The 57,671-nt window shown below is 27.4% G+C and carries 53 protein-coding genes, 1 tRNA gene and 1 riboswitch (1 of these 55 running past the window's edge); of the genes, 34 read left to right on the top strand and 20 right to left on the bottom strand.

The window, feature by feature from the left end; all coding sequences use genetic code 11:
- The 8 genes from EPJ79_RS07810 to EPJ79_RS07775 form a co-directional block, all read right to left on the bottom strand.
- Positions 1–396: the 5' portion of an acyl-CoA carboxylase subunit beta gene (locus tag EPJ79_RS07810; RefSeq protein ID WP_147739065.1), read on the bottom strand. Its footprint begins 1,146 nt before the window's first position; only the first 396 of its 1,542 coding nucleotides appear in the window; its start codon is at positions 394–396; the stop codon falls past the left edge of the window.
- A gap of 254 nt (positions 397–650) precedes the next feature.
- On the bottom strand, positions 651–1,643 hold the full coding sequence (locus tag EPJ79_RS07805) for an ankyrin repeat domain-containing protein (RefSeq protein ID WP_147739064.1): 993 nt from the start codon (positions 1,641–1,643) through the stop codon (positions 651–653).
- A gap of 12 nt (positions 1,644–1,655) precedes the next feature.
- Complete coding sequence (locus EPJ79_RS07800; RefSeq protein WP_147739063.1) at positions 1,656–2,510, bottom strand: 3-oxoacyl-ACP synthase III family protein; 855 nt, start codon at positions 2,508–2,510, stop codon at positions 1,656–1,658.
- Between the two features lie 24 nt (positions 2,511–2,534).
- Positions 2,535–3,554, bottom strand: a complete 1,020-nt coding sequence (plsX, locus tag EPJ79_RS07795; RefSeq protein WP_147739062.1) for a phosphate acyltransferase PlsX — start codon at positions 3,552–3,554, stop codon at positions 2,535–2,537.
- Positions 3,555–3,569: 15 nt separating this feature from the next.
- Positions 3,570–3,764 (bottom strand): 50S ribosomal protein L32, encoded by a 195-nt coding sequence (rpmF, locus tag EPJ79_RS07790; protein ID WP_021958051.1) that lies wholly within the window; start codon positions 3,762–3,764, stop codon positions 3,570–3,572.
- Positions 3,765–3,856: 92 nt separating this feature from the next.
- Complete coding sequence (gene cls / locus EPJ79_RS07785; protein ID WP_147739061.1) at positions 3,857–5,335, bottom strand: cardiolipin synthase; 1,479 nt, start codon at positions 5,333–5,335, stop codon at positions 3,857–3,859.
- 74 nt (positions 5,336–5,409) lie between these two features.
- Complete coding sequence (locus EPJ79_RS07780) at positions 5,410–7,392, bottom strand: ATP-dependent helicase (protein ID WP_147739060.1); 1,983 nt, start codon at positions 7,390–7,392, stop codon at positions 5,410–5,412.
- Between the two features lie 93 nt (positions 7,393–7,485).
- Positions 7,486–8,919 carry a 6-phospho-beta-glucosidase gene (locus EPJ79_RS07775; protein WP_147739059.1) on the bottom strand — a complete coding sequence of 478 codons (1,434 nt, stop codon included), beginning with the start codon at positions 8,917–8,919 and terminating at the stop codon, positions 7,486–7,488.
- A gap of 165 nt (positions 8,920–9,084) precedes the next feature.
- Between EPJ79_RS07775 and EPJ79_RS07770 the strand changes: the two genes are divergently transcribed.
- The 4 genes from EPJ79_RS07770 to EPJ79_RS07755 are packed head-to-tail and all read left to right on the top strand — an operon-like array spanning position 9,085 to position 12,243.
- Positions 9,085–9,393, top strand: coding sequence for a PTS sugar transporter subunit IIB (locus EPJ79_RS07770; protein ID WP_147739058.1), 309 nt, complete (start codon positions 9,085–9,087; stop codon positions 9,391–9,393).
- Between the two features lie 29 nt (positions 9,394–9,422).
- Positions 9,423–10,505, top strand: a complete 1,083-nt coding sequence (locus EPJ79_RS07765; protein WP_147739057.1) for a DUF871 domain-containing protein — start codon at positions 9,423–9,425, stop codon at positions 10,503–10,505.
- 20 nt (positions 10,506–10,525) lie between these two features.
- Complete coding sequence (locus EPJ79_RS07760; protein ID WP_147526127.1) at positions 10,526–10,861, top strand: PTS lactose/cellobiose transporter subunit IIA; 336 nt, start codon at positions 10,526–10,528, stop codon at positions 10,859–10,861.
- Positions 10,862–10,908: 47 nt separating this feature from the next.
- Complete coding sequence (locus EPJ79_RS07755; protein ID WP_147561372.1) at positions 10,909–12,243, top strand: PTS sugar transporter subunit IIC; 1,335 nt, start codon at positions 10,909–10,911, stop codon at positions 12,241–12,243.
- Positions 12,244–12,322: 79 nt separating this feature from the next.
- Here EPJ79_RS07755 and EPJ79_RS07750 read toward each other — a convergent pair whose 3' ends face one another.
- On the bottom strand, positions 12,323–13,291 hold the full coding sequence (locus EPJ79_RS07750; protein WP_147529120.1) for a 3-oxoacyl-ACP synthase III family protein: 969 nt from the start codon (positions 13,289–13,291) through the stop codon (positions 12,323–12,325).
- Positions 13,292–13,371: 80 nt separating this feature from the next.
- Positions 13,372–16,473 (bottom strand): type ISP restriction/modification enzyme, encoded by a 3,102-nt coding sequence (locus tag EPJ79_RS07745; protein WP_147739056.1) that lies wholly within the window; start codon positions 16,471–16,473, stop codon positions 13,372–13,374.
- Positions 16,474–17,074: 601 nt separating this feature from the next.
- Between EPJ79_RS07745 and EPJ79_RS07740 the strand changes: the two genes are divergently transcribed.
- Together EPJ79_RS07740 and EPJ79_RS07735 are read left to right on the top strand one after the other, a co-directional pair.
- Positions 17,075–17,848 carry an ATP-binding protein gene (locus EPJ79_RS07740; RefSeq protein ID WP_147739055.1) on the top strand — a complete coding sequence of 258 codons (774 nt, stop codon included), beginning with the start codon at positions 17,075–17,077 and terminating at the stop codon, positions 17,846–17,848.
- On the top strand, positions 17,841–18,812 hold the full coding sequence (locus EPJ79_RS07735) for a helix-turn-helix domain-containing protein (RefSeq protein WP_147739054.1): 972 nt from the start codon (positions 17,841–17,843) through the stop codon (positions 18,810–18,812). The genes EPJ79_RS07740 and EPJ79_RS07735 overlap by 8 nt, the downstream gene beginning before the upstream one ends.
- A gap of 100 nt (positions 18,813–18,912) precedes the next feature.
- Here the strand turns inward: EPJ79_RS07735 and EPJ79_RS07730 are convergent, their stop codons facing one another.
- The gene (locus EPJ79_RS07730; RefSeq protein WP_147527644.1) at positions 18,913–19,209 is read right to left on the bottom strand and encodes a flagellar biosynthesis anti-sigma factor FlgM; all 297 of its coding nucleotides are present in this window, start codon (positions 19,207–19,209) and stop codon (positions 18,913–18,915) included.
- Positions 19,199–19,978, bottom strand: a complete 780-nt coding sequence (gene rsmI, locus EPJ79_RS07725) for a 16S rRNA (cytidine(1402)-2'-O)-methyltransferase (protein ID WP_147739053.1) — start codon at positions 19,976–19,978, stop codon at positions 19,199–19,201. Before rsmI ends, EPJ79_RS07730 begins: the two co-directional genes overlap by 11 nt.
- Positions 19,979–20,172: 194 nt before the next feature.
- Here rsmI and EPJ79_RS07720 point away from each other — a divergent pair, with 194 nt between their 5' ends.
- From EPJ79_RS07720 to EPJ79_RS07710, 3 genes are all read left to right on the top strand, one after another.
- Positions 20,173–20,802 carry a DUF2726 domain-containing protein gene (locus tag EPJ79_RS07720; RefSeq protein ID WP_147739052.1) on the top strand — a complete coding sequence of 210 codons (630 nt, stop codon included), beginning with the start codon at positions 20,173–20,175 and terminating at the stop codon, positions 20,800–20,802.
- 119 nt (positions 20,803–20,921) lie between these two features.
- Positions 20,922–21,497 (top strand): CarD family transcriptional regulator, encoded by a 576-nt coding sequence (locus tag EPJ79_RS07715; protein ID WP_021958515.1) that lies wholly within the window; start codon positions 20,922–20,924, stop codon positions 21,495–21,497.
- A gap of 81 nt (positions 21,498–21,578) precedes the next feature.
- Entirely contained in the window at positions 21,579–22,574 is a 996-nt protein-coding gene (locus EPJ79_RS07710; protein WP_147739051.1) for a PIN/TRAM domain-containing protein, read from the top strand.
- A 345-nt stretch (positions 22,575–22,919) separates the two neighbouring features.
- Here EPJ79_RS07710 and EPJ79_RS07705 read toward each other — a convergent pair whose 3' ends face one another.
- Positions 22,920–24,698: an ankyrin repeat domain-containing protein gene (locus tag EPJ79_RS07705; RefSeq protein ID WP_147739050.1), complete on the bottom strand. Its 1,779-nt coding sequence runs from the start codon at positions 24,696–24,698 to the stop codon at positions 22,920–22,922.
- A gap of 133 nt (positions 24,699–24,831) precedes the next feature.
- A riboswitch (FMN riboswitch) is annotated at positions 24,832–24,974 on the top strand.
- A gap of 148 nt (positions 24,975–25,122) precedes the next feature.
- On the opposite strand from EPJ79_RS07705, the gene ribD reads away from it, so the two are divergent.
- From ribD to ribH, 4 genes are all read left to right on the top strand, one after another.
- The gene (gene ribD, locus EPJ79_RS07700) at positions 25,123–26,229 is read left to right on the top strand and encodes a bifunctional diaminohydroxyphosphoribosylaminopyrimidine deaminase/5-amino-6-(5-phosphoribosylamino)uracil reductase RibD (RefSeq protein ID WP_147739049.1); all 1,107 of its coding nucleotides are present in this window, start codon (positions 25,123–25,125) and stop codon (positions 26,227–26,229) included.
- A gap of 25 nt (positions 26,230–26,254) precedes the next feature.
- A complete protein-coding gene (locus tag EPJ79_RS07695; RefSeq protein ID WP_147739048.1) occupies positions 26,255–26,902 on the top strand; it encodes a riboflavin synthase in 648 nt (215 codons plus the stop codon).
- Positions 26,903–26,929: 27 nt separating this feature from the next.
- The gene (locus EPJ79_RS07690; RefSeq protein WP_147739047.1) at positions 26,930–28,129 is read left to right on the top strand and encodes a bifunctional 3,4-dihydroxy-2-butanone-4-phosphate synthase/GTP cyclohydrolase II; all 1,200 of its coding nucleotides are present in this window, start codon (positions 26,930–26,932) and stop codon (positions 28,127–28,129) included.
- A 125-nt stretch (positions 28,130–28,254) separates the two neighbouring features.
- Complete coding sequence (ribH, locus tag EPJ79_RS07685; RefSeq protein ID WP_021958042.1) at positions 28,255–28,725, top strand: 6,7-dimethyl-8-ribityllumazine synthase; 471 nt, start codon at positions 28,255–28,257, stop codon at positions 28,723–28,725.
- A 219-nt stretch (positions 28,726–28,944) separates the two neighbouring features.
- On the opposite strand, the gene EPJ79_RS07680 is transcribed toward ribH, so the two are convergent.
- Together EPJ79_RS07680 and EPJ79_RS07675 are read right to left on the bottom strand one after the other, a co-directional pair.
- Positions 28,945–29,784 (bottom strand): hypothetical protein, encoded by an 840-nt coding sequence (locus tag EPJ79_RS07680; protein ID WP_147739046.1) that lies wholly within the window; start codon positions 29,782–29,784, stop codon positions 28,945–28,947.
- A complete protein-coding gene (locus tag EPJ79_RS07675; protein WP_147739045.1) occupies positions 29,754–30,083 on the bottom strand; it encodes a hypothetical protein in 330 nt (109 codons plus the stop codon). The genes EPJ79_RS07680 and EPJ79_RS07675 overlap by 31 nt, the downstream gene beginning before the upstream one ends.
- A gap of 205 nt (positions 30,084–30,288) precedes the next feature.
- Here EPJ79_RS07675 and EPJ79_RS07670 point away from each other — a divergent pair, with 205 nt between their 5' ends.
- From EPJ79_RS07670 to mreD, 8 genes are all read left to right on the top strand, one after another.
- Positions 30,289–31,395, top strand: a complete 1,107-nt coding sequence (locus EPJ79_RS07670) for an ATP-binding protein (RefSeq protein ID WP_147526417.1) — start codon at positions 30,289–30,291, stop codon at positions 31,393–31,395.
- Positions 31,396–31,472: 77 nt separating this feature from the next.
- Positions 31,473–31,889, top strand: coding sequence for a response regulator (locus EPJ79_RS07665; RefSeq protein ID WP_021958340.1), 417 nt, complete (start codon positions 31,473–31,475; stop codon positions 31,887–31,889).
- 70 nt (positions 31,890–31,959) lie between these two features.
- Positions 31,960–32,775 (top strand): CheR family methyltransferase, encoded by an 816-nt coding sequence (locus EPJ79_RS07660; protein ID WP_147739044.1) that lies wholly within the window; start codon positions 31,960–31,962, stop codon positions 32,773–32,775.
- Between the two features lie 9 nt (positions 32,776–32,784).
- Positions 32,785–33,201 (top strand): bactofilin family protein, encoded by a 417-nt coding sequence (locus EPJ79_RS07655; protein ID WP_021958342.1) that lies wholly within the window; start codon positions 32,785–32,787, stop codon positions 33,199–33,201.
- 20 nt (positions 33,202–33,221) lie between these two features.
- Entirely contained in the window at positions 33,222–34,145 is a 924-nt protein-coding gene (locus tag EPJ79_RS07650; RefSeq protein WP_147739043.1) for a tetratricopeptide repeat protein, read from the top strand.
- Positions 34,146–34,164: 19 nt separating this feature from the next.
- Entirely contained in the window at positions 34,165–35,190 is a 1,026-nt protein-coding gene (locus EPJ79_RS07645; protein ID WP_147546019.1) for a rod shape-determining protein, read from the top strand.
- 2 nt (positions 35,191–35,192) lie between these two features.
- Positions 35,193–36,080, top strand: coding sequence for a rod shape-determining protein MreC (gene mreC, locus EPJ79_RS07640; protein ID WP_147529127.1), 888 nt, complete (start codon positions 35,193–35,195; stop codon positions 36,078–36,080).
- On the top strand, positions 36,077–36,616 hold the full coding sequence (gene mreD, locus EPJ79_RS07635) for a rod shape-determining protein MreD (protein WP_021958346.1): 540 nt from the start codon (positions 36,077–36,079) through the stop codon (positions 36,614–36,616). The genes mreC and mreD overlap by 4 nt, the downstream gene beginning before the upstream one ends.
- Positions 36,617–36,677: 61 nt before the next feature.
- Here the strand turns inward: mreD and EPJ79_RS07630 are convergent, their stop codons facing one another.
- Complete coding sequence (locus tag EPJ79_RS07630; protein WP_147739042.1) at positions 36,678–38,672, bottom strand: ATP-dependent helicase; 1,995 nt, start codon at positions 38,670–38,672, stop codon at positions 36,678–36,680.
- A gap of 667 nt (positions 38,673–39,339) precedes the next feature.
- On the opposite strand from EPJ79_RS07630, the gene EPJ79_RS07625 reads away from it, so the two are divergent.
- From EPJ79_RS07625 to clpX, 6 genes are all read left to right on the top strand, one after another.
- Entirely contained in the window at positions 39,340–40,677 is a 1,338-nt protein-coding gene (locus EPJ79_RS07625; protein ID WP_147739041.1) for a PD-(D/E)XK nuclease family protein, read from the top strand.
- A gap of 400 nt (positions 40,678–41,077) precedes the next feature.
- Positions 41,078–41,710: a hypothetical protein gene (locus EPJ79_RS07620; RefSeq protein WP_147739040.1), complete on the top strand. Its 633-nt coding sequence runs from the start codon at positions 41,078–41,080 to the stop codon at positions 41,708–41,710.
- Between the two features lie 276 nt (positions 41,711–41,986).
- A tRNA-Gly gene (locus EPJ79_RS07615) sits at positions 41,987–42,059 on the top strand.
- Positions 42,060–42,134: 75 nt separating this feature from the next.
- A complete protein-coding gene (locus EPJ79_RS07610; protein ID WP_147739039.1) occupies positions 42,135–43,445 on the top strand; it encodes a trigger factor in 1,311 nt (436 codons plus the stop codon).
- A 41-nt stretch (positions 43,446–43,486) separates the two neighbouring features.
- Positions 43,487–44,125, top strand: a complete 639-nt coding sequence (clpP, locus tag EPJ79_RS07605) for an ATP-dependent Clp endopeptidase proteolytic subunit ClpP (protein WP_147739038.1) — start codon at positions 43,487–43,489, stop codon at positions 44,123–44,125.
- A 14-nt stretch (positions 44,126–44,139) separates the two neighbouring features.
- Entirely contained in the window at positions 44,140–45,351 is a 1,212-nt protein-coding gene (gene clpX / locus EPJ79_RS07600) for an ATP-dependent Clp protease ATP-binding subunit ClpX (protein WP_147739037.1), read from the top strand.
- Here clpX and EPJ79_RS07595 read toward each other — a convergent pair.
- Positions 45,348–46,010: an HAD family hydrolase gene (locus EPJ79_RS07595; RefSeq protein ID WP_147739036.1), complete on the bottom strand. Its 663-nt coding sequence runs from the start codon at positions 46,008–46,010 to the stop codon at positions 45,348–45,350. The genes clpX and EPJ79_RS07595 overlap by 4 nt on opposite strands.
- Before the next feature lie 97 nt (positions 46,011–46,107).
- Between EPJ79_RS07595 and EPJ79_RS07590 the strand changes: the two genes are divergently transcribed.
- Together EPJ79_RS07590 and EPJ79_RS07585 are read left to right on the top strand one after the other, a co-directional pair.
- Positions 46,108–46,851, top strand: coding sequence for a glucosamine-6-phosphate deaminase (locus EPJ79_RS07590; RefSeq protein WP_147739035.1), 744 nt, complete (start codon positions 46,108–46,110; stop codon positions 46,849–46,851).
- 133 nt (positions 46,852–46,984) lie between these two features.
- Positions 46,985–47,830 (top strand): Rpn family recombination-promoting nuclease/putative transposase, encoded by an 846-nt coding sequence (locus EPJ79_RS07585; protein WP_147739034.1) that lies wholly within the window; start codon positions 46,985–46,987, stop codon positions 47,828–47,830.
- Positions 47,831–47,970: 140 nt separating this feature from the next.
- On the opposite strand, the gene EPJ79_RS07580 is transcribed toward EPJ79_RS07585, so the two are convergent.
- A complete protein-coding gene (locus EPJ79_RS07580; protein WP_147739033.1) occupies positions 47,971–48,504 on the bottom strand; it encodes a hypothetical protein in 534 nt (177 codons plus the stop codon).
- Positions 48,505–49,212: 708 nt separating this feature from the next.
- Here EPJ79_RS07580 and EPJ79_RS07575 point away from each other — a divergent pair.
- From EPJ79_RS07575 to EPJ79_RS07565, 3 genes are all read left to right on the top strand, one after another.
- A complete protein-coding gene (locus EPJ79_RS07575) occupies positions 49,213–50,544 on the top strand; it encodes a DUF4026 domain-containing protein (RefSeq protein ID WP_147739032.1) in 1,332 nt (443 codons plus the stop codon).
- A gap of 118 nt (positions 50,545–50,662) precedes the next feature.
- Entirely contained in the window at positions 50,663–51,298 is a 636-nt protein-coding gene (locus EPJ79_RS07570) for a hypothetical protein (protein ID WP_147739031.1), read from the top strand.
- Positions 51,299–51,319: 21 nt separating this feature from the next.
- A complete protein-coding gene (locus EPJ79_RS07565) occupies positions 51,320–52,330 on the top strand; it encodes an OmpA family protein (protein ID WP_147739030.1) in 1,011 nt (336 codons plus the stop codon).
- A gap of 606 nt (positions 52,331–52,936) precedes the next feature.
- Here the strand turns inward: EPJ79_RS07565 and EPJ79_RS07560 are convergent.
- Positions 52,937–54,049, bottom strand: coding sequence for a tetratricopeptide repeat protein (locus tag EPJ79_RS07560; RefSeq protein WP_147739029.1), 1,113 nt, complete (start codon positions 54,047–54,049; stop codon positions 52,937–52,939).
- 408 nt (positions 54,050–54,457) lie between these two features.
- Here EPJ79_RS07560 and EPJ79_RS07555 point away from each other — a divergent pair, with 408 nt between their 5' ends.
- Both EPJ79_RS07555 and EPJ79_RS07550 read left to right on the top strand, forming a co-directional pair.
- Entirely contained in the window at positions 54,458–56,002 is a 1,545-nt protein-coding gene (locus EPJ79_RS07555) for an NAD-dependent epimerase/dehydratase family protein (protein ID WP_147739028.1), read from the top strand.
- Between the two features lie 67 nt (positions 56,003–56,069).
- The gene (locus EPJ79_RS07550; protein WP_147739027.1) at positions 56,070–56,945 is read left to right on the top strand and encodes an EFR1 family ferrodoxin; all 876 of its coding nucleotides are present in this window, start codon (positions 56,070–56,072) and stop codon (positions 56,943–56,945) included.
- A gap of 53 nt (positions 56,946–56,998) precedes the next feature.
- Here EPJ79_RS07550 and EPJ79_RS07545 read toward each other — a convergent pair whose 3' ends face one another.
- Entirely contained in the window at positions 56,999–57,604 is a 606-nt protein-coding gene (locus EPJ79_RS07545) for a hypothetical protein (RefSeq protein ID WP_147739026.1), read from the bottom strand.
- Between the last annotated feature and the right edge of the window lie 67 nt (positions 57,605–57,671).

Genomic DNA, 57,671 nt, shown 5'->3' with positions numbered 1-57,671 from the left:
AATTCTCGCTCCGCCCGAATCGTTTATTCCAATGCATGGACAACCAAGTTTAATTGCCATATCTTGAGCTTTGCAAATTTTAGCCGCATGCATCTGCCCTAAAGAACCGCCTATAACCGTAAAATCTTGAGCGTAAATGCAAACTTGTCTTCCGTTAATTTTTCCGTATCCCGTTATAACGCCTTCGCCCGCGATTTTCATTTTTTCCATTCCAAAATCGGAACATCTATGCTCTACAAAAGCGTCAATTTCGCAAAAAGTATCTTTATCTAATAATTGTAAAATTCTTTCTCTTGCCGTTAATTTTCCTTTTGAATGTTGAGATTCTATTTTTTCTTTGCTTATGGACTCTATTTTTTCTCTTCTTTTTTTAAGTTCGTTAATTTTCTCTTGCATTTTTAAGTCCTCGTAATTTATATTTAATTTATAAAATTTCAATCATTGATAATAAAAACATATATTATTTATTATTTATTGCAATGATATTTTTTCATTTTTGTATATTTTAACAAATTAGTCGAATATTTAATAAAGCAACCAAAAAATTTATTCTTACTTTTTTCTTGTCATCAAAAAACATGAACTTTGACTTTCTTTTAAAATAATAATTAAAGAAATAATTTTTTATTAATAAAACAACCAAGATAAAATCACTTACTCAAAGAATTTATTAATAACTCTTCTATATCTTTAAGTTCTTTCTCTTTAGCATAATCCAAAGCGGTTTTTCCGTCATCGTCTTTTATCTTAATATCCGCTCCTCTATCTATAAGAATTTTAACTGTTTCGTATAATCCATTTTTAGGCAAATCATAAATAAAACCGACTAAAGTCTCAATTAAAGCCGTTCTGCCTAAATCGGTAGTCGCGTTAATATCAGCTTTATTGTCTAATAATATTTCTACAATTTCGTAATATCCTCTTATAGAAGCATACATTAAAGCCGTATAGCCGTCAGTATATTTATAAACGGAACATTTAGAATTAACATCCGCTCCGTTTTCTATCAAATATTTTACTATATATTTTTTGCCCGAATTAGCTGCTACTATTAAAGCCGTTTCGTCTCCTAATAAACCTTTAGAATTTATATCCGCTCCGTTTCCTATAAATAATTTCACCATTTCAAGATTACCGTTTACGCAAGCCGTCATTAAAGTAAAAATTTTATATTTCTCAAAAGAATCTCTTGTAAAATAAGAATTTTCATTTACATTTGCTCCATTATCAACAAGAAGTTTAACCATTTTATAATCGTTACTTTCTGCGGCAATTTCTAAAGCCGTCAATTTTAAATATTGTTCCGAAGGAAGCGATTTAATTTCGTATTTAATATTAACATTGGCGTTATTTTCTATTAAAAGTTTGCTTATTTCATAATTTGTTTTTTGAACCGATTTAATTAAAGCCGTGTATTTTTCCGTATTTGTAATGTTATTAAGTTCAAAGATATTTGAAATTTCATGTATTTTATTAATATCAATTTTTCCTTCTTTCAAAATTGATTTAACGGTTTTAATATCGTTATTTTCTATCGCTTTTATAATTTTTTTATCGTCATTTAAACCGTCATAATTAAATTTTTCCGAACATGCGATTATTCCAAAAATCAAAATAATTATAAATAATAATTTTTTATTCATTATTAAACTCTCTTAAGAAACTGAAAAAACGGCAAGCGCTTTTGTATAACCGCTTCCAAATCCGCATAAAGCGACTTTGCTATTATTTTTTATACTTCCGTCTTCTAAAGCCATAGAAAATGCAACTCCCGAAGTCGCGCTTAAAGAAGAATTTGAATTTTCCATTTTAGAATATATTTTATTTTTATCAACCGATAAATTATTTGCAAAATTATCAAAAGATTCTTTATTGAAATACGAAGGAATATAATAATCTATTTCTATATTATTTTTTGATAAAGTTTCTTTTACATATAAAGCGGATTTTTTAGCTTCTTCTTCAAATATTTTATTATCTTTAATATATATAAAATGCTCTTTATTTATAATTCCTTCTCTTGTATAAGGTTTAACGGCTCCGCCCATAGGAATATAGCAATTTTCTAAAGCCGAACCGTCCGTAGTAGAATCGATAAAATCTATTTGAATATTTGATTTCTCGCTCGTAATTAAAGCGGCAACGCTAGCATCGTTAAATCTATCTTTATCATCGCATATATAAAAAGATTCTGAAGAAACTGCCAATACATTTTTATATCTTTTGCTTTCTACAAACGAATAAGCTAATCTTAAAGCGGTTATAAATCCCGTAAAATCGCTTTCTATATCGTAGCAAAATGCATTTTTAGCGTTTATTTTTCCTCCAAGCATGCAAGACGCCGAAGGATAAACATAATCTTTAGTTATAGTCGCGCATATTATTCCGTCTATATCGAGAGCGTCCATGCCTTTAATAACTTCTTTAACGGGCTCTAATACCAAATCGGAAGCGGGCATTTTAGTTTTTTCGTTTTTATACAAGCCTTTGCAAGATTTTATATAAACCATATAAATTACCTTTATTTAAATTTATTAAAAAATTCTTCTCTTTACTCCAGAATCATAAAGTTCTTTCGCTATTTTTTCATTAATTTTTGCATCTAAAAAATTATACATATTCAAAACGGCATTTTTAATTCCGTTTCCTCCTGTTTTTCCATGTCCGACAAAAGCTCCGCCGTTTAATCCTAAAAGTATAGCCGAACCTACAGAATCGGAACTCATTTGATTTCTTAAACTATTAAAAACGGGTTTCATCATAAGTCCGCCCATAATACTAATTGGATTTTTTTTAATTTCGGTTTTAAGCAAATTAACCATAAGAGAAGCCGTGCCTTCCATAGTTTTTAATACGATATTTCCGTTAAATCCGTCCGCAATTACGACATCGGCTAAATCGCTTTTTAACATATCGTTAGGCTCAACATTTCCAACGAAATTAATTTTTTTCAATTTTTCAAGTCTTTCAAAAAACTTTTTTGTTTCCGCGTTTCCTTTGCTATTTTCTTCGCCAATATTTAAAAGCCCGACTCTTGGATTGTCAATTTTCAAAAATCTTTTAGCGAAAACTCTTCCCATAACGGCAAATTGTGCGATATAATCGGGCGTGCAATCTACATTTGCGCCCATATCCATCATGCAAAATTCTCCGCTTATTTTAGGAAGCGTTGAAACCAAAGGAGGACGCATAACGCCTTTAAGTCTTCCTATTTCCGTTAATGCCGCAGCTAAAGTAGCACCCGTATTTCCAGGCGAGAAAAAACCATCCGCTTCTTTATTTGAAACTAATCGAGCGGCAATAAGAACTGAAGCGGATTTTTTATGTTTTATTCCCGATGCTGGACTTTCGTTCATATCTATAATTTGATTAGTATGTTTTATATCGATTCGATTTCTATCGTATTTTAATTTTGATAAAGCTCTTAAAATACTTTTTTCTTTTCCTACTAATATTAAATTAACATCGTCATTTAAAAATAAAGACTTTATAGCGCCGCCTACCAATTCTTCGGTAGGTTTTTCGCCGCTTGCCACATCTATAGCTAAATTCATTAAAACTCCCGAATATTAACCTTCGTTTTGAGATTTAGGCGCTTTTATAACTCTATCTTTATAAAAACCGCATTCTGGACAAATTCTATGAGGCATTCTTTCCGCTCCGCATTGAGGACATATAGACAAAGAGCCTAAAAATCTTTTTTCATTAACCGCTTTTCTCGACCTTGTTTTTGATTTCGATTTTCTATGTTTTGGAACTGCCATTTATTAACTCCTTAATAATTTAAATAATATTCATTAAAAAATAATTATTTATAATGATACTATAATAAGTCTTATTTGTCAATAATAATTTATTATAAGACAGGGGCAATTATTCTGCAAGCGGAATTTCTTAATCTAACAAGAACAGGCTGTTTTGAATATTCTTCCAATGTTATTTTATGAGAGTTTAAAATATCTTCTTTAAATATCGCTTCAAATTTTTTTGAAATTTCCGAATCGTAAATAACGGCGTTCATTTCATAATGCAAATAAAAACTTCTAACATCCATATTACAAGTTCCGCATGAAACTATACTTCCGTCTATAGCGCAAAATTTACTATGCAAGAAACCTTTTTTATATAAATAAATATTAACTCCCGCTTTAAGCAGAGTTTCAAAATAAGTTTGAGCTACCCACCAAGCTAATAATTTATCAGGATTTCCCGTTATCATTAAATTAACATTAACTCCCGATAAAGACGCGTTTTCTAAAATCTGTAAAAATCCATCGTCTGGAACAAAATAAGGACTTTCTATATAAACGCTTTCTTTTGCTTCTTCTATCATTTTAGAATAAACTTTTTGAATAGTATCCCATTTTGAATCTGGACCTGAAGAAAGAATTTGAACGGGTAAATATTTTTCGGTTATCGATTGAGGAAATAAATTTTTCATTTCATTTAAATATTTATCGTCAAGTTTATTTTCTAAAACATAATCTAAATCTTTTCCTCCCGCGTTATGCCAATCGCAAATAAAAATATTTTGAATTAAATTGCAAGAATCTCCCGCAATTCTTAAATGAACATCGCGCCAAGAAGAAAATCTTTTTCCGCCGTCAATATATTCCTGCCCTAAATTCATGCCTCCCATATACGAAACCACTCCATCAACGACTACGATTTTTCTATGATTTCTATAATTAACAAATCTCGTCCAAAATATTGAAAAAGGGTCATGATAATATAAAAACTTTATTTTGTTTCTTTTAAGTTCTCTTCTATATTTTCTACTTATTCTTAACATTGAGCCGACTCCGTCAAATATTAATCTGACTTCGACTCCTTCTTTCGCTTTCTTTATTAGAATATCTTTTATTTTTTTTCCTAGTTTATCGCTTCTCCAAATAAAATATTCCATGTGTATTGTTTTTTCGGCTAATTTTAAATCATTAATTATATTATTAAAAAGCTCTTCGCCGTTATCGAATATAGAAATTTCATTTTGAACGGTTATAGGAGAGTATCCGCTTTTTATTGCAAGTTTAACTAGATTTTCATTTTTACCGTAAAGTCCTTCCATACTATTCATTATTTTTATTTGCTCTTCAAGCAATGGGGAAAAATGACGCTTTAGCAAATCTTCGGGCAATTTTGCAGAAAGTTTCTTTTTAGACTTTTTCCAATTCATTCCTAAAAAAATATAAAATATAGCGCCGATATAAGGCAGAAAAACTAAAACCGTAAGCCAAGCTATAAAAGAATATGGAGGCTTATTTTCAAGAAGCATTTTTATTGCAATAAAAATTACATAAAAGAAAAATATTATAGTTAATATATAAAAAATCATCTCTCAACTCTTTAATAAAAATCAAACTAATAATATTATAATATACTAATAAAAAATAGAAATATAAAAATAAATCAATAATCAAAAACGTCTTCGTCTATTTCAATATAATTATTGCTATTATAACGATAAGAATTTTTTTCTTTAATATCTATCAAATGTTTTGGAATTTCAATTAAAAAAGCTGATGGAATTTGCTCGGCTATTCCCGTATTTACTCTTCTTCGTTTTGAATAAGTTAAATAAAGTTTATTTTTCGCTCTCGTTATTGCCACATAAAAAAGTCTTCTCTCTTCTTCAATTCCATTTTCATCTTCCAAAGCAAAATAATGAGGAAAAACGCTATGCTCCATTCCCGTCATAAATACGACTTCAAATTCCAAACCTTTAGCGTTATGAACAGTCATTAAAGTTATAGCGTCTATATTTTCTTTATTTGAAGCGTCTCTATAAAGAGATATCTCTTCCAAAAATATATTTATAGAACCGTTATTTTCGTTATCTCTATAATCGTAATAAGCTCTAAAAAGTTCTTTAATATTATCGTTTGCCGTAGCCATTCTTATCTCGCCATCGCTTTTAAATATAGAAAAATAATCAATATCTTTCAAAAAATTAAAAAATATTTCTTCTATATTATTTCCGCCGTTTATCTCCGTATCTTCTTTTATTTTATTAGAGTAATTTTCTATAATTGATTTATAAGCCTTTATATTATTTAAAGCTTTTTTAGACAATGAAGACTCTTCAATATAATCAATCGCATCGTATAAACTTAATCCTCTTGAATTAGCGAAATCCTCAAAATTAGATAAACTTTTTTCTCCTATCGAACGCGGCGGAGTATTAATCGTCCTTCTAAAACTAAAATTATCTTTAAATCCCGTCATTAATCTTAAAAAAGCAAGCGAATCTTTTATTTCGATTCTTTCGTAAAAACCGACTCCGCCCAATATTTTATAATTAATAGAATGAGATAATAATTCTTTTTCGTAAACTCTCGATTGACTGTTTGTTCTAAATAAAATTACTATATCTTTAGCTTCAAATCCTAAATCAAAAAGCCTCTCTATTTCTTCGACTATTTCTTTAGCTTCGTCCAAATCAGAGTAGCAAATCCAATTTTCAATTTTGTATTTGCCGTCTTTATTTGAAAAAACATTTTTTTTATGTCTTTGAGAATTATTCTTTATTACGCTTAAAGCCGCTTCTACAATATCTCTTGGGCATCTGTAATTTTCTTCGAGTCTTATTATTCTTGTATTTGGAAAGTCGTTTTCAAAATTAAGAATATTTACAATCGTAGCTCCTCTAAAAGCGTATATGCTTTGGTCATCGTCTCCGACAACCGTTAAATCGTTTCCCGCGTCTTTAGTCAATAATTTTATGAGTTTGTATTGCTGCGGATTTGTATCTTGAAATTCATCGACTAAAATATATTTAAATCTTTCTCTATAATAATTTAAAATAGAATTTTCTTTTTCAAATAATTTTATCGTATATAATATAAGGTCGTCAAAATCCATTAAATTTTCTTTTAATTCGTATTCCAAATATTTATTATAAATATCTTCAAAAATATGTCTGTCATAAGTAATGCTATCTTCAAGTTCGTTTTTTATTGACGATATAAACTTTATTATTCCTTTCGGGGCTATTCTTTTAGGAACTTCGTTTTCTTTCATTAATTTTTTTATAATCGATAATTTATCGCCTTCGTCTAAAATTATAAAATCAGATTTATAGCCTATATAATGAGCGTTTTCTTTAAGTATTCTCAAACAAGCGGAGTGAAAAGTTTTAACAAACAATCTATAAGGTTTTATTTCGGGCAAAAGTTCGCAAACTCTATTTTTCATTTCGTTAGCGGCTTTATTTGTAAAAGTAACCGCCATTATTTTTTCGGGAGGAACTTCGCATTCTTTTATTAAATATGCAATTTTTCTCGTTATAACTAAAGTTTTTCCGCTTCCCGCTCCCGCAAGCAAAAGCAAAGAACTTCCGCGATGAAGTATCGCCTCTCTTTGAACTAAACTGACATTTTCAAGTATATCCATTTATAATATTTAATCCAATCTTAATTTTAAATAAATTATATTTTATATTTATTAATTGTAAAGATTGAATATAATAATAAATTAATTTAAGATTTACTCTAAATCTTCTCCGTTTGATTCTATAACTTTTTTATACCAATAAAAAGATTTTTTTCTGCTTCTTTTTAAAGTTCCGTTTCCAAAATCGTCTCTATCAACATATATAAAACCGTATCTTTTCGTCATCTCTCCCGTTCCCGCAGAAACTAAATCTATAGGTCCCCAAGTCGTAAACCCAAGCAAATCTACTCCGTCAATCTCAACGGCGTCTTTCATATTTTTTATATGTTCTCTCAAATAATCTATTCTATAATCGTCTTCTACATATCCGTTTTTATCAACTTTATCGTAAGCGCCCAATCCGTTTTCTACAATAAACATAGGCTTTTGATATCTGTCGTATATATCGTTTAAAGTTATTCTCAATCCCAAAGGGTCCACAGTCCAACCCCAATCGGTTTGTTTTAATTCGGGATTTTTTATATCTTTCATTATATTGTCTTTTTCATGTCCTTTTGCATGTTTTCCCATATCGGCGGCGGCGCATCTTGTGGAATAATAAGAAAAAGAAATAAAATCAACGGTATATTTTTTTAATAATTCCAAATCTTCTTTTTCAATTTTTATATTAAGATTTTCTCTTTCAAATTTTTTTAAAGCGTAGTTTGGATATTTTCCTCTCGCTTGAATATCTACAAAAAAATACATTTCGTCATTTTTCTGTTGAGCGGCTAAAACATCTTCAGGTTTTGAAGAATAAGGATAATAAATTCCTGCCGCAAGCATGCAACCGACTTTATTATTTTTATCGACTTCATGAGCTATTTTTGTAGCTATGGCGCTTGCTACCAATTCATGATGGCTCGCTTGATATTTAATTTCCTCTTCGCTTTCTCCTTCTTCAAAATATAATCCCGCTCCCATAAAAGGCGCATGCAATATCATATTTATTTCGTTAAATGTAAGCCAATATTCTACAAGTCCTTTATATCTATTAAAAATCGCATGACAAAGATTCTCGTAAAATTTTATAACTTTTCTGTTTTTCCATCCGCCATATTCTTTAATTAAATGCATCGGGCAGTCGAAATGAGTAATTGTAACCAAAGGTTTAATATTATATTTTAAGCATTCTTTAAAAACATCTTCGTAAAATTTTAAGCCTTCTTCGTTTGGTTTATCTTCGTCTCCTTTAGGAAATATTCTACTCCAAGCGATAGACATACGATAAACTTTAAAACCCATTTCTGCAAAAAGTTTAATATCCTCTTTGTAATGCGAATACATTTCTATAGCGTCTTTTGAAGGATAAAAATGTTCTTTATCAAAATCAAACATTTTCATTTTTCCCGTTATAACGGCTAATCTATCTTTTCCATAAGGAGCGACATCGACATTTGCCAAACCTCTTCCCCCTTTATCAAATCCGCCTTCGCATTGATTTGCCGCTGTAGCTCCGCCCCATAAAAAATCTTCTCTAAATGGCATAATTTAAAACCTCTATTTTATAATTTTACTTTATTTTAAAATAATAGGTTATTATAATAATAAAATCAAATAATTTTTTAAATTTATGCTATTTGATTTATTATAATAAACTATATAGAATTAATATATAAATTAAAAAATAAAATATAAAGAGGCATAAAAATTATGAAAAAGATTTTGTTATTATGTTCGGCAGGAATGTCGACAAGTATTCTCGTAAAAAAGATGAAAGAGTCCGCAGAAAAAAGAAATATAGAAGCGGAAATAGAGGCGGTAAGCACGGCAAGATTTTATGAATTACTTGATAGCTACGATATATTTTTGCTCGGTCCTCAAGTGAAATTTCAAAAAGCCGAATTTCAGGCAAAAGCTAAAGAAAAAAATAAACCTTTGGATGTTATCGACTTAAAAGACTACGGAATGATGAATGGCGAAAAAATATTAGATTTTGCTTTGAATCTAAAAGTAGAATAAAATAAATAATATTTTGAGGAATTGATTTTATGCGAGAGTTGGGAATTTCCGTTTATCCGTTTCATTCAAAAATGGAAGATAATAAATCCTATATAGATTTGGCTTCAAAATACGGTTTTACAAGATGTTTTATGTGCCTTCTTTCAGTTCAAGATTCTAAAGAAGATATAATAAAAGAATTTAGCGAGATTATAAATTATGCCAAAGACAGAGGAATAAAAACTACTTTGGATATTTCGCCAGCCGTATTTAAATATTTAAATATATCTTATGACGATTTAAGTTTTTTTTATAAATTAGGAGCTTGGGCTATAAGACTAGATTTAGGTTTTAGCGGCAACGAAGAAAGCTTAATGACTTATAACGATTACGATTTGAAAATAGAATTAAATATGAGCGCCGACAAACCTTATTTGGATACAATAATGAGCTATTTTCCAAATACAGACAATTTAATAGGATGTTATAATTTCTATCCTCATGCATATAGCGGATTTAATAGAGATTTATTTAAAAGTAGTATGAATCGTTTTAAAAAATATTCTATAAGTTCTTCGGCTTTCGTAAACGCTCAAGAAGGAACTTTTGGACCTTGGCAAGTAGATGACGGTATTTGCTCATTGGAAGAACATAGAAATATGCCTATAGAAATTCAAGCTATGGATTTATTTTCTTTAGGAGTTGATGCCGTATTTATTGCGAATTGTTATGCAAACGAAGATTCTTTTAAGAAGTTAAACGATTTGGATAAAAGATTAATAACTTTTAAAGCGAAGTTGATTAAAGATATTCCCGAAACGGAAAAGAAAATAATTCTTGAAGAATTGCATCAAAACAGACTTGACGCTTCAGAATATTTTATAAGGTCTTCAAATCCAAGAGATAAATATAGGGGAAAAGAATTTAATTTATTTAATGCCGTAGAAAATATAAAACGAGGAGACATACTTATCGATTCTTCAAAATATGGAAGTTATGCGGGCGAAATGCAAATAGCTTTGAAAGACATGAAAAATACGGGAAGAACAAATATCGTAGGGCATATATGCGAAGAATATTTATTTTTGCTAGATTATATTAAACCCGCTCAAAGATTTAAGATTAAAGAATAATTTTTAAGGATAAAATAAATATGAATGAAAATGACGAAAAATTTATGGAAGAAAATGTTTTTCCAATTATAGGGTTGGCTGGAGAGAGCAAATCTTTAGCATACGAAGCCTTAAGGCTTGCAAAAGAAAATAAATTTGAAGAAGCTTATAAAAAAATGGAAGAAGCGGATAAAATTATACTTCAGGCGCATGAATATCAAACTAATCTCATAACGAGAGAAGCGGACGGAGAAAAATTTAACATTACTATGCTATTTGTTCACGCGCAGGACCATTTAATGACGGCTATGAGCGAAAAAAATCTTATAAAAGAGATTATAGAGATATTGAAAAATAATTATGAAAATAAAAAATAAATTATTTTTATTTTATTAATATTAATTTTAATTTTTGGAGTAAAAAAATGAACGAAAAATTTACGGCTTTTATGGAAAACAAAATGATGCCAATAATGGCAAAGGCATCGGCAAACAGATACTTAAACGCGATTAAAGACGCTTTTTTATTGGCGACTCCTTTTATTATAATAGGTTCTTTCGTGTTGCTATTATTTAATCTTCCGATGCAGGATACTGAAAATTTTTTATATTTTAAGCCTTATGACGATTTTGCAAAAGCGTTTTCTGGCGATTATATACAAATTTTTAATGTAAGTATGGGAATAATGTCTATATTTGTGGCTTTTGGAGTAGGCTATTCGTTAGCAGGATATTATAATTCCGATAAAGTTACAAACGGATTATTATCTTTATACGCTTTTCTTTTAGTATCGGCAAAATCTTTGGCTGTAACTATTGTTGGAGCCGCTTCCGATTTATTATTTGTAGCGGAAGAAAGCAGAGTTGCAGTTTTGGATGCAAGATATATGGATGCAAAAGGTTTATTTGTCGCTATTATAGCTGGAATTTTATCGGTTGAAATATCAAGATTCTTGGTAAATAAAAAATTAACAATAAAATTGCCCGATTCAGTTCCTCCTGCAATATCTAAATCTTTTGAAATATTAATTCCCGTAGCGGTAATTTCAATATTGTTTCAAATCGTAAATGTAATAATACAAAAAAACATGTTGATTATGGTCCCAGATTTAATAATGAAAATATTAAAACCGTTGCTTAATTTATCGGACGGACTTTTTGCGATAATTATAATACTGCTTTTAATTCATATTTTATGGTTCTGCGGAATACATGGAGCAAATGTTCTTAATGTCGTAGTTCCCGCTATCGTATATACAAATTTGGCAATAAATCAAGAAGCTTTATCTATGGGACAAGCTCTACCTAAAGTATTCGCGGGAGAGTTTATGAATTGCTTTGTTTATATTGGAGGCGCTGGAGCTTCTTTAGGCTTATGTATAGGAATGTTAATGTCTAAAAACGCTCATTTAAAATCTATAGGAAAACTATCAATAGTTCCAGGATTCTTTAATATTAACGAACCTATAATGTTTGGAGTTCCAATTGTAATGAATCCAATTTTTGCAATACCTTTTATTTTAACGCCTATAATAAACGCTACGATAAGCTATACTTTTATGAAGTTAAATATAATAACAAGAATAGTGGCTTTAGTTCCTTGGACTACGCCGTCTATTATAGGCTCTTTTATTTCTACTAATTTAAACTTTTTAGCTCCGCTTCTTATAGTATGTTTAATTATTTTAGACTATATTATTTATAAACCATTTTTAAATATGTATATAAAAGAATTGGAAAAAGAAGAAACAAAATCTTAAAATAACTTTTATTAAAAGAATAATAAAACGCCGCCCGTAATTAAACGGACGGCTATTTTATATAAAACAAAATTAATTTTTACCAAATCATTAAAGTAGAACCCCAAGTAAAACCGCCGCCAAAAGCCGTAAATAAAACTAAATCGCCTTCTTTAATTTTATTATTATCTAAAGCGTCAGTTAAAGCAAGTCCAATACTCGTTGAAGAACTATTTCCAAATTTATTTAAAGTTATGCTAACTTTTTCAATAGGAAGCCCGATTCTTTTTGCAACCGCTTGAATGATTCTTAAATTAGCTTGATGCGGAACAAAGAAATTAACATCCGATAATTTTTTATTAGCTTTTTCTAAAACTCTATCAATGCTATTTGAAAATTCTATAACCGCTCTTTTGAAAGTTTCTCCGCCTTCCATGTGTATTTTAAAATCCGCTCCGTCAAAATCTTCCGCTCTTATCGGACATACGCTTCCGCCGTTTAACATTATAGTTAAATCGGGTTCGCTTTGCATATCTATAGCCAAAACTCCTTTTCCGTCTTCTCGAGATGTTATTAAAGAAGCTGTGGCTGCATCTCCAAATAAAATTGCAGTTCCTCTATCTTTCCAATTTATATCTTTAGTTAATTTCTCACTGCATACGATTAAAATATTTTTCGATTGTCCGCTTTCAATTAAAGCCGTAGCCGTATTCATAGCGTAAACATAACCCGAACAAGCCGCCGACATATCGAAAGCAAAACAATTTTTTAATCCTAAAGCTTTTTGAATCTGCCCTGCCATTGAAGGAAAAATATAATCTTTAGTAACGGTAGGCGTTATTATTGTATCGACAACGGTTAAATCTACTCCTTTATTTTGAAGATTATTAACGGCGTTTATTCCCATTTCAAATATGGTTTCGTCTTCTCTTGCCATTCTTCTTGTTTCTATTCCCGTGCGAGTTATTATCCATTCGTTATTTGTATCTAAAATGCTTTCAAAATATTTATTGTCCAAAATTTTTTCAGGGACATAATATGCTATTTCTTTAATATATGCTCTTTTCATTTGCGCTCCGATTTTAATAATTTTTATATATAGTTTAATTAAAAAGAAATAAAAAGTCTATAGTAAATAATTACTATTTTTTAATTTAATTTTTCCAATTCTTTAAAAATATCCACAGTTTCAACGCTTATATTAATAACTTTAGGAATTAATTCAAATAAATATTCTCTAATATTTTTATAATCGTAAGAGTTTAAACCGTTTTCAATTAAAGTTTTATGATGAAGTTCTTTTTGAGGATTTAATTTTTTAGGTTTATAATAATCTATAATCCAATCTAAAGCGCTTCTTGTTCCGATTTTATAATCGAAAGCTTTTTTCGGAATATTTTCAATTCTATTTTTTCCGTCAAATATTATAATTCCTTTTTCTTTATTTAATTTTATCATAGAAAAATCTTCGGGCATATATTTAAAATCTTTTTCAATTTTTAATTGTATTTCTTCATTTCGGCAATCAAAATTTTCAAATTCCGTTTGCAATTTTATTAATCTTTTTCCAAGCTCTACAAATCTATCAAAATTTTTATAAAGCGGAATTCTTGGATAATCGATTTTAAGATTTTCTTCATATTCTTTTTGATATTTTGGAGACGATAAAACGGCATGACAATAAGCAAAAATATTTTCCGCCGTAGCTTTATCTTTATACTTCTTTTGAAATTCTTTTATCGCATAATCGGTAATATTTAATTTCTTTTCTCCGTTTTCGTAAACATACAAAGGAGCGTTTATAGTTCCAGAAGGTGTAAATACATGTAAATCTAATAATTTTATGCTTACTAAATTAGCAAATTTCCATAATTTTTCTGGAGCAGTTAAAATTAAACTAATATTATCAAAACTTTCGTTTGGAAAAATAGAATTATTAATTCCTTTTACATCAATTACGCCATCGTCAAAATATAAATTAGAATATACAAAAGGGCGATATAAACATTTTCTAATATTAGATTTATTAAATTTGTATTCTCTATTTGAAGCCAAATCTTTTTTTAAATCTCTACTCCATTTTATAGAATAATCCAAATTATCATTTTTATTTTCATCCAAATAATCAATTCCTTTAAATGAATTTCTATTTTTATTATAAATCTTTAAAAAATATTTTATCTTTTTTTCCAACTGTTCTTTATCAAAATCATAAGCCCAATCGTCTCTGTTTGTTGCAATTCCTAAACTAAATAATTTAAAAATCGCTTTCTGTTCTATTGCCTTGCCGACTTTTTGATTCTTAACATTTTTATCAATCAAAGCGGTATGCTCGTAAAAATCGTTATTAGTTTGATTAAGCCATTGCCCTTTATTGTCGGGAATTATATCCTCAAAATCAAAAAATGAAATATCTTGTTGAAGAGACATTAATTTTTTATCGCCGCTTAAAAAGTCGCCGATATTATAATATTTTATATTCGCTTTTTTCTGATTTAAAGGACTAATTTTATTTTGCTTTTCTGAAACGCCTTTTTTAATCAAAAACATTATAGCAACGCCCGTTTGAATATTAAAAACATTTCCGCCTTCGCTTTTATTTCGTTTTCTTGCATTGCCTTTCAAATCTATAATATAAATATAATCAAATTCTTTTTGAACGCTTTTTCTAAATCCGTCATCCTGACGAGAATCTAAATAAGCGTTGTTTGTTATAAAAGCTATTATTCCGTCATCTTCGCTCTTTATTCTGTCGGATGCCCAACGAATAAATCTTTTATACATATCGTATTGTTTAGTTTTTTGAGCGGAACTTAAATTAACATAAGTGTCTTTTATTCTTTTATCCAAATCTATATAAACTTTATTTTTATTATTGTCGTTTTCGCTTTTTTGATTGGCGTTATAAGGCGGATTTCCGATTATTAAATTTATTTTCTTTTCGTATTGTCTAACCGCTCTTTTAACATTTCCCTCGCTAAATTCTTCCATTCCAAAAAGCGCGTTATTTCCTAATTTTGTTTGAAATTCCAAAGTGTCTAAAAAACATATATTCTCAAATATCTCATAGCTATTCGTTCTCTCAAAATACGCGTTTTCAATATTTAGGTTTGAAATATAATAAGGCATTATATCAATTTCGTTTGAAAATAATTCGTTTTTATATTTATATTCCAAATCTTTTAAATTGATTCTATTAATAATTTCCGCCATAAAAATTCCCGTCCCAGAACAAGGGTCTAAAATATTAACATCTCTACTCGATAATTTTTTGTTAAAATGTTTATATAAAAGTTCTTCAGAAGCGTCAACCATAAATTTAACTATTTGAATTGGAGTATATTCTATTCCTTGAACATCCGCTTTTTTAGAATTAAGCGCTTTATAAAAATCGGAGTAAAAAGTTTTTAAAATATCTTGTTTATCGTCTTTTGTAATTGTTTTAGTATAAGAACTTAAACAATCGGTATATGATTTAATTTTTTCGGTTATTTCAAAACTTTTTTGATTAATATGCGTTAAAATATTGCTTATTGATTTTGAAATAATATTATTCATGTGGAAATTTGCATTCTGAAAAAATATAACAAAAATATCTCTTGTTAGCATATGTTGAATTATCATTTCAATTGCAAGTTCTTCGGTTATATTATTGTTTATACTTAATTGGCACTTTTTCGTAAACTCTTTTAAATTCTCTTTAAATTTTTTATTAATCTTTTTCTCTTCTTTAAAAAATTCTCTCAAATCTTTGGCAAGGTCGGGAAGTATTCTTTTCAAATTATTAAATGCATCTTGAAATTTTTTATATTCTTCAGGTCTAAAACTAACGAATTTAATTAAAACTTTATCAAGCTCTTCGCTTTTAGACATATTTACTCTTATAACTTCTTTACCGTCTTGAAATAAAACAAGCTCTTTTGAATTTTCAAATATTGTATTAAGCAAAGGATATTGTTTTTCTTTTTTATTTTTAATCTCTTTATTCAAATCGTCTTTTGCGTCTTTATTCTCAACCCAACCTATAACCATATTTTCTTTTTTTATTCTGCCGTCAAGAAATATATTTTTCTTCTGTCCGTTTTCAAAAACAAATTCTTTAGTTTCTCTTTCAATTTTAAGATTTTGCGAATTCGTATAATTTTTTAAGAGTTCGTAAAAATATTCTCTTATATTCTGTTCGTTATTCATGCCGTTTAGCTCGGCTTCTTTTATTTCATTGTAATATTTTTCAATAGCGTTTTCGGACATAATAAATACTTATCTTTTAATATAGTAATAATACAATATTTAGATATATAAATCAATAAATTATAATAACTTCTTAATTTTTTATTAACATTATCAACAATAATTAAATATATTTCATTAATTGAATTTTATAAATAAATTTTTATAAATTAAATTATAAAATCTATTAAAGAATTAAAAATATTATAAACAATATAATAATTATAATTTATTATTTCTTCTTATATTTAAAATTTATTAACATATAAACAGAATAATAATAAAAATAAATTTTTAAAATTTAAAATATTATATTATTAATTATTCTAATAAAAATTAAATATATAAAATAAAATGAATTCAAAAATTTTCATTATTTTAATAAATTCAATTAAAAATTAATTGTTAATAACTTGTTGATATTGTTAATAAATTTAAATTATTTAATTAATTATAAATTTATATAAAAAATTTTATTATAGAATTTATTAAATAAATATAATTATAAAATTTTATATTAAAATTCTTTATTTAAATTCAAATTTTGAATTTATTAATTATTGGAATTTTTAAATATTTTATGTTATAATTTTAAAAATAATAATGTTTAAATTTTTAGATTATGAAAAAAGTTTTTTATATAAATGATAAATTAAAATCGTTATTGTCTAATATTATATACGAAATTCAAAATTACAATTCCACTATAATGAAATATACGGAAAATATTCAAAATAATATTGATAATTCCAATTATATTAAAGATAATAAAGCGACTATATTGAGGCAATCATTTTTAATAGATAAAACTATGAAATTATTTTATGATTTTAGCGATATAAATTCAAATAATTTGATTCTTAATAAGACTTCCGAAGATATAAATAAAATTATTGAAGGAATAACAAAAGATTTTGAAGATTTACTTCTTTCAAAAAGAATTAAAATAAAATTTAATAATAATGAAAATGAAGAAGTAAAATATAATTATATAACTTTATTAGATAAATCAAAAATAGAAAATTCAATATCTAATATTTTTTTATTTATATATAATATGGCAAAGGTTAATAGTTTTGTTGAAATATCTTATAGTTCTATAGATTATAATGACGAAGAATTTTTATTTAATAACGGTTTAAAAAATAATTTAATAAATAATAATCTATTAATAGAAATAATTTTTGAATCTCAAAATATACCTGAAGAATTAGAATTAAAACTTTTTAAAACTCCTTTATTAACTTATAATGAAAATAGTTTTAATAATTTATATTTATATACCGCTTATAATATTATAGTTAAACATTCGGGAGATATATGGATAGACGCTATAGAAAATAGAAATAAAAAGAAATTTAATATAATTTTACCGATTAATAAAAATTATGAATAATATATTTAACTACACACTTTTAATTTTATACCTTATCGCTTTTATAATAGGTTTTTCTACAATTTTTTATTCCGTTATTTATTACATTATAGAAAGAATTACTTGGCTTAAATATTATATAGTATTCTTGTTTTTATTTGGATTTCTTTTATTAATAAGAGCTATAAAGTTATTAAGTTTTTTAGCGATTCCTTTGTTTTTATCAAATAGCATATTTAATATATTATATTATTTTACTTTAAGCGTTTCCATGTCTTTAATATTATATTTCATACCCGCATTTTTATACAGATTTTTAAATCTTAAATGGAAAGTTAAAGAAAATGTTTTATATTTAATTTTATCGGTTATATTTTTTGTTTTAAGCATATTAGGAATTATTTTAAATTTCAATTTTTATATAGTTGCAAATATAATATTTTATCTTTTAATTTTATATTTGCTTATATTAGGATTTATTAATTATAAAAATATAAAAGATAAAATGATGAAGTTAATAGTTAAGATATTGGGATTAATTACTATATCTATATATCCTATTATGGTTTATCAATTAATTACCATAAATAAAAATTCTTTAGATATAGGTTCTATTGATATAACTTTAGTTTTATTTTATATATGGTGGAATTTAGTAATGCTTGGATTTTTGCTATGGTATTTTATCAATATAATTAAAAATAAAAATATGTTCGTTAATGAAAGTTTAAATAATAATTCAAACGATTTGAAAAATATTGAAAATGAAAATAATGCAATTAAAAAAGAATTAAAAGAGGAAATTATAAATTTAACTAAAAGAGAAAAACAAATACTTTCTTATTTACTTTCGGGCAAAACAAATAAAGAAGTAGCTTTAATATTAGATATATCTCTTAATACCGTTAATAATCATGTCGCTAATATATATGATAAATCTGGCGTTAAAAATAGAGTTGAACTTGTAAATAAATTTTCAAAATAATGATATGTCAAAATTTATATGTTTATGATAACTTTAAAACAAAAAATAGCAAGCGTTAAAGCTTACTATTTTATTCTATGTTAAAATAATATCTTAATCTTTAATTTTCGGTTGGCATAGAATCTATAATAGAACTTGCCAAACTATTTAAAACTTCTTCTCTTAAAGCACCGTCTTGCATATAAAGTTCAAGTCTTTTTTTAGCTTCCGCAACCTTTTCTTCTCTTATATCGGGAGCGTCTTTTATTATAGATATAAGTTTTTCGTTTTGCAAAGCTAGTTTAGATTCTTTAGAAATATCTATTCTATCAGAACCTATGTTAGAAACTTTTTCATTTTGCCTAACATTAGATTTTTGCTGTATATTCGCTGCGCCGCCTATTTTGTCAATTGTCATAGTTTGACTCCTTACATAAATTATTTTCGGCATTAGATTTGCATTCTTTAGATTTTCTGTTGTCAATAATCATACAAAATTCTCCTTTACTTATTATACTATTATCGGAAAAAAAATCAATAATCTTTTTAGCTTTATCTCTTATAATTTGCTCAAATTGTTTTGTAAGTTCTCTACCAATAATAATATCCGTATTTTCCCCAAATATGTTAACTATATCTTCTATACAATTTTTTATTCTATGAACCGATTCGTATATTATTATAATATTTTTTTCTTTATTATAAAGTTCTTTTAATTGATTTCTTCTTCTACCGCTTTTATTTGAAAGAAAACCTACAAATAAAATATTGCCAGATAAACCAGAAACTGAAAGTAAGGTTGTAAAAGCGGATATTCCTCCAATGGGAATTATGTTAATATTATTTTCTATAGCTTTATTTATTATGCTAACTCCAGGGTCGCTTATGCAAGGAGTTCCAGCATCGCTTATTATAGCGGCGGAATTTCCTTTTAATATATTTTCTATATAATGATTTATTTTATTTTCAGAAGAATGACTATGATACGAATATAAAGGCTTTTTTATTTTATAAAAGTTTAACAATTTTATCGCCACTCTCGTATCTTCCGCTAAAATAAAGTCTACATTATTTAAAGTTTTCAACGCTCTAATTGTTATATCTTCCATGTTTCCTATTGGAGTAGCCACGACATAAATAGCCGACTTTTTAATTTGATTATTTTCATTATTATTAAAAATTTCCATAGTTTTAATAAATATTTCCTTTTTTTAAATATGTTTCACATGAAATATTATATAATATAAAACCAAATTTTTATAATTTTGTAGTATTTTTAAATGTTTCACATGAAACATTTGATAGATGTTTTAAATAATATTTTAAGTTTAAACTCCGATAATTATATAAATAAACTTATTTTATAAATAGAAATTAATTTATGGAAGCTTTTTTATCTATTATCGTATTATTTATTATAGTCGTTTATTTTATATCCAAATCGTCTAAATATGTTGGTTATGGCAGAAAAAGAAGATTTTATAAAAATAAATGGAATAATCAATATAATAAACAAAGCAAAGTCGAAAGAAGCCTTGAATATATGGCAGATGGAAAAATTAGAGTAAAAAGAATTATGAATAAAGAGGAAAATCAAATATATTATACAATTCTAAAAATATTTAAAAATAGTTATAATATTAATACTCAAGTATCTTTTAAGGCTTTTTTGGATGCGGAATACGGAACAAAATCATGGCTATCTTTTAGAGATTTTTATTGCGATTTTCTTCTTACATGTAAAATAGGTGAAGATTATCATAAACCAGCGGCGGTAATAGAATATCATGGAGGAGGACATTATGGAGATAGCGCGGAGTCAAAAAATAGGGTTATTGAAAATGATTATATAAAAAATGAAGTTTTAAATAAAGTTGGAATTAAAATTTTTATAATTAAAGAAGAAGATATAAAAAACGACAAAAAACATATTGATAATAAAAAATTAGAAGAATTACTAATTAGTATTTATTCTCAAATAAAACTTTTAGAAAATAAAAAGCTATCTTAAATATTTTCATATTATAAGGGCTTGATTTTTTTTAAAATTAGTGTAGTATATTATAATAAAAATTTATAATAAATAGTTAAATAGTTATAAAATAAAAATTATCTGTTTAAAGGAATTTTATGTATAAATTAAATAGTTATGTTGTATATCCTATGTATGGTATATGTAAAGTGATAGGCATTTCAAATAATAAAGTCAACTCTCGTTTAGTAGAATGTTATGTATTGGAATGCGATGGAGAAAATATCACTTTAAAAGTTCCTACAAACAGAGTAAAAGAATATCGTATAAGAAAAATAATATCTAAAAACGAAGCTGCAAATTTTTTAACTTTACTTCAAACCAAACCTCATGATATAGAGAATAATTGGAAATTAAGATATAATGAAAATGAAGAAAAACTTAAAAGCGGCGATATTAAAGATACGATAGATGTTGCAAGAAGTTTATTTACAAGAAATAAAATAAAAGAACTTTCTGCAAGCGAAAAACGATTATACGAAAAGGCATATACTTTTATAGTTAATGAAATAAGTATAGCTCTTAAAAAAGATAAGGATGAAATTGAAGATATAGTATCAAACGCTTTAGAAAAATCCGCTAAAAAATTTAAAAATAAATCTTCTAATAAAACTTCTACGGAAAAAGAATCCGTGAAAACAAGAAGAAAAAAGAAAAAAGATACTGAAAAATAAAATCATTATTTATTCGTATAAATCGTTTATTCTATTTTGTTTATTATTATCTCTATTTAATATTTATAATTGGGAGGAATTATGTGGCGTATAATATACTTTTTTATATCTTTATTAATAGTTTTAATCTATTATTTGCATTATAAAAATTTAGGTTTAAAAACTTTAACTACATTTTTTATAACGGCTTTAATTGTTATTCTATTTGAATATTATTTAATAAGAAAAAAATCCCCAAAAAATATTTTGGCGTTTTTCTCTTCTTTACTAATAACAGTAATTGTGGTTTTATTAACCATACTAACATTAAGGGCAATAGGAATACATTTATCTCGCAATTTGAAATTAATTATTTTATTTATAGAAGGATATTTAATTTTCGGAATTGTAGCGGCTTTAATACCGAATATATCGGATATGCTTAAATTGAGTAAGCAAGATAAAACAAATACTGCAAAAATATTGGATACTTCGGTTATAGTTGACGGCAGAATATACGATATAGCGGAAAAGAAATTTTTTGATGGAATTTTAATTTTACCTGAATTCGTTATAAAAGAGGTTCAATTTTTAAGCGATTCTAAAGACCCGCAAAAGAGAATAAGAGGAAGAAGAGCTTTAGAAATACTTAATAAAATGAAATCTTCTAAAAATATACTTTTATCAGTTACCGATATTGATTTTCCAAATATAAAAGAAGTAGATTTAAAACTTATAGAACTTGCCAAAAAAATGGACGCTAAAGTTATAACAAACGATTTTAATTTAATGAAAGTCGCATCTTTACATAGCGTTAGCATATTAAATATTAACGATTTGGCAAACTCCCTTCATGTTGTGGTTTTACCAGGCGAAACTATTAAAATAGATTTGATAAGAGAAGGAAAAGACAAACAAGCTCTTGGCTATTTAGAAGATGGCACTATGATAGTTGTCGATAATGCTAAACATTTAATAGGTAAAAATGTAGAGATAGAAATTGATAATGTTCTGCCTAAAGAAGCGGGAAGAGTTATATTTGCATCTTTACATGGAGCTAATAAAAATAGATTCTTTAAATCGAATAATAATAAATAATATTTTATAATTTATTTTAAAATATTTAGAAAGAGTTTATATAAATTTGTTAAAGATTAAACTATATCATATTTTTGCAAACTTATTTTATAATCGCTTTCAACTTCTTCGTATGAATAAAATTTAACTCTATTACGAATTGGACTAAACGCATTTTTTTACAATTTCTTTGTTAAATTTATTTTTTCTTTCAAGCGGGGCAACGCAAGAAAATTGAGTTTGAAAATCAATTAATTCCATAAATTTAATAAAAGTGTCTTTAAAATCAGATTGTGATTATAATAAAAAAGGACTTTCCCAAATAATTTTGTAATATTGAGAAAGTCCTTAATTTACTAATTTATATTAAAAAACCCACCATTTTTTAGTTAAATCTCTTTTTTTATTATATACAGGCAAGCCTTCTTCCTCTTCTTGATATTTATATTCTTCAGTTTTATCTGCATTTTTATCTTTATATTCATCTCTACTAACATAAGCAGAACCGCTCAAATATGAAGCTATATTTTCATAACCATTTTGAGAGGCTATATCCGCCGCCGTATCTCCGTCTTTATCTTTTAAGCCTTTATTAACATTATATTTTTCAACTAAAACTACAACCGCGTCCATATTGCCATATAAAGCGCCATAATGAAGAGGATTTTGTCCCGATGAATTTTGTTGACTCGGATTTGCTCCAAGACTTAAAAGTAATCTTATGGTTGAATTAGACGATTTCATAATAGCCCAATGCAAAGGAGTATCGCCTCCATTATTGTCTTTTTCATTTAATAAAGTTTTATCTTTTTTTATTAATAAATTTACAATATCGTTATGTTCGTTTGCAGCCGCTATATGAATTGCCATAGCTCCGTCAATATCGTCTCTCGCCCTTATATTGCAATTAGCATTTAAAAGAGCTGAAACTATTTGAGAATTTCCCATATATGAAGCGTATAATAAAGGAGTATCGCCTCCCAAATACCAACCGTTTGAAGAAGTTACTTCATAAGGAAGTTTTATTTCCGTATCTATTCCTTTATATGAAAGCAAAGCATTAACCAAATCTAAACTGTCAATTTCTATAGCTCTATGTAAAGGCGAAAAACCTTCTTCGTCTTGGAAATTAGGATTAACGCCCTCTTTTATTAAATTATTAACCGCTATTATATCGTTATTTTTTATAGCGACTAAAAGCTCAAGTTGTTTTATATCTAATTCTTTATTTTCTAAAGGTTCGATAGTTGGAGTTGGGCTTGTAGTTTCTTCCTTTTTCTCTTCTAATTTATCTTCTTCTTTTTCAATTTCATTCGGGTCATTTCTTATAATATTATCCTCGCTTTTTTTAGAATCTTCGTTTTCTCTTTCTATATTTTCTTTTCCAGCTAAATAATTTTTAACATCGTCTTTTTGAGCGTAAGATAATGGAATGCTTCCATCATTTGCTTTACTTTTTGTATCCGCTCCCAAATTTATAAGATTTTCAACCGTTTCAAGAGATGAAAAAGCCGATGCATAATGAAGAGGAGTCCAACCGTCTATATCTTTTGATTCTATATCGGCTCCATTTTCAACTAACAATTTAATGGTTTCAGGTTTATCTTTCATAGAAGCCCAATGTAATGGAGTATTTCCTTTATTATCTTTTTCGTTTATTATAGTTTCGTCTTTAGAAAGAAGTATTTTTATAACATCGTTGTTTCCTTTTGCAGCAGCCATATGAATTGCCATACTTCCGTCAACATCGTCTTTTGCTTTTATATTGGCGTTATTATTAAGCAAAGTTTCAACTATATTGGTATATCCCAAATACGAAGCTAAAATTAAAGGACTAGCGCCTCCCAAATACCAACCGTCTATAGCGACTCTTATATCTAATTTTGAATTTATATTTAAATTCGTATTTTTCAAAAGCTCGTTTACTGTAGCCAAATCATTATTATAAATCGCTCTATGAATTGGCGTGTATCCGTTCGCATCCAAAACATTAATATTTATGTTTGTATCTCCGCCTAATATCGAAGAAACATTTTGAGAATTTTTTTCATCTATAGCTTTAAATAAATTTTCTTCTCCAATAGTTAAAGCTAAAATAGAATAACTTAAAATAGATAATAATAACAGATATTTTATATATTTCATTTTGCACTCCAAATAAAATAGTTTACATAATTATACTAAATTAAAAATAAATATCAAGTGTAATTAAAATAATATATTATAATTTTTTGCAATAAATAGATTGACAAAAATTCTTTATTATGTTATAATTTAATTAAATCTTCGGGGCAAGGTGAAATTCCATACCGGCGGTAAAGTCCGCGAGCCTTATTTTATAAGATTGATTAATTATAAAATAAAGCAGATTTGGTGAAATTCCAAAACCGACAGTTAAAGTCTGGATGGTAGAAGATTTAAGTTTTGTTATAAAATAGAATTTCTTCCTAAAAAAAGCTCCAATAAGTTTTTTAACTGTTGGAGTTTTATTTTATAACCGCTTATTTCAAATATTCTAAATAAAATCCCTAAAGAAAATAAAAATAATTAAGTTTGAAAATTTATGAGAATGCATGAAAAGTATATGAGATTAGCTATAGAGGAAGCGAAAAAAGGAGAAGGTTTTGCAAATCCTAATCCTTTAGTTGGCGCGGTTATAGTGAAAAAAAATAAAATTTTAGGAATCGGGTATCATAAAAAATACGGAGAAAATCATGCCGAAATAAACGCGATTTTGGACGCTAAAAATAAAAACAACGATATAGAAAACGCTACGATATATGTTAATTTAGAACCTTGCTCTCATTACGGAAAAACGCCGCCTTGTGCGGATGCGATAATAAAAAATAAATTTAAAAGAGTCGTTATTGGTTGTTTAGATAGCAATAAAAAAGTCGCTGGAAACGGAATAAAAAAATTAAGAGAAGCGAAAATCGAAGTTGTAAAAAATGTTCTTGAAGAAGAATGCAGAAAATTAAACGAAGTATTTTTTCATTATATAAATAGCAAAAAACCTTTTATGGTTATGAAATATGCAATGACTATTGACGGAAAAATTGCAACAGTAAGCGGAAAATCAAAATGGATAACATCCGAAAAAGCGAGAGAACATGCGCATTATTTAAGAAAAAAATATTCGGCAATAATGGTTGGAATAAATACGGTTATAGAAGATAATCCGACATTAAATTGCAGAATAAAAGATAACAATAAAAATCCTACAAGAATTATTTTAGATAGCGATTTGAAAATAAATTTAAAATCTAATATATGCAAAACTTCAAAAGATATAAAAACTTATATAGCGACAATTAAATCAAATAAAAATTACGACAAGAGAAAAAAACTTAAAGATTTAGGAATTGAAATAATAGAAACTTCCGCTAAAAATAAAAAAGTTAATTTGAAAGAACTTATAAAAATTTTGGGAGAAGAAAAAAATATTGATAGCGTTTTAATTGAAGGCGGCTCAATTTTGCATGCATCTTTGCTTGAAGAAAAACTTATTGATAAAGCTTTAATTTATATAGCGCCAAAAATTTTTGGAGGATTAAATGCGAAAACTCCAATATCGGGAGAAGGAATAAAAGAGATAGAAAAAGCGATAAAATTAATTAACGGAAATATTGAAAAAATAGGCGAAGATTTATTTATGGAATATTATTTAAAATATTAAATTAATTGTTTAAGGAAAAATAAAAATGTTTACGGGAATAATAGAAGAAATTGGAATCGTTAAATCTATAAAAAGTAAAGTTATAACTATTGAAGCGAATAAAATTTTTGACGATTTAAAATTAGGAGATAGCGTTGCGGTTAATGGAACTTGTTTAACTATTTCAAGTTTTTCAAATAAAATTTTTAACGCCGACATTACGAGCGAAACTTTAAGCAGAACAAATTTGGGAGATTTAAAATCGGGATTCAAAGTTAATTTGGAGAGAGCTTTAACTTTAAACGGAAGATTAGGCGGACATATAGTTTCTGGGCATATAGACGGAGTTGGAATTATAAAAAATATTTCTAAAAGCGAAAACGATATAATTCTTAAAATTGAAGTTTCCGCTAATTTAATGAAATATATAATTGAAAAAGGTTCTGTCGCCGTTGATGGAATAAGTTTAACGGTAGCCGAAGTTAATAAAAATAATTTTTCTATAGCGATTATACCGCATACTTTTAAAGAAACGATTTTATTTTATAAGAAAGAAGGAGATAAAGTTAATATTGAAAACGATATAATTGGCAAATATGTTGAAAAACTTTTAACTTTTAATAATTGTAATAATGAAAAAAATAATAAAAATTCAAATATAAATATGGAATTTTTAATTAAAAACGGATTTTAAAAAAATAAAAAATTGGAGAAACAAAAAATGGAAAATATTTATAATACAGTAGAAGAAGCTTTAGAAGATTTAAAAAAAGGTAAAATAATAATTGTCACGGATGACGAAGACAGAGAAAACGAAGGAGATTTAATTTGCGCCGCAGAGTTTGCCACGACAGAAAATATTAATTTTATGGCGACTTATGCTAAAGGATTAATTTGCATGCCTATGAATAAATATTTTACCGATAAACTTTTATTAAATCAAATGGTTCAAAAAAATACGGACAATCATGAAACAGCTTTTACGGTATCGATAGACCATATTGAAACTACTACGGGAATATCTGCAATTGAAAGGTCGATAACGGCTTTAAAAGTAGTTGACGATAAATCAAAACCTGAAGATTTTAGAAGACCTGGGCATATGTTTCCTTTGCTTTCAAAAGACGGCGGAGTTTTGGTAAGAAAAGGACATACTGAAGCTACGGTTGATTTAATGCGAATTGCTGGGCTTAAAGAATGCGGTTTATGTTGCGAGATAATGAAAGATAACGGCGATATGATGCGAAGAGACGATTTGCTAAAATTTGCTAAAGAGCATAATTTAAAAATAATAACCGTTTCGGATTTAATATTTTATAGAAAGAAAAATGAAGATTTAATGGAATTATATGCCGAAGCTAAAATGCCTACAAAATACGGAGATTTTAAAATTCTAACTTTTGTAAATAAAATTACTAAAAGTCATCATATAGTTTTGATTAAAGGAGATATTGAAGAAGGCGAAGATATTTTATGCAGAATACATTCGGAATGTTTAACGGGAGACGCTTTAGGTTCGAAAAGATGCGATTGCGGAGAACAATACGATTATGCAATGAAAAGAATTGCCGAAGAAGGAAAAGGAATAATGGTTTATATGCGGCAGGAAGGACGCGGAATAGGACTCGTTAATAAATTGAGAGCTTATCAACTTCAAGATACGGGACTCGATACGGTTGACGCTAATTTGGTTTTAGGTTTTAAAGAAGATATGCGCGAATATTATGAGGCTTATCAAATGCTTAAAAATCTTAAAGTAAAAAGTATAAGATTAATGACAAATAATCCTGAAAAAATAAAACATTTAACAAATTACGGTTTGAAAGTAAACGAGCGTATTCCAATACAAATAGAAGCTTCGGAATATGACGCTTTTTATTTGGAAACTAAAAAAAATAAAATGGGACATTTATTAAATTAAACGATATGCTAAAATAAAAAATTAATATAAAATATTAAATAATAAAAATTAAAAGCCTATGATTTTACGAATCAAAGTCATAGAATTTAAGCGAGTAATTTTTATATTAAAGAAGGAGAATTAAAATGAAAATTTTTGAAGGAAAATTAACTTCCGAAAAAGAAATTAAAATCGGAATAGTATGTTCGAGGTTTAACGAGTTTATCGTTTCAAAATTATTGTCGGGTTCGCTTGACGCTTTGCATCGACATAATATTAAAGACGATAATATTCATATAGCTTGGGTTCCAGGCTCTTTTGAAATACCTTTAATCGCTTCTAAAATGGCAAGCTCTAAAAAATATGACGCCGTTATTTGTCTTGGAGCAGTTATAAGAGGTTCTACTTCGCATTACGATTATGTTTGCGCTGAAGTTTCAAAAGGAATTGCTTCGGTTTCTTTGAAATCCGATATTCCCGTAATGTTTGGAGTTTTAACAACGGAAAATATAGAACAGGCTATTGAGCGAGCGGGAACAAAATCGGGCAATAAAGGATTTGATAGCGCTATGGGAGCTATAGAGATGGTAAATCTTATTAGAGAAATTGAAAAATAAGAAGTAATATTTTTATTTTTTAATTTTTAAATATAGAATTTTATTTATATTTTTTGTCATTGCGAGCGACTGAAAGGAAGCGTGGCAATTCACATTGACGATAAAATTAATAAATACAAATAATTTAAATAAAAAACGGCAGCCTAATTAAATTAAGCATGCCGTTTGAATAACTTTAAATTTTTATTTTAACTCTTAATTATATTTTCTAATTAAAAATTAAAAGAACCATTGAAGTCCCGTGCAGGAATCGAAAGAAAATCCCGTTGAGCTGTATCCTAATACGCTTTGAGAATTTCCTCTCATATCCGCTTCTAAAAATAGCGTCAATTCTTTTGTAGGATTTATATATAATTCTATATAAAGTCCGTAAGAAATTTGCATTAACGGAACATTAAATTTTTCGCCATTATATTTCATATTCTTTCCGCCGATTATATTATAAGAAAATATTGGCTCTCCATACAATGTTATAAAATCCGACTCGGCTGTTAATCCTAATCTTGGTCTTATCGAAAAGAAATAAGCTTTTTCTGCGTAAAATCCTTTAGGCATAGTAGAAACAAAATCTGCGCCGTTGCCTTCGGAAGGATTATGAGCCGTAGCGCTTATATTATACGGACTTAAAAGCCCTCCAAGTTTACTGTATAATTCAGGATGAGAAGCGTCTTTTATAGAAGTATAATATATTAAAGTCAAATAAGGGTCGAATGAAAATTTATCGTTTCCAAATGCATGAAAATATATTCCAAATTGAAAACCCAAAGAGTCGGCTTGAATTTTTTGAGTTTTATTTATTTCCAAATGCCCGTATAATACATAAAGACGAACTTGATTAACTACTTCGTTAGGAATATTATATCTTGCATGAGAGAAAGTAGAATATACTTTTAAATCTTTCAAAGCTCCATAACCATAACCTATAGAAACGGGAAAATTTAATTTTAATGCATGTTTTTCTAAAAAGCTTAAAGCTATAACGGGCGTATGCGCCATATATCCGTATTCTTTTCCATTCTCATAATGGTCTAATTCATACCCCCCCCCACGCCAAACCATTTGTCGCTGTTGGTATATGCAAAACCTACGAATACGCTCGGGATTACGCTTGTAAATTTGTAATTCTCATTAGTATTTACATTATAGTTTTTTAATAACGGATATGTGCTTAAAATCGTTCCCATAAATCTAAAGTTATTCGTTCCAACTAATACTCCTATTCTATCCGTCATAAAATAGGCGGCTTGCGGATAATACAATGCGGTAAAGAAACTTGAAGCATCGTTATATCCAAATGCATTAATTGAGCTTACTATAAAAAATATAAGCCCTAAAAATAGTGTTTTGAATTTTTTCATCTTGCTACTCCTTAATAAATAAATTTTTTATAAGTATTTTATTACTACCATAAATAATACTATGTATAGTATAAAATATCAATAGTTAAAATTCGAAAAATAATAATAAAACTTTTTTATTATAACTAAAATTTATTTCAACAAATTAATTTTTTTAGTTTTATGATATAATAATAAAAATTAACTTTTAATTAAAAGAGAAAATATGAACAAAAATAAAAAATATAATTATATTAATCAAAAGCCTTTAACCGAAGAGCTTTATAAAGAAGAATTAGAAGCTTTAAAAAAAATTGACAATAACAGCAAACCTAAAAATTGGGTTTTATCTCCTCAAGCGGTTAGAGATTTTATATTAGGTAAAGAGCTTGAAAATATAACCATAAAAAGAAAATTCTACGGAGACGATGCATTAGTAGAAAGAGCTATAATTACGCTTTCAAGCAATAGAGGATTAATGCTTGTCGGAGAACCTGGAACTGCAAAAACAATGTTAAGCGAATTATTATCCGCGGCGATTAGCGGAACAAGTTCTATAACGATTCAAGGAACCGCGGGAACAAACGAAGATAATATAAAATATTCTTGGAATTATGCAATTTTATTTGCCAAAGGTCCCGTTAATGAGGCTTTAGTTCCTTCGCCCGTTTATATAGGAATGGAAAAAGGATTAATAACTAGATTTGAAGAGATTACAAGATGCCCTTTAGAAATTCAAGATTCTTTAATAAGTATTTTAAGCGATAAAATTTTAAATATTCCCGAGCAGAATTCTATACTTTTTGCAAAAGCGGGATTTAATATAATAGCTACGGCAAATACGAGAGATAAAGGCATAAACGAAATGAGCAGCGCCTTAAAAAGAAGATTTAATTTTGAAACTGTTGAACCCGTAAAAAATCCTAAAATTGAAGCGGAAATTATAAAAAATCAATGTGAGAGTTTATTTGAACTTGCCGATATAGATATGTCGGTTGAGGACGATGTAGTTGAAGTTTTATCTACAACTTTTAACGAATTAAGAAACGGCAGAAGTTTAGAAAATGCAAAAATACAGGAATTAAATTCAATAGTTAGCACGGCGGAAGCGGTTTCGGTTTATTATCAATCGGCGCTTTATTCTTATTATTATGGAAATAAAAAAATAGAAATGTCTACTTTATTGTCGAATTTAATTGGAAGCGTAGCTAAAGAAAATAAAGAAGATTTGCCGAAATTAAAAAATTATTTTAATAATTCTATTAAAGCAAAAGCGGAAAAATTAGGAAAAAGGTGGAAAGAATATTATGAAAGTAGGAATTTAATTAAATAATTTTAAAAATATTTTAATTATTAATACTTGAAAATAAACGATATATATTATACAATATTGTAAAAGGAGTGATTAATATGTCTGAACTTAATGTAAAAAGCGCCGATGGAATAAATGAATTTGGCAAACAATACAGAGTTTTACTTGTGGACGACTCTGCATTTGTAGTTAAACAATTACAACAAATTTTTATTTCCGAAAATTATAAAGTTGTCGGAACGGCGGAAAATGGAGAAGAGGGCGTTTCTATGTATAAAGAGCATAAACCCGATTTGGTGACTCTCGATATTACTATGCCCAAAATGGATGGAATTACTGCATTAACAAAAATAATTGAATTCGACAAAGAAGCAAAAGTCGTTATGGTTAGCGCTTTGGGTAAAGAGGATATGGTGAAAAAAGCTCTTTTAGCTGGAGCAAAAAATTATATAACAAAACCTTTAGACAGAAAAAAAGTTCTTGAAAGAATAAGAATGGTTTTGGAAAAAAAATAAAAAATATTTATAATATTTAATTTATTAAAATATTATAATTCTATATCTTCTTTAATTAGGAATTATTATTTTGAATGCTTTAGAATTAAAAAGAGAAGAGTTTAATCTTTTTGAAGACTTTGTATATAGGGAAAGCGGAATTCGTTTTAATGTTATAAACGAAATTATTTTAAAATCGCATATTTTCTCTTCAATGAAAGAAAAAGGAATTGAAGAAGTTTACGATTATTATAAATTAGTTTCTTCAAATAAAGATTGTCTTGAAGAATTTTTAGAAAGCATAACTACAAATTTAACAAAATTTTTCAGAACGCAATCGGATTTTAATTTGTTAAAAGAATTTGTTTTGCCAAAACTCTTAAAATCTAAAAGAAAATCGGAGCAGATAAGAATTTGGTGCGCGGGTTGTTCTACGGGCGAAGAAGCTTATTCTATAGCTATAACTTGTTTAGAAACTCCAAATATTAAAGCAGAAAATATAAAAATATTTGCAACCGATTTATCTACTCATTCTATTATCGAAGCAAAAGAAGGAAAATATAATTCTGATAAAATAGAATGCATTAATAGAAGATATTTAAAAAAGTATTTTGATAAAACTTCCGCAAATATTTATTCCGTAAAAAGCGTAGTAAAAGATTTAATAACTTTCGATTACCATAATTTAATGCATAAAAGTCCGCATTATAATATAGATATTATTTTTTGCAGAAATGTTTTAATATATTTCGATAGCGAATCGGTTAAATTGACTGTTAACAGATTTTATGATATATTAAATAGAAACGGATTTTTATTTATCGGGCATACCGAATCTTTATTTGGACTCGACACTAAATTTAAATCCGCTAATATAAATAATTCAATAGTATATACGAAACAATAGGAGTTTTAAATGTTTAAAAAAAATGACTCTTTAGAATCAAATTCAATTATAGGAGAAGGTTCTTATTTTAAGGGAGAATTTACCTTAAAAGGAACTTTGAGAGTAGAAGGCTGTTATGAAGGCGATAAATTGGAAGTCGATAATGTTATTATTGGGCAGACGGGAAAAGTTAAATCAAATATAAAATCAATCGCCGCCGTTATAGAGGGAATAGTCGTTGGAAATATAGAAGCGTCAAGCAGAGTTATGCTTATGCCGACAAGCAGAGTATTGGGAGAGATAAGAACGCCCGAGCTTATAATACAAAACGGAGTTATGCTTGAAGGTTTATGCGTTATAGCGCCTAATCCGCAAACTAACCCTAAAGAAACTATATTATCTTTATATAATTCAAATAATGAAAATTCTAATTTGGAAACAAATTAATTTTTAAATAAAGAGTAAATATGCCTTATTTTTATAATGTTGAGAAAAAAATCGGAGCTAATATCGTAATACTTACTTTAATTGGTATTATAAGTTTTTCAGTTTGCATATATTTATTTATTTCAAATTATATACAGAAAAAAAGACTCAAATCAATTTACGATTATATGCTTGTTAAAGATTATGATAACGCTTCTTTTGTATTTAAAGATATGCATAATAAAAATCCGCTTGATAAAAATATATTAATGACGGGAATAGATTTATATTACGATGTAATAATAAACGGCATAAACGAAAATATAATAATTTCTTCATGCGAAAATATTATAAAATATGCGAGGCAGATTCTTATAACGGGAAAATTCTTAAAAAATAAATACAATATATATCAAAGACTTGCATTTAGCTATCAAAAACTTGGAAGTTCTTATTATGAGGATTCTTACGATTCTTATATTAAAGCTTTGGAGAATGGAGATAATAGAGTTTCTACGGTAATAGAGCTTTCTAAAGTATGCTATAATATAGGTTTGTATAAAGAAGCTATAAATTATTTGGAGAATATAATAAAAAATCAAAATATTACAAATATAGAATTATATTACGAGCTTGCAAACGCCTATGAAGGAAATAAAGATTATACAAAATCTATACAGACTTTATCGTATATTACCGATAAATTTAACGGGAATATAGATATTGAATTAAAAACTTATTTCAAATTAGGAAATTTATATTTCAGGCAAGGATTATATAAAGAAAGCGAATTTTTTTATAAAAAGGCTTTGGAAATGGATGACAAAAATCCTAATCTATATTATAGTATAGGAATATTATATAGACAGAATAAAAGACGAAACGAAGCTATTAATATGTTTAGAGAAGCTTTGAAAATAGATAATTCGTATAAACCCGCAATAGATGCGTTAAGAAGATTATAAATGGGAGATTGTAAAGAATATGATGAATTTTGTATATAATATGTTTTCAAGCGATATGGGAATCGATTTAGGAACGGCAAATACTTTGGTTTATATTAAAGGAGAAGGAATAGTATTAGCCGAACCTTCCGTTGTCGCCGTTGAAAAAAGCACGGGAAATGTTATCGCCGTAGGAATCGAAGCTAAAAAAATGCTTGGTAAAGTTCCTGGCTCAATTGCAGCTATAAGACCTATGCGTGACGGAGTTATTGCCGATTTTGAAACGGTTGAAAAAATGATTAGATATTTTATTAATAAAGTGCATAATAAAAAGACTTTGGTTAAACCGAGAATAGCTATTGGAATTCCTACGGGAATTACCGAAGTTGAAAGAAGAGCGGTTAGAGAAAGTTGCGAGCAAGCTGGAGCGAGAACAATATTTCTTTTAGAGCAATCGAGAGCCGCGGCTATAGGAGCGGGAATGCCAATTAATGAACCTAACGGAAATATGATAGTTGAAATTGGCGGAGGAACTACGGAAATTGCCGTTTTGTCTTTGGGTAGTATGGTTAAAAGCGCTTCTATAAGAGTTGGAGGAGACGAGCTTGACGAAGCTATAGTAAAATCTATGTTAAAAACTCATAACCTTTATATAGGAGAGAGAACTGCAGAAGAGATTAAAATAAATATAGGAAACGCATTTAAGGGCGATATTTCAAAAACTATGGATATTAAAGGGCGAGATTCGGTTTCGGGGCTTCCTAAAACTTTAACTATAAACAGCGCCGAAGTAAAAGATTCTATAAACGATATATTAGTTGAAATAGTCGAAGCGATAAAATCCGTTCTTAATCAAATTCCTCCCGAAATTTCAGCCGATATAGTAGAAAGAGGAATAGTTATGAGCGGAGGAACTTCTTTATTGCATGGATTTACCGATTTAGTAGCCGAAGAAACGGGAGTTCCCGTAATATTGGCGGAAAATCCTTTAACTTGCGTAGCAATTGGATGCGGAAAATTTATTGAAGAGACAAAAAATTTAAAGAATTATAGACGATATTCTTAAAAATGAACGCCATTATAAAACATAAACTTCTTATTATATATATAGCGCTAAATCTTATAGCGGGAATGTTAATGGTTCTTAATAGGAGCAATTTTGTATTTAATTTCCGTTCTATTTATTCGCTTGGAATTTATCCTATTCAAAGCGCTACAAAAAGTATTTCAAAAGCTTTTGTTTATATTTATACGAGCATTAACGATATATTTACTTTGCAAAATCAAATTCAAAATTTGAGAGATAGAATAGCGGAATTAAGCGGAACGGCTTTAGAATACGAACAGTTAAGCAGAGAAAACGAAAGATTAAGAGCTTTATTAAATGAAATTCCAACAGATAATTATCCACTTGAATACGCTGAAATAGTTTCAAAGGACCCTCAAAATTTCTATAATACTATAGTTATAAATAAAGGAAGCGCAAACGGAATAGTAGTCGGAATGCCCGTAATATCTTATAAAGACGGTTATAAAGCTTTAGTAGGAAGAGTCGTAGATGTGAGAAGATATAATAGCAGAGTTTTATCTTTAATAGACCAGCGTTCGCAAATATCTGTAATGCTTGAAAGTTCGAGAGCTACGGGAATAATGACGGGACAAAATCCAAAATCAACTCAAACTCATTTGCAATATATAGATTTGCAACTTGATGTAGAAGAAGGCGACAGAGTAATTACAAGCGGAATGGGAGGAGTTTTTCCAAGAGGAATTTTAGTAGGAACTATTTTTAAAGTTGAAAAGAAAAGCTACGGATTATTTCATGATTTATATGTAGAGCCTGCGGTAAATTTTTCCACTTTAGAAAATGTATATATTATCAAAAAAATTCCCGATAAAGATGTATTAAATCTTGCAAATGAAGAAGAGGATGAAGATTCGGAGGCTTTAAAATGAAAAGAGCTATATCTGTAGTATTAACTTCTTTGCTTTTGCTTTTAATTCAATCTTCGCCCGCTTACGATTTAATAAGAATATCTTTAGGAGCGAAGCCCGATTTATTATTAATATTTTTAGCTTTTCTATCTTTTAAATACGGTTCTTTTAACGGAGTAATTTACGGTTTTATTATAGGTTTGATGCAAGATGTTGTTTCAAATTCAACTTTCGGCTCTTACGCTATAATATTTTTGAATATAGGTTTCTTTTTAGGTTTTTTCAATAGTAGAATTTTTGTAAGGCAGATTACGGCGGGAATATTTATAACTTTAGTCGGATATTTAATAAAAATCATAGGATTATTTTTAGTAATTTCTATATATTCCGATTTGTCTAATGTCGCAGTTTTAATAAGAAGCGAATTATTTATAGGACTTCCATTAACGGTTATATTGTCGTCTCCAATGTTTTTAATTTTCTATAAAATATCTTATTTGCTTTACGATAAAAATAAAATTCATGTAGAAGATAACGCTAAAAATTATGAAGAATAAAATTAATAATCGAATAATAATTTATTTAAAAAATAAAAATAAAATTTAATCTAAATAAAAATTAATTTCTTTCGGCTTTTAAACTCAATCTCAAATTATCTATAAACTCTTCTTCGTTCATAACCATATTTTCAGGAAGTCCTTTTTGCATCTCTTCTAAAAATATTGAAGGCAAGCATTCTACTTTTTTACCCATTCTTGTTCTGCTTAAACAATGAGTTAAAGTTAAATGCTTTTTCGCTCTCGTCATAGCAACATAACATAATCTCCTCTCTTCTTCAATTTCTTTTTCAGATACGCTTTTATGATGCGGAAGTATTCCGTCTTCCATTCCCGCTATATAAACATAAGGAAATTCCAAACCCTTTGCAGAATGAATGCTCATAAGCATGATTCCTTTTTTCTTTTCTTCTTCGTTATTTTCTTCCATGCTCATTAATAATATTCTGTCTAAATAATTTTTTAAAGTGGCGTTTTTATTTCCTCTTTCGTATTCGGCTATTCCATTCATTAAAGATTCTATATTTTCAATTTTCTTGTTTCCTTGTTCTCTCGTGTCGCTTGAGTTTAAAACTTCGTTATGATAGGCAATTTCGTCTAAAAATTTATTTATATTATCATAAAGTTTAGGTTTTTCAAGAGCGTTTTTATCTACGGTAAAAATATTATTATACCTTTCTATAATCTCTAAAAAATCTTTTATTCCCGTTTTTGCTCTTGGCGGAATATCGTCTATATTATTATAATTAAGTAAAGTTTGATAAAGCGATTCTCCATTTTTTACGCTTATTTCATTTAAATTATTTATCGCTGTAGCGCCGATTCCTCTTTTGGGAATATTTATGACTCTTAAAAGCGAAACTTCATCTTCGGGATTAACGAATAAATTAAGATAAGCCAAAATATCTTTTATTTCTTTTCTTTCGTAAAATTGAAAAGCGCCTACAACAGTATAAGGCAAACCTCTTAATCTAAAAGCTTCTTCAAAAAGTCTCGATTGAGCGTTCATTCTAAATAAGACTGCAAAATTTTCGTAATTTAATTTTTTTGTTATAGAATAATTTATTATAGATTCTGCAATAAATTTAGCTTCTTCCCTCTCGTCTTCGCAAGATATTATACCTGGGGGAATTCCATCCTCGCCTTCTGCCGTAACTTTTTTATCTTTTCTTTGAGTATTATTGCTTATAACCGCATGCGCCGCTTCAAGTATAGCTTTAGTGCTTCTATAATTTTTAGTAAGAGTTATTATTTTAGCGTCTTTATATTCGTTTTCAAAAGATAGAATATTTGAAATTTCCGCTCCTCTAAAACCGTAAATACTTTGGTCATCGTCTCCAACAACCGCGATATTTTTGTATTTTGAAGCAAGCAAACTTGTTAATTTGTATTGAGCTAAATTCGTATCCTGATATTCGTCTATCATTATATATTTAAATCTTTCTTGATACTTATCTAAAACTTCTGGAAATTCTATAAATAAATCTATCGTTAAATTAATCAAATCGTTAAAATCTAAAGCGTTATAACCTTTAAGATAATGTTGATAAATTTCGTAAACTCTCTTTGCAATTTTCTCCAAATCGTCATGCGGTTCTACTTCGTTAGGCTTTATTAAATTATTTTTATATTTATCAATATACCAAGCAAATAAATTTTCGTCATAATTTAGAGTATTTACTTTTATCTCTCTTAAAATACTTCTTATTAAAGTTCTGCTGTCGGAAGAAGAATAAATTGTAAAATTATTTTTATAACCTAATTTATTTATTTCCGCTTTTAATACTCTTAAACAAAAAGAATGAAATGTGCTTATAATAAGCCCTTTAGGTTTTTCTTTTAAGAGTAAAACTATTCTCTCTCGCATTTCCGCAGCCGCTTTATTCGTAAAAGTTACGGCAAGTATATTGTTTGGATAGATTCCTTTTTTTATTAAATACGCTATCCTTTCGGTTATTACTCTTGTTTTTCCGCTTCCAGCTCCAGCAAGCGCAAGTAAAGGACCGTCTATATGCTCTATAGCCTCTTTCTGTTCTTTATTTGGTAATAATGACATAAATTAAATAACCTTATATTTTTAAAAAGTTATTATATACTAATTTTACGAAAAATAAACCGATTAAAAAATATCGTTTTTGCTATTAAATTTTTTTAATTTTTTTGTTAAATACGCTTGACATTTATTTTTAAAAATGTTATAATTTCGTTTATGAAAGTAAATGGTAATAATATAAACAATAAATTCTGCAGCAGCTCAGCTCAGCTCAGCTCAGCTCAGCTCAGCTCAGTATCACTTTAAACTTTTTTCAAGTTTATGTTTACTTATTAATTATAAAAACTATTATATTTATTTTGAGTTCATATTTGATAAAATCGTTTATTCAATTAAATGTTTTTATTCATATTTTTATATACAAAATATTTTTGGGAAAAATAAAAACAAGTATCACTATATGATACTAGTTATATGTTATAATATAATAAATTTAAAAACGCCATAGACAAGGCGAAGGAGTAAAATATGTCAGAACAAGTTTATTGTAAATACTGCAGAATCTCGTATTCGAGTATAAGCACTTTAACCTCACGCTCATGTTCTAAAAACCCAAATGGTAAATATCATATTCCGCTTTGATAGGTTTTGAGGATTAAGTAGGTAGATAAAAATAAATAATTTTTGCCTGCCTAATAATAAATAATAAAAATTAAGGAAGTTAATTTATATGATAGTTGATATATTAGAATTAAATTTATTAAAAAATCTAATTGAAAATAGACAAGAAATATACGAAAGATTAGCGCCGAAAGTAAATATAGTTGATATTTTAGGCTATAAAGATTTAGAAGTTTCAAATAGCAAATTACTATATTATATTTTTAGCGCTTATTTCAAATATTACGATAAAGAAATAAATTTTGCAAAAGATTTTTCTTTGTATATCGTTGGCAATGAATATAAAGATAAAATTAAAGATGCAAAATTTGAAAATGTATATAGAGAATTCCAAACTAAAGACGGTAGAAGAATTGACATATTAATAGTATTCGATAAATTTGAAATAATAATTGAAAATAAAATAAATGCGAGCGACCAAGAAAATCAATTATTAGATTATTATAACGATAGATATAACGGAGAAAAAGATATATTTTTAGTTTATTTAACAAGAGGCGGTTATGAAGCGTCCGAATATAGCATCGAAAAAGAAACAAAAGAAGAATTAAAAGATAAAATATATTATTTATCTCATGGCGATATAGCAAAATGGATTGAAAACGATATTTTAAATAAATACGAGTTTTTGAAATTTGATAAAAAATATCAATCTATTTATTCGGCTTTAATTCAAATAAGAGATAATGAAAGAATTATAACTAATCCAAACGAGGAGAACAACATGGAAAAAGAAGAAATAAAAAAATTTTTTGAAAGAGAAGATAATAATTATTTTGGTTTATTAAATAATAATGAATTAAAAGATAATTTTGAAGCTTTAGATAACTGCCATAATTTGTTATTAAAGGCGGCGGAAGTAATTGAAAATAAAAAAGGAGATATTGTATTGAAAGATAAAAAAGTATTGAACGAAATTGATTTTTCGGAAAAAGTTTCAAAATATATTAGAGAGAATATGAAAGATTTAATATCTAATAATAACGAATTATTTAAATTTAAGTCTAATGAGGAAATAAAATCTAATTTTCTTCAAAATTATAAATCTAATGAAAATATAGAAATGTTTTTAATTAAAAATCCAAATAATCCTTGTAAATCCGTGAAGATTTCTTTAAATCAATTAATATATCCTACGGAAGAATATAAAAAGTCATTATATTTTGGAGTTTGGATACATTATTATCAGAATAAAGAAATATTAAATAAAGTAAAAGAAATTATAGAGGAAAAATTCGGTAAGAATTTTGAAGAATATAATAAATTAGAAATTTATGATTGGGTTTCGCCTTATATTAGATATATAGATACTGCAGAAGAACCCAAAAATATAGGACAAGAAATAATTGATTTGTATAATTTATTAAAAGAAAAAATAACACAATAAAAAAATTATTAAAAGTAAAACAAGGAGAAATAAAATGATTAGTTGGATTATATTATCAATACTATATATATTACCATTAATTTTTATAGCCAGACTTAATATAAGTTTAACAAGTAAAATTTTCATTTTTGCTATAATTGATTTTATATTTTATAGGATTACTAATAGGCGTAATGGCTATAATTCATCAGAACTGATAGAAAAGTTAGCGCGTATATTAATTTATTTATCAATATTTTTGCCAATAGCTTACGGTTCTTATTACTTAATATTTATATTTAATAGTAATAAAAATGGCAAAATATTTGGCATAATTTCATTATCTATAAGTTCAATTATTATTTTATACTTTCTTATATCTTTTATTAAAAAAATTAAAGACTTTGCTAAAGAAATAATAATGATTAAACAGGAAGAAAAAAGAAAAAGAAAAATAGAAAAAATAATAAATAACTTTGGAGAACTTATAAAAGGGTTAGAAAATGATGAAGCAATTGCATTATTAGAAATTGAAATTCCCAAATTACAAGAAGGAGAAACTAAAGAAATCTATAAAAAAGGTTTGTCGAAATTACACGAGGAAAAGCGTAAAGAAGAGGAAAGATTAAAAAGAAAACAAGAAAGAAATCACCTCCTTAATGAAGCCGCTGATGAAGTAGAATATAATATAGAAAATAATCGTTTTATAGAAACTAATATTCCTCTTATTGCAGAGGAAGGCTGTTTTGAAATTTTTGATAATATAGAAGTGTATGAATATAAAACAAGATATGGGGCAACAAATTATGAAAAAGTTGGCGAAGGAAAACTATATATAACTAATAAAAAATTATATTTTATATCGGATATTAACGCTTTCCCTTTAGTATGGCTTAATAATATTATGGATGTAAATTGGTATTTTTTAGAAGATGAAAATAAATTTCAATTAAAAATAACAAGAGATGGAAATGCAATTTTTTTAGAAAGTTATAACGAAGTGGATATTTTTAAAATGTATTATTATATTAAAACTATAATGAAGAATAAATAATTTCGTTATTTTTGAAAAAGTCGAGGAGAAATAAATTTTAGAAAAATCTTAATTATCATAAAGTAAAAGTATGTAAACTAGGCAGATTATTATTTGTCTAGTTTATTTTTATACGAAGGCAAATATTATTGGGTTGAAATTTTTTATATAATAAAGTTTTTAATTAATAATCATAAATAAAAAATATATATTTATTACAAAATTTTATTATGCATAATTGTATTTAAGATATTGACATTTTATATTAATAATGTTATAATTTTTATCAAGTCTATTGCGGGAATAACTCAGTTGGTAGAGTTTCTGCTTGCCATGCAGACTGTCGCGGGTTCGAGTCCCGTTTCCCGCTCATTTATGCCCAAATAGATTTAATTCTGTTTGGGTTTTTTAATTATATATTTTAATTTTTATAAAGGTTGTATAAATGGATATTAAAGATTTACAATTTGAAACTTCAAAAGACGAAAAGGATTTAACCACTCTTAAAGCTTCCGTTTCAAAAGAGGCTTACGATAAAGAATTGCAAAAGCAAATAGAATATTATAAGCCGAAGGTTAATATTAAAGGTTTTAGAATCGGACATGCTCCTAACGATATAGTATATTCGAGATATAAGGACGCTTTACAAGGAGCTACAAATGAAATTCTTATAGAAGAAGTTTGGAATACTTATAGCGAAGAGAAAAATGCAAAATCGCTTGGCACTCCAAAACTTTCAAATATGGAAAATAAAGAAGACGGACTTTATTTAACTTACGAATATTACGCTATACCAGAATTTGATTTGCCCGATTTAGCTTCAATAACTGTTGAAAAAGACAAATACGAAGTTGACGATAGTTCAGTTGAAAACGCTTATAAATTGTCTTTGAAAAGATTCGCTCAATATAAAGAAAGCGATTTTAAATCCGAGACGGGAGATAAAATTTTTATTAAAATAGAATTTGACGATGATAAATATAAAAAATATAATAAAGAATTAACCGTTATCGCAAAAGATGGAGAAAATGAAAGCGTATTTTCAAAAAATTCTGTCGGCGTAAAAAAAGGCGATAAAAAATTAATTACAACTTATATTGACGAAAGAGAAGCCACATTAATAATGGAAATATTAAAAGTGGAAAAGCCCGACACTAAAGACGATTCTAAAGAAGAAGACAAAAATAAAGTAAAAGAATCTTTGAAAGAGCATTTAATAAAGAGAGCCGAAGAGAGAGCAAATTATAATCTTGTAAATAAAACTTTATTCGATAAATTGCTCGAAACGGTAAATATGGAAATTCCTAAAGGCTATTACGAAGAAGAATTAAAAAGAGCTTTAGACGATTTTGAAAAATCAATTTTAAATAACGGAATGAGCAAAACTGAATTTTTAATTTCAATAGCAAAAACCGAAGAAGAAATAAAAAAAGAATACGAAGCGAATGTAAAAAAACAAATAATTTTTGATTTGATAATGGCTAAACTTGCGGATACTTATAAAGATTCTATAACTATTAACGAAGATAAAGTTAAAGAGTATGCTAATAAAATGTATCAATATCAAAGTTATTTAGGACTCGCTAAAAGACCAAAAGAAGAACAGCAAAATATAATAAATTATATAATGCGTGACGCTCAAAACCGCGCGACATCCGAAGCGATTTTAGAATATGTTAAAGAGCATGTTCAAATAAACGAAAAAGATTCTGAAAAATTTATTCCCGATGAAAGCGATATTTGGGCGGGATATTAAATTTATTAAAAATTAAATAACAAAAATAAGGAAAATTAAAAATGGATAAATTAAATAAAGTCGATAAAAAATATATTGAAAAAAGCTATATGACTATACCTTATGTTATAGAGCAAACAAGCAAAGGCGAGCGTTCATACGATATATATTCTCGTTTATTAAAAGATAGAATAATATTTTTGGGCGGAGAGATAAACGATGATGTGGCAAATGTCGTTATAGCTCAATTATTATTTTTGGAATCTGCCGACCCTGAAAAAGATATTTCGCTTTATATAAATAGTCCTGGAGGAGTCGTAACGGCTGCGCTTGGAATGTATGACACTATGCAATATGTTAAGCCCGATGTTTCCACTTTATGCGTTGGACAGGCTGCATCCGCTGGAGCTTTGCTTTTAACGGGAGGCGCAAAAGGAAAAAGATTCGCGACTGTAAACTCAAGAATTATGATTCATCAGCCTTCGGGAGGCTCAAGAGGTATGGTTAGCGATATGGAAATTCAACTTAAAGAAACGATAAGATTAAAAAGCATATTAAATAATATTATGGCAAATCATACGGGACAAGATATTAAAAAACTTGAAGCAGATATGGATAGAGATTATTTTATGAGTTCAGAGGAAGCGAGAGATTACGGAATAATAGATAAAGTTTTTTCAAGCAGAGAAGAAAGTAAATAAAGAGATAAAAATAAATGTCTAAAAAAAGTAATGAAAAAAAAGATGTATGCGCTTTATGCGGAAGGCAGTTAAACGAATTAAGCAGATATATAGAAGGAAACGAAGGATTTTTATGTTCCGACTGTTCGGCTATAGCAAACGATTATTTTAACGCTCATCTTAAAAGTAGAAAAGAAGTTAAATACTATATTAAAGTTTTGCCTCCTAAAGAGATAAAAGCCTTATTAGACCAATATGTTATAGGGCAGGATTACGCTAAAAAAGTTTTGTCCGTTTCGGTTTATAATCATTATAAAAGAATAACTCAAAATAATGACGATAAAAACGATGTCGAATTAGAAAAATCAAATGTTCTTTTAATCGGACCTACGGGAAGCGGTAAAACTCTTCTTGCAAGAACTTTAGCTAAAGCTTTAAATGTGCCTTTTGCAATTGCAGATGCTACAACCGTGACAGAAGCGGGATATGTCGGAGACGATGTTGAAAATATTTTATTAAGACTTATACAAAATGCAAACGGCGATATAAAATTAGCCGAAAAAGGAATAATATATATTGACGAAATAGATAAAATTTCACGCAAAGGAGAATCGCGCTCAATTACAAGAGATGTTTCGGGCGAAGGAGTTCAGCAGGCTTTACTTAAAATAATTGAAGGAACTATTTCAAGCGTGCCTCCTCAAGGCGGAAGAAAACATCCTCATCAAAATAATTTGGAAATAGACACTTCAAATATTTTATTTATTTGCGGCGGAGCTTTTATAGATATAGAAAAATCTATTGCAGAAAGAACTTCAAAAAAAGGATTAGGATTTGCAGCCGAAGTTAATTCTATGGATAATTTGAATTATGACGAGATAATGAAAAATATAACGACTGAAGATTTGGTTAAATACGGAATAATACCCGAACTTATAGGAAGGCTTCCCGTTATAGCGACTTTGGAAGAGCTTAAAGAAGACGAATTATTAAGAATACTTAAAGAGCCAAAAAATTCTCTAACTAAACAATATAAAAAATTATTTGAATACGACAATATAAAATTAAATATAGAAGATTCTGTTTTAAAAATAATAGTTAAAAAAGCTATGGAAGAAAAAACGGGAGCGAGAGGTTTGAGAGCTTTATTTGAAAGAGTAATGCTTGACGCTATGTATGATTTGCCTTCTTCTGAAAATAAAAATTTTGAGTTAACCGAAGAGTATGTTAATAAATATATTTTTTAATCAATCGTTATATAATCAAATATTTGATTTATTTTATTAAGAATTATATCCGCGCCTTTTTCTAATAATTCTTCTTTATTGTAGCTATTTGTTATAGCCGCTATTTTTATTCCTGTTTTTTTCGCGCCTTCCACTCCTGCTAAACTATCTTCAAATATTAAAACATTTTCTTTATTGAGATTTGGGCTTAAATTTTTTAAAATTTCAAAAGCGTTTATAAATAAATCTGGCTCTGGTTTCGCTTTTAATTTTTCATTATGGCAGGAATAACCTTTAATATATTTCGATATTCCTTTTTTGTCTGAAATATTTTTAACATAATCAAAGTCGCTATTTGAAGCGATAACCATATTTATATTTTTTGATTTTAATCTTTCAAGAGTTTCCATAACGCCGTCAAAAGTTTCTAAATCGGTTTCTATAATTTTGTGAAAATATTTCGCAGTTTCTTCAAAAAAATTGTCGGGAATATAATGATTTTTAATTAAAATATTATACATATCTTGAGTTTGATAGCCAGCCATAGATTCAAAATCTACATTTTGAAGGACATTCATTTTATTTGCCGTAAAAATTAAAGATTTTGTATAGAGAGTTTCGCTGTCAACCAATGTGCCGTCAAAATCAAATATGGCAGAATCTAATTTTATTTTATTCATAATCAAAACCTAAATTAAAGCTTTTTAAAATTTATTTGATAATAAATTTTATATATGATACAATAAGAAAAATTAAATTTCAATTAGTGAGAATACAATGAAAGTTATAATTGCAAAAGATTCTAATAAAGTAGGAATGAAAGTTGCTGCGGAAATAATTAATTTATTGAAAGTAAAAAAAGACGCCGTTTTGGGACTTGCAACGGGTGGAACTGCGGAAGCGGTTTATCCTCATTTAATAAAATCTTATAATAAAAAAGAAATAGATTTTAAAAAAGTAAAGACAATTAATTTGGACGAATATAAAGGGCTTGACGGAAAAAACGAGCAGAGCTATAGATATTTTATGGATAAAAATCTTTTTGAGCATGTTAATATAGAAAAGAAAAATACTTTTGTGCCGAAAGGAATCGGAGATAAAGAAAAAAATCTTAAAGAGTTTAACGATAAAATAAATAAAAATCCGAGAGATTTGCAATTGCTTGGAGTCGGAGCTAACGGACATATAGCCTTTAACGAACCAAATGATTTTTTGCATTCGGATGCTTTATGCGTAAGACTTGATAAAAAAACTATAAAAGCAAATTCAAGATATTTTAAATCGGAAAAACAAGTTCCAAAAGAGGCTTTCAGCATGGGAATGGGTGGGATATTGAAAGCTAAAAAAATTGTTATAGCCGCAATCGGAAAAAATAAAGCGTCTGCAATAAAAGAATTGCTTTCGCATGATAAAATAACTACAAAATGCCCTGTGACTTTTCTAAAATTGCATAACGATGTTACGGTAATTATAGACGAAGAAATTGCAAAAGCGATAGGTTATAAAAGTAGTAAAAAGTAAATTGTAAAATGCAAATATAGGATTTGTTAGATTAAATCTTTATTTTATTAGCATATAGAATTTTATAAAATTCAATCTAGATTAATTATAATTTAAATTTTGACAAATAAAATTATTCTGTTATAATATTTTTATGAATAAAAAACCTTTTAATGCATTAAATGATTGTTTCGTTCGGTATTTCTTTACTGATAAAGGAGGCGAAAAAGTTCTTCTTGATTTTATAAACGCCGTTATGATTAGCGCCGACATGAAAACTTTTAAAGCCGTTGAAATTCTTAATCCGTTTAATTTGAAGAAACATTATAACGATAAAGAAACTATTGTCGATGTGAAATGCATTACTAAAAACGGAACGGTTGTTATAATCGAAGTTCAATTATCGGGCAATTCAAGATTCCCCGAAAGAATACTTTATTATTGGTCTGCAAATTATAGTAAACTTTTAAAGAAAGGCGAAGAGTATGAAGACTTAACGCCTGTAATAAGTATTAATTTGCTTAATTTTAATCTTAATAAAAACGATAAAAATGTGCATAGTTGTTATATGATTTACGATACAAAAAGCGAGAGATTATTAACAGACCATTTGCAAATACATATAATAGAATTAAAAAAATTTAAATTCAAGGATAATGATTTAAAAAAGGATTTAAATTATTGGCTTGGATTTTTCACTACAAAAGATATGGAGGAATATATGTCAGAAATAGTAAAAGAAAAACCTATAATGGAAGAGGCGCATAAAAGATATAATAATTTTATTAGAAGCCGATTAATGATGTCGGAATATGAGAAAAAAGAAATCTATCAATACGATAAAGAAATAACGCTTAAAGAAGAAAGACAAGAAGGAATTAAAGAAGGAATTGAAAAACGAAATTATACCATTGCAAAATCAATGAAAAAAGAAAATATTGATATAGAAACTATTAAACGAATAACAGGCTTAACCATAAAAGAAATTGAAAAATTATAATTTATAAACCGCGTCCAAATAGATAAAAATAAATTATTATCTTCATTTAAAAAATAAAACCCCTATGCTCTTTTTGAACATAGAGGTTTTGGCTTAAATCTTTATTGTTTTATTATTTTTTGGTAATTAGCTTAAAAAGTTTATTGCCAAGCAGCAGCGGGGGTAATATTTAATATTAGCGTAGCTGAATTACCGCTTGCATCGTAAGTATATTTTATTTCACCTGATGCTGGTTTTGTTATAGTTTCATCAAATTCAAAACCACTATTTGCAGTAATGACTATAGTTGCTTTTAAAGCAGTAGTATTACCTACTTGAGCTGCATCATCAAGAGTTAATTTTACAGAAACTGGAGTTAATGGAGTTCCAAATACGGTTGTTATAGCATCTTTAACTTTTTGTAAGCTTTTATCTTCAGTTCCTGCTTTTGTTATACTAGCGCTTCCATCTTTTGGCTCAGTCATTAAGCCAAAATTTATAGCAGTAGTTTGTGTATCTCCTAATTCTCCAAGTTCTTTAAGTGTTGTTGTCAATTGGGTTGCACTTATTTTTTGAATTGTAGGATTAGTTGGCGCTTTTGTTCCGCCTTCGTCCTTGCTACAGCTTACCGACAATAACGATAAAGCCATTACCGTTATTAATAAAGATTTAAGAATGTTTTTTGTGTGTTTCATTTTGCACACTCCTTTTGAATAAAATTTTTTTATAACTAAACAGAGATTTCTCTCTGATAAGCTATCAAAGTTGAATTTGATTAAGGTTAAAAAAGTTTTAACTAAATGTAATAAATATTTTTGAAATAGAAATTTAAAATAGTTATTTAAAAGACAATTATTGCTTTGCTTTGCTTTGCTTTGCTTTGCTTTGCTTTGCTTTGCTTTGCTTTGCTTAACAAATTTACAGTATTGTTATTTATCGTAATTTTCATATCAAACTTTCCTCACCGATTTCTCGGCAAATATTTTGCAATTAAATTATACAATATTAAAAAAATTAGTCAATAATTTATTTTAAATTTTTTTTCAATATTGATTAATTTAATTTAACAATATTATAAAATATTTAAAAATTTTGTCAACTATTTATTTTAATTAATTTAATAATATTTTACAACATTTAAAAATTTTTGTCAACAAAATAATTTAAATTATTTATTAACTATTATATAATCTTTTAAAATAATGTCAATACAATTAATTTAAATATTTTTTAATTTATGAAGATTTTTAACATTGATTAAAAAATATATCAACAGTTAAAACAAAAATTTTTAAAAAATTTCGCTTCCTTCGACAATGGCGGATTTATTATTTATTTTAATTTTTAATTATGTTAAAATAAATCATTAGAATAATAAATAATAAAAATCGAATGGATAAATAATGAATGATAATTTAAAAATGGAATCCTCTATGGCTGCGGTATTTTCAAAAGAATACGACCATAATATGAGTATAGAGGAATTAAAAGAAATATTAAACGAATCTGACGAGTTTATAATTTTAGAGTTTAAAGAAATTGAAAAAAATAAATATATAAGAGAAAAATCAAAATGGGAAGTTTCTTTAAAATTACAATATTTGCCAATGGTTATGGAAACCGAAAACGCCAAAGACGAATACGATAATTCTAAAAATAATGACGAACTCAATTTTTATATCGCTTTAGTGGAAGCTTCAAGCCTCACTGAAAATTTGCCTGAAATATTTTCGGTTAATACCGTTCGCGAAAGCGATTATATAGAAGCGACAAAATGCAAATATGCAATTCATATATCGACAGTATTTAATAATTTTCCTTTAACCGATTATCAAAGACAATTAAAATTATTAAATAATATCGCAGCCGAAACTTCAATTTTTTTAGATATATCAAGTTTTACAGCGCGCTCGGGAGAATGGTTAAAATATACTTCAACTTTTTCGCTTCCGCCTTCTTTAGATTATCTTTATACGATTCATGCTATATATGACGATGATAAAAATCCCGAAAAAATCGAATATTGGTTTCATACGCATGGACTTTATAGAGTAGGATGCATTGAGCTTGAAATAATAGGAGTTGAAGATTCAAACGCGGCTTATGGAGAATTATTAAGCGCTTGCGCTAGGCTCTTTATACAAAATGGAGTTCCAAAATCAGGTTTTGTATTTAATCCCGCTTATAAAGTTAATGTTTGTTGGTTGCCTTGGGATATGGCTTTGAAAGAATTAAATATAGATAAAGATTTTTCGGGAAGTTTTAAAGATAGAGAAGATAACATTCATAATAATCCTTCGGGCGCTTTGGTTGCGGTAGATAAAAACGGAAATTATAAAACTCTTGATTATTTTAAAAAAGAACTTTCCGATAATCCCGTATTTATGTTGAGCAGTTTTGAAACGGAAATAATGAAACAAGCGGCTTTTGAAAAAATTGAATATTTTATTAACTTATTAAATAAAAATAAAGGCGATGATAAAATTTCTTTTCTTGTAAAAATGGGATACGGAGAAAATAATTCAAATAAAGATTTAGAACATTTATGGTTTGAAGTTCACAGTTTCAATGAAGACGGTTTTTTTGACGCTACTCTATTAAACGAGCCTTATAAAAATTTAGGAATGCATGAAGGAGAGAGGGGACTTCATAATATTGAAAATCTCACCGATTGGCAAATATATACGGAAGAAGCGATATTTAATCCAAAAAATATTTATTTACTTTTTTTATAAAATACCGATAATTTTTTATGTAAAAAGTCAACATTGTATATTGAATAGTATTTTTATTAATGTTATAATAAAAATGACGGATATCAGTATCGATAATATAATAAGAAGGAGTATATTTATGAAACGAATGACTTTGATTATAGCATTTATTTTTATCGCTATATCTACACTTTATCAAGGCAATAAAGGTTATGCATTTGATTTTGAAGGTATGTATTTAGCGCCTAAAATAAGTTATTATCCTGAAAATCCTGTTGGAAAAATATGGCATCATTATGCTGGAGCTGGAGTGGCTGCGGGTTTCGACCTTTTTAGATTGAAAACTTATCCTATACCGCTTAGAGTAGAGTTTGAATATATGGGAAGAGCACTTGCGACAAATGCGGATGTTACAATTCATTCGGTTATGTTTGGCGCTTATTATGATTTAAATTTATTTTATGTAAGAGCGAGCGAATTAGACACTTTAAGCACAAAGAATATTTATACTACAAAAAGACCTTTTATGTCTATATATCTTGGCTTGCATCTTGGAGCTAAAATAGGATATAATGTTACAGATAAAGGCGATATGGGACTTATACAAACTAATGTCGGAGTTTCAAGAACTACTATTTTATTTGGAGCAGGATTAGGATTTGCATGGCATGTTTATAGCTGGCTTACATTAGATTTAGGATATAGGGCGATATTAGGACCTGGATTTAGAATGGCTAATGAAGTGCTATTATCTTTTAGATTTACAAAACCTTAAATTGATATCGGAGGTTGAGTTATGTTAAAAAAAGTTTTTATTATAATTATAATCATATTGTCGTTTGTATTTTATGGTTGTTCTTCTACGCCCGATGCCCGCAATTCTACAGTATTACTTTACCTATCGCATAAGGTAGAAGGACCTATATATATTCCTAGAGCAGATTCTGGTAAAGAATACGATAAACCTGTAGATAATACTAAAGCTAGTAAAAAAGAAAAGGCTAAAGCGGATACTAGTAAAAAAGAAGATAAGACTACAGCCACAAAAACTACTAAAACAGATGCTAAAGAAGATAAAACAAAAACTGCAACCGCCAAAGCCGACACTAGCAAAACGGAAGATAAAACAAAAACTGCGACTGCAAAAGCGGATACTAGTAAAAAACAACAAGAAAAAGTTGATTCTAGTAAAAAAGAAGATAAGACTACAGCTAAAAAAACTACTAAAACGGATACTAAAGAAGATAAAAAGAAAACTGCAACCGCCAAAGCTGACACTAGCAAAACGGAAGATAAGACTAAAACTACAACTGCGACTGCAAAAGCGGATACTAGTAAAAAACAGCAAGAAAAAGTCGATTCTAGTAAAAGAAATGATATAACCTATTATACAACCAATACTTATAACGGTTATCAAACTAGAGTAACAGATGGAAGAGGAGAGATGCTTATTTTAGAAAAGCCTATAAGATTTGCTTTTGAAAAATATAATGTAACTTCCGATTATAATGAAAGTATAAAATATGTAGCCGATTATCTAAAAGAAAATACTAATGTAAGAATGGTTGTCGAAGGACATACGGACAGAGTAGGACCAAAAAAGTTTAATAAAGGACTTTCTTCAAGAAGGTCGAGAGCCGTCATTACAAAACTTACAAGAGCTGGAATTAAAAAAGATAGATTAATTTCAAGCGGAGTAGATTTTAGATATTTAGAATATAACCTTAATAGACTCAATAGAAGAGTAGAGTTTATAATAATAAGAGACGATGAAGATTTGGCTAATTATAAAGAAAAAGTCGAATAATCTTTACGGTTATTAATTAAGTTATAAGTAAAATTTAATTTCTTTTCAAAAATTCGTAGTTTAGAAAATTATATATATGCATTGTTAAAATGCGTATATATAATTTTATGCTTATAAAATTTAAAAACAAAATAATTATTTATATTCGTAATAATTCAAGGCTTGAAAAAATAAATTATATAGGTTATACTATAATTAATTATATCATAAATTATAGTCTACTCAAAATATATAAGTTTTATTTAGCGTAAAATAAGAAATTATAATACGTTTATTACAAAAGAATGGAAATAAAGATTAAATTATATGAAATGAACGATAACATTTTGCTTTTTAAAGCGCTATTGTTGAGCTTTTTAAACTTTAAAACGAATATAAGTTTGCATATACAAAAATATTTAAAAAAATATAATTAATTATATAATTTGATTGTAAAATAATACTTGATAACTGCATTGTATGGCAAAACATTAATATAAAATTTTATTCTTTAAGATATGATTTCGGCGATTATGCATAAAATAATACTTATATTAAGGATTTAAGAATATACAAAATCAAGTTGCGAAAATATATTTAACTGTAATTGAAAATTAATTTAAATAATTATTTTTTATTAGGCAAATGCTTAATTATCTGCGTGTCCAATAAAACCGCTCTGCTCAAATTATCATAGCCTAAAATTTTAGCGTAAACTTCTATATGGCTTTTAGTTTCAAGCGAAATATTTTGGCTGTATATTAAATCGGCAACTCCAACTATTTCTTTTACATTGTTATCGTAAATTAAAAGTCTCGCCTTATTTTTTGGAACGCCGTCTATATTGGTTTTTGAAATTCCGCTTACATCCGCTTTCCATTTTATAAATCCGCCTTCGTATAAATTATAATTTTTAACTACGGTTAAATAATCAGGGCTTTCTTTAAAAATATTATAATCGGGAGCTATAACAAAATTTTTTAAAACTCTAAATCTTTCTTTTAAATAATCGTTTATATCGCTTTCTAAAGCTCCGTTTATTATCATAACCGCTTCGTTTACAGATGCGCTTCTCATATTTTTCTTTGCCTTATCAAACATTTCGGCAACTTCTCTTGGCGAATATGTCGGACTTTTTGCGCTTTCGGGAATTTTTCCTTCTTCCAATCCTTCAAACAAATAAACATTTTCAAGTTTTTCTCTCAATTCTTTTTGTTCTCTATCAAGTAAAACATATTTAATCATAGGATAAACTCTATCTATAATCAAATAAGAACCTAAAGATAAAATAAAAACTATTGGAATTATAATTAAAAATTTTAAAATCGAAAATTCTTTTTTTCCTAATAAATAAGGACGAGGTTTAATTTCGTTTCCTTTGGCGTTGTTAGTTAAAAATCTTATTCTCTCTATATTGTCGGAAGCGATTTTATTGTCGGGCGATAAATCTAATATTCTAAAATATTCTCTTAAAGCGTTTTCTCTATGTCCGTTGTATAAACTAATATATCCTTTTGCTAAAGTGGCGTTAATGCAAAAACTATCTTCTCTCAAAGCCTTTCTCGATACTTCTTCCGCCGCCGAAAAATCTTTTAAAAAAATATTTGCAAAAGCAAGCATCGATAAAGCTTCTGCATTATGATTTAATTTGCTAGTATTATTTAAAAGATAATTCTTCGCTTTTTTGTATTTTTTTCTTTTAATTAATTTATAAGCGTTGGAAGATATATTATTCTTCATTATAAAATAGTCCTAATATTTTATATAATTGTTAACATAATTATCGGTATTATGATAACTTTTATTAGAGATTTTTTGAAGTCAATTTCACTTATATTAAATTAACTTTTATTAGTTAATATTTACAAAAAATAAACTTGACTTTTTTTATTAAATAATCTATAATTAAAAAATATGTTTGAAAACATTTTAATTAAAACTTTATTGAGCTTCTGCAACAATACAATACAATACAATACAATACAATACAATATTATTTTAAACTTTTTCAATTATATATATTTAATACTTCTTAAGGCATTAATAGACAACTTATTATGGAATTTTTAGAAAGGAATAAAACTTAAAATTGATAAAAATAAAATTATATTATACAATTTTTTAAATTAAACAAGTGTGGAAATTAGAATGAAATATAAAATAGCATTAACGGGTTCAACGGGAAATATGGGCGTTGAAACCTTAAGGCAGTTATCTGAAATTGACGAAATAGAAATTATAAAAGTTTTGATACGAAAAGAAAGCGTTAAAAAAGCTACAAAATTAAAAAGCAAATACAAAAATAAAATTGAAATAATCATTGGAAATATTGAAAATAAAGAAGACTGCGAAAAATTGATTAAAGACGCCGATTATATTTTTAATCTTGCAGCGATTATTCCTCCGAAATCCGATAAATTTTTAGAGTTAAATTATAAATCAAATTATTTGGGAACAAAAAATATAGTCGATACAATTTTAGAAATTGACGAAAATAAAAAATTAATTCATATATCTACTGTCGGTTTATACGGAAATAGAAACGAAAAAAATCCTTGGGCGAGAGTAGGCGACCCTTTAATAATAAGTAATTACGACCTCTATTCTTATTATAAACTTAAAGCAGAAAGATATATTTTAGAATCTTCTCTTAAAAATAGAGCGATAATAAGACAAACGGCGATGCTTCATAATAGAATGCTAACCGACAATATGAGCGATGGTTTAATGTTTCATACTTGTTATAACGCTCCTTTAGAATGGATTACCGCAAGAGATAGCGGATATTTAATGAAAAGAATAATCGAAGAAGATTTAAAAAATAAACTTGACAATTATTTTTGGCGTGGAGTCTTTAATTTGGGAAGCAAAGCGGAAAATAGAATGATAGGATACGATATTTTTAACGAAGGTTTTAAGTTAATCGGCGGAAACGCTAAAAAATATATGCAGCCAAATTGGAATGCAACTCGCAATTTTCATGGCGTTTGGTATTATGACGGCGACAAATTAGAAAAATTATTTCATTATCAAAGAGATTCTATAAACGATTATTGGAAAGAGATTGCAAAAAAGCATTGGTATTATTCGCTTGCAAAAATAGTTCCTTCAAAATTGATAAAAATTTTTTCAATTGAAAGGCTTTTACTTGATTCAAATTCTCCTCGTTATTGGTATAAAAATAAAGAATTTGGAAAAATTGTATCTGCATTTGGAAGCGTGAAAAATTATGAGAATATGCCGAAAAAATGGAGCGATTTTAATTTGCTTAAAGAAAATAAAGACTTTGAAGGAAATTATATAAATTACGAAGAGATTAAAAATATAAATAACGCTAAACTTTTAAATCATGGTTATAATGAAAATAAAAAAGATAATGAAATAAATATTGAAGATTTGAAAGAAGCGGCGGAGTTTAGAGGCGGAAAACTTTTAAGCGAAAAAATGGAAAATTTAGAAACAAAATTATTATGGGAATGTTCAGAAGGACATAAATTTGAAGCGAAACCTACAACGATAATAAAAGCGGGGCATTGGTGCGAAGAATGTTTTGAAAATCATACTTGGAGTTTCGACAAACTTGCAAAGAAAAGTCCTTTTTACGCTCAAGTTTATTATAATTCGCATGATAAAAACGAAAATATGATTTATTATTTCGATAAAGATTTTAAGGCTTGCCATAAGAAATTTTAACGAAAGAAATTTTAATAATGAAAAAATTTTAAAAATTATTAAATTTAAAAAATAAAGGTTTAATTAAATGAATAAAAAAGCGGTTATATATTGGTTTTCAGGAACGGGCAATACGGAAAAAGTTGCGAGAGAATATAAGAAAAATTTTGAAGAAAATAAAATTGAAACTCTGCTTTATAAAGTAGGCGATAATTTTGAAAATATGCCAAATCCTCAAAATTATGATTATGTGGGAATCGCTTATCCGATTCATGGATTTAACGCTCCATATCCGATTTTTGATATTATAAAATTATTTCCAAAAACTAAAAATAAAAATATATTTATAATAAAAACTTCGGGCGAGCCTTTGACTATAAATAATATTTCTTCAGAACCTTTAATTGCGAGATTAAAACCAAAAGGTTATATTTTAACAAACGAATATCATTATATTATGCCTTATAATATGATATTTAGACATACGGATGAAACTGCTTCAAAAATGTGGAAAACGGCAAAATCTTTATGTTCGATAGAAGTTAAAGAAATTTTGCAAGGAAAAAAGTATTTATTAAAAAAATTTCCTTTCGGCAGATTAATAGCTTTTATATTTAGAATCGAGCATCCCGCGATGAAAATAAACGGAAGATTATTTAAAGTAAAAAATATATGCACTCATTGTAATTTATGCGTTAAAAAATGTCCCGTAAATAATATTTATAACGATGAAAATAATAATATAAAATTCAAAAATAAATGCGTTATGTGTTCAAGTTGCGCTTTTAGATGTCCCGTTGATGCGATTAATATCGGAATACTCACGGGTTGGAAAGTAAACGGTCCTTATAAATTTGAAAATCCTCCCGTAGGATTAAAAAGCAAACATGAAAATTATTGCAAGAAAGCTTATGAAAGATATTTTGAAAGGGCGAATAATAAGATAAACGAGTTTTCAAATTAAGAAGTTGTTATAAGGTTTAATAGAATATTTTTAATTAATTTTTTGTAAGATTATTAACTGAATTCAAAATTCTTATCATTTAGTAAGTCCCTTACTATCTTTAAAGCTTTATTCTTTTTTATTTCAAAAGCCGTTAAATAGACATTCTTATCTATCCTATATTCTCTTTCTACTTTATATTTTATTCCATTTGATATTATTTTATAATAATCAACATCCACTCTTTGAGGTCCATATTTAAATTCTTTATCATATAAATTTGTGTAAAAACATTTATCTTTAAAATATACTATGCCTTTGTATTTGCCTTTAATATATTTATTTTTATATTCTTTACATTCTCCACTATATTCATTTTTAAAAATTTTATCAAAATCTAATTTCTTATTGGGTATATCTTTAAATTTTCTTGGCTGTTTTATATATCCAAATCCATAAAATTTATTTTTTCCCCATTTTTCTATTGCTAAAATAATTACATCTCCTTTTTCCATTTTTCCAAGAATATTCCAATTATTGCTAACCTTATTACTATCATGATACCCATATTCGTAATGAGATATTACATATTTTCCTTTTTCTAATATTTTCAAGAATTCATAAGGTTCAATTTCTGATTCAAAATTATCTAATTTATGTTTAAATACAAAATACTTCATTAATTACTCCTTTGTTTTAATATATTTCGTATAAAAATTATTATATATAATAATATCAAATATTTTA

This window comes from Brachyspira aalborgi, assembly GCF_008016455.1.
Taxonomy (GTDB): Bacteria; Spirochaetota; Brachyspiria; order Brachyspirales; family Brachyspiraceae; genus Brachyspira; species Brachyspira aalborgi.
The sequence above is the reverse complement of the archived record's forward strand: the minus strand, read 5'-3'. Positions and strand labels throughout refer to the sequence as shown.

What these genes read in the sequence shown, in the direction of transcription:
- EPJ79_RS07765 (WP_147739057.1), top strand. Translation starts at nt 9,423, where the DNA reads ATGCGAGAGTTGGGAATTTCCGTTTATCCGTTTCATTCAAAAATGGAA.
- EPJ79_RS07560 (WP_147739029.1), bottom strand. Translation starts at nt 54,049, where the DNA reads ATGAAGAATAATATATCTTCCAACGCTTATAAATTAATTAAAAGAAAA.
- cls (WP_147739061.1), bottom strand. Translation starts at nt 5,335, where the DNA reads ATGATTTTTTATATATTAACTATAATATTTTTCTTTTATGTAATTTTT.
- EPJ79_RS07590 (WP_147739035.1), top strand. Translation starts at nt 46,108, where the DNA reads ATGAAAGTTATAATTGCAAAAGATTCTAATAAAGTAGGAATGAAAGTT.
- EPJ79_RS07665 (WP_021958340.1), top strand. Translation starts at nt 31,473, where the DNA reads ATGTCTGAACTTAATGTAAAAAGCGCCGATGGAATAAATGAATTTGGC.
- EPJ79_RS07740 (WP_147739055.1), top strand. Translation starts at nt 17,075, where the DNA reads ATGAAAAAAGTTTTTTATATAAATGATAAATTAAAATCGTTATTGTCT.
- EPJ79_RS07770 (WP_147739058.1), top strand. Translation starts at nt 9,085, where the DNA reads ATGAAAAAGATTTTGTTATTATGTTCGGCAGGAATGTCGACAAGTATT.
- rpmF (WP_021958051.1), bottom strand. Translation starts at nt 3,764, where the DNA reads ATGGCAGTTCCAAAACATAGAAAATCGAAATCAAAAACAAGGTCGAGA.
- mreC (WP_147529127.1), top strand. Translation starts at nt 35,193, where the DNA reads ATGAACGCCATTATAAAACATAAACTTCTTATTATATATATAGCGCTA.
- EPJ79_RS07570 (WP_147739031.1), top strand. Translation starts at nt 50,663, where the DNA reads ATGAAACGAATGACTTTGATTATAGCATTTATTTTTATCGCTATATCT.
- EPJ79_RS07755 (WP_147561372.1), top strand. Translation starts at nt 10,909, where the DNA reads ATGAACGAAAAATTTACGGCTTTTATGGAAAACAAAATGATGCCAATA.
- EPJ79_RS07760 (WP_147526127.1), top strand. Translation starts at nt 10,526, where the DNA reads ATGAATGAAAATGACGAAAAATTTATGGAAGAAAATGTTTTTCCAATT.
- EPJ79_RS07575 (WP_147739032.1), top strand. Translation starts at nt 49,213, where the DNA reads ATGAATGATAATTTAAAAATGGAATCCTCTATGGCTGCGGTATTTTCA.
- EPJ79_RS07550 (WP_147739027.1), top strand. Translation starts at nt 56,070, where the DNA reads ATGAATAAAAAAGCGGTTATATATTGGTTTTCAGGAACGGGCAATACG.
- EPJ79_RS07775 (WP_147739059.1), bottom strand. Translation starts at nt 8,919, where the DNA reads ATGCCATTTAGAGAAGATTTTTTATGGGGCGGAGCTACAGCGGCAAAT.
- EPJ79_RS07730 (WP_147527644.1), bottom strand. Translation starts at nt 19,209, where the DNA reads ATGACAATTGACAAAATAGGCGGCGCAGCGAATATACAGCAAAAATCT.
- EPJ79_RS07745 (WP_147739056.1), bottom strand. Translation starts at nt 16,473, where the DNA reads ATGTCCGAAAACGCTATTGAAAAATATTACAATGAAATAAAAGAAGCC.
- EPJ79_RS07655 (WP_021958342.1), top strand. Translation starts at nt 32,785, where the DNA reads ATGTTTAAAAAAAATGACTCTTTAGAATCAAATTCAATTATAGGAGAA.
- EPJ79_RS07610 (WP_147739039.1), top strand. Translation starts at nt 42,135, where the DNA reads ATGGATATTAAAGATTTACAATTTGAAACTTCAAAAGACGAAAAGGAT.
- EPJ79_RS07675 (WP_147739045.1), bottom strand. Translation starts at nt 30,083, where the DNA reads ATGAAAAAATTCAAAACACTATTTTTAGGGCTTATATTTTTTATAGTA.
- EPJ79_RS07695 (WP_147739048.1), top strand. Translation starts at nt 26,255, where the DNA reads ATGTTTACGGGAATAATAGAAGAAATTGGAATCGTTAAATCTATAAAA.
- EPJ79_RS07800 (WP_147739063.1), bottom strand. Translation starts at nt 2,510, where the DNA reads ATGGTTTATATAAAATCTTGCAAAGGCTTGTATAAAAACGAAAAAACT.
- EPJ79_RS07565 (WP_147739030.1), top strand. Translation starts at nt 51,320, where the DNA reads ATGTTAAAAAAAGTTTTTATTATAATTATAATCATATTGTCGTTTGTA.
- EPJ79_RS07735 (WP_147739054.1), top strand. Translation starts at nt 17,841, where the DNA reads ATGAATAATATATTTAACTACACACTTTTAATTTTATACCTTATCGCT.
- EPJ79_RS07670 (WP_147526417.1), top strand. Translation starts at nt 30,289, where the DNA reads ATGAACAAAAATAAAAAATATAATTATATTAATCAAAAGCCTTTAACC.
- rsmI (WP_147739053.1), bottom strand. Translation starts at nt 19,978, where the DNA reads ATGGAAATTTTTAATAATAATGAAAATAATCAAATTAAAAAGTCGGCT.
- EPJ79_RS07720 (WP_147739052.1), top strand. Translation starts at nt 20,173, where the DNA reads ATGGAAGCTTTTTTATCTATTATCGTATTATTTATTATAGTCGTTTAT.
- EPJ79_RS07625 (WP_147739041.1), top strand. Translation starts at nt 39,340, where the DNA reads ATGATAGTTGATATATTAGAATTAAATTTATTAAAAAATCTAATTGAA.
- EPJ79_RS07650 (WP_147739043.1), top strand. Translation starts at nt 33,222, where the DNA reads ATGCCTTATTTTTATAATGTTGAGAAAAAAATCGGAGCTAATATCGTA.
- EPJ79_RS07620 (WP_147739040.1), top strand. Translation starts at nt 41,078, where the DNA reads ATGATTAAACAGGAAGAAAAAAGAAAAAGAAAAATAGAAAAAATAATA.
- EPJ79_RS07545 (WP_147739026.1), bottom strand. Translation starts at nt 57,604, where the DNA reads ATGAAGTATTTTGTATTTAAACATAAATTAGATAATTTTGAATCAGAA.
- EPJ79_RS07690 (WP_147739047.1), top strand. Translation starts at nt 26,930, where the DNA reads ATGGAAAATATTTATAATACAGTAGAAGAAGCTTTAGAAGATTTAAAA.
- clpX (WP_147739037.1), top strand. Translation starts at nt 44,140, where the DNA reads ATGTCTAAAAAAAGTAATGAAAAAAAAGATGTATGCGCTTTATGCGGA.
- EPJ79_RS07710 (WP_147739051.1), top strand. Translation starts at nt 21,579, where the DNA reads ATGTGGCGTATAATATACTTTTTTATATCTTTATTAATAGTTTTAATC.
- plsX (WP_147739062.1), bottom strand. Translation starts at nt 3,554, where the DNA reads ATGAATTTAGCTATAGATGTGGCAAGCGGCGAAAAACCTACCGAAGAA.
- ribD (WP_147739049.1), top strand. Translation starts at nt 25,123, where the DNA reads ATGCATGAAAAGTATATGAGATTAGCTATAGAGGAAGCGAAAAAAGGA.
- ribH (WP_021958042.1), top strand. Translation starts at nt 28,255, where the DNA reads ATGAAAATTTTTGAAGGAAAATTAACTTCCGAAAAAGAAATTAAAATC.
- EPJ79_RS07750 (WP_147529120.1), bottom strand. Translation starts at nt 13,291, where the DNA reads ATGAAAAGAGCATATATTAAAGAAATAGCATATTATGTCCCTGAAAAA.
- EPJ79_RS07805 (WP_147739064.1), bottom strand. Translation starts at nt 1,643, where the DNA reads ATGAATAAAAAATTATTATTTATAATTATTTTGATTTTTGGAATAATC.
- clpP (WP_147739038.1), top strand. Translation starts at nt 43,487, where the DNA reads ATGGATAAATTAAATAAAGTCGATAAAAAATATATTGAAAAAAGCTAT.
- EPJ79_RS07715 (WP_021958515.1), top strand. Translation starts at nt 20,922, where the DNA reads ATGTATAAATTAAATAGTTATGTTGTATATCCTATGTATGGTATATGT.
- EPJ79_RS07595 (WP_147739036.1), bottom strand. Translation starts at nt 46,010, where the DNA reads ATGAATAAAATAAAATTAGATTCTGCCATATTTGATTTTGACGGCACA.
- EPJ79_RS07630 (WP_147739042.1), bottom strand. Translation starts at nt 38,672, where the DNA reads ATGTCATTATTACCAAATAAAGAACAGAAAGAGGCTATAGAGCATATA.
- EPJ79_RS07645 (WP_147546019.1), top strand. Translation starts at nt 34,165, where the DNA reads ATGATGAATTTTGTATATAATATGTTTTCAAGCGATATGGGAATCGAT.
- EPJ79_RS07705 (WP_147739050.1), bottom strand. Translation starts at nt 24,698, where the DNA reads ATGAAATATATAAAATATCTGTTATTATTATCTATTTTAAGTTATTCT.
- mreD (WP_021958346.1), top strand. Translation starts at nt 36,077, where the DNA reads ATGAAAAGAGCTATATCTGTAGTATTAACTTCTTTGCTTTTGCTTTTA.
- EPJ79_RS07580 (WP_147739033.1), bottom strand. Translation starts at nt 48,504, where the DNA reads ATGAAACACACAAAAAACATTCTTAAATCTTTATTAATAACGGTAATG.
- EPJ79_RS07555 (WP_147739028.1), top strand. Translation starts at nt 54,458, where the DNA reads ATGAAATATAAAATAGCATTAACGGGTTCAACGGGAAATATGGGCGTT.
- EPJ79_RS07780 (WP_147739060.1), bottom strand. Translation starts at nt 7,392, where the DNA reads ATGGATATACTTGAAAATGTCAGTTTAGTTCAAAGAGAGGCGATACTT.
- EPJ79_RS07680 (WP_147739046.1), bottom strand. Translation starts at nt 29,784, where the DNA reads ATGGTTTGGCGTGGGGGGGGGTATGAATTAGACCATTATGAGAATGGA.
- EPJ79_RS07585 (WP_147739034.1), top strand. Translation starts at nt 46,985, where the DNA reads ATGAATAAAAAACCTTTTAATGCATTAAATGATTGTTTCGTTCGGTAT.